The organism is Flavobacterium nitrogenifigens (assembly GCF_003254565.1).
Lineage (GTDB): Bacteria > Bacteroidota > Bacteroidia > Flavobacteriales > Flavobacteriaceae > Flavobacterium > Flavobacterium nitrogenifigens.
Genome location: NZ_QJRI01000164.1, coordinates 1 through 57,671, shown reverse-complemented (window position 1 = coordinate 57,671; position 57,671 = coordinate 1). Strand labels below are relative to the sequence as shown.

The window sequence follows — 57,671 nt, the reverse complement described above, 5'->3', positions numbered from 1 at the left end:
GTTGAAAAAGCGCTTCTTAAAAACAACAACAATATCAGTAAAACTGCAGAAGAATTGGGATTATCAAGAGGTGCGCTTTACAGACGTTTGGAGAAATTTAATATCAATATCGACTAATTATGCTAAGGACTTTACAAACTTATAAACTCCTTTTTCTGCGATTAATTTTTATCGTGATCGGAATCGAATTGTCGTTGTATTTCTTTAGAATTGGTTTGCTTTTTACGGGAATTTTTGGCCTCTGCATGGTTTTTCTGCTAGGAAGGGAAATGTATTTTTATGTTAGAAATATGGTTCTGATTTATAATAAAACCATTTCTTCGATATTGCAGGATGATTTTAGTTCCGATTTTTCTAAGCATAAATTCAATAGTACTTATAATGAGCTTTTTACTTTGTATGAAACCTTAAAAAACAAACAAAATGAGCAAGTTACAAGAGATATTATTTATCGTTCGATTTTAAATAATATAGAATCTGGCATTATTATTTTACAGAAACAAGAAAACGATTGGAGCATTTTTTTAATGAACGATTATTTTTCGAGTCATTTTAATGTTCCGAAAGTTTCAAAATGGAAATATCTTAAAAATCAGCTACCTTCTTTGTGTGAAATTATCGAAGAAGATGATTTTCATGAAATCAAAACTTCAATCGAGCTTAGCATAAATGAACAAAGCAAACAGACGTTTGTTTTGCAAGCTTCTCGTACTGAAATTTTTGGTCAGGATTATTTTATTGTTTTGTTAGATTCTATTCAGAATGTAGTAGAAAAAAAAGAAAAAGATGCGTGGATTAATTTGATGAAAGTGATTTCGCATGAATTGCTAAATTCTATAACGCCAATTCGTTCCATTTGCCAAAATCTGGAAGATTTAGTAGAACAAGATTCGCTTTCGACAGAAGATTTAGAAGATATAAAAAACAGCGTGCAGACGATGTTGAGACGAAGTGATCATTTGCAGAAATTTGTTGAAGGGTATCGAAAATTGGCAATGCTTCCTTCGCCTAAAAAAGAAAAAGCAGCATTGCAGCAACTAGTTGAAAACTGCATTCAAGTTATGAATCCTTTGTTTAGGAAAAATAATATTGAAGTGATTAATGCTGTTACCCAAAACTATCTTATAAATATCGATTCACAACAGATAGAGCAGGTAGTGATCAATTTGTTGACGAATTCGATTAATGCTTTAGAAAACTGCAATTCGAAGCAAATTTCGATTTCGGCGGAAGCCAAAAACAACCGCATTTTTATAAAAGTCTCAGACTCTGGAAAAGGAATCGAAAAAGAAATTGAGGACAAAATATTCCTTCCGTTTTTCACCACCCGAATCGAAGGAGCTGGTATTGGACTTACTTTATCTAAGAATATTATAGAAGCACATGGCGGTTATATTTCGCATAAAACCGAAAATGGAAAAACGGTTTTTGAGATTAGTCTGATTGAGGATTGATAGTTTCTTGAAAGTTTTTGTTTTTAAACACATAGAAACATAGGTTTTTCTTTCTCAAAAAAGACAATTGAAAGAAACTAGTTTCTAACACATAGCTATGTGTATTTTAGCTAGTGAAACGCCTTTAATAAGCCCAATAAACTATGTTTCTATGTGTTATAATTTTGCAGAAAAGTGAATTAGATTTTCTTAGTTAGAATTTTTAGTTTATTATTTTTAAAATTCACTTCAGAAATAATGGTCGCAGAAAAAATCAAAGTTCCGCCCAAAAGCAAACGCCACGAAAGATTTTCACCTAAAATAAAAAACGCTCCAATTGCCCCAAAAACAGGTTCAAACAAATAAATAACCGCCACGCGTTCCGCCGATAAATAGCGTTGTGAAATGTTTGAAACCGTATACATAAAAGCTGTAGAAAATAATGCACAATAAATTACGCCCATCCAGAACGTATTATTTTGAGGCAACCATTCTGATGAACTATCTGTTATCGCTATAAAAAAAGTAAAAAGCGCACAAAACGCAAACATTGGCACAATAGAATACAAAAGGTTTTTGGTAGCCGAATGTTTTTCAACAGCAATCAAATAAACTGCAAAAGCAAAGGCTCCCGCAATGGTAAATAAGTCTCCAAAGTTTATGGTAAATTTATCCTGAATGGCAATAATAAATAAGCCAGTTAAAGCCGTCAAAGCGGCAATCCAGATTTTTAATGAAGCGTTGGTTTTATAAATTGCAAGTTTTAATAACGGAATAATAATAACGGTTAATCCTGCAATAAAAGAACATTGAGAAGCATCTGTATATTTAAGTCCAACAGTTTGAAGCTGAATACCTAAAAACATGGGTACAGCAAGTAAAAAACCTGTTTTAATAGCTTCTCGATTAATGTCTTTGACATATTTCCAAAAAATAATACTCAATACCACAACAGCTAACAAGAAACGATAAAATAAAAATACGTTTAACGAATAGTGGCCAATTGCCATTTTCGTAACAGAGTAAGATACTCCCCAAAATGCAGTGCCAAGAATTAATAAAAACAATAAAAGCTGTCTTCTTTCCATTTTAAATCAATACTTTTTTCATCATTAAATCGGTTTGCTCGTCGTTACCTAATCTAAAAATATGGGTGTCAAATTGTATGAAACCATTTTTAGTGTAGAAACTTACAGCTCTGAAATTCTTTTCCCAAACGCCAAGCCACATATACGAAGCTTTTATTTCTTCAGCCATTTGTTCTGCTTGAGCGTATAACGCCTGAGCAACTTTTTTACCGTGAAATTCTTTTGCCACATAAATACGTTCTATTTCTAAGGCATTCAAATCTTCTTTTTCGGTTTGAGCATCAGCTGTATTCAATTTTAAGTAACCAACTATTTTTTCATCTAAAACAGCTAAGTAGAAATAAGATGAAAGATTCTTTAGTTCTGCTGTTAGTTTCGCTGTAGCGAAGCTTTCGTCCAGATACTTTTTCATGTTTTCTTCGCTATTTACATCAGCAAAAGTCTCAGAAAAGGTTTGTCGGCCAATTGATTGCAATTTTAAAACGTCATCAGTTGTGGCTTTGGTTATTTTTAGCGTGTTCATTTCTTATTTCTTTAATGCGTTAAAAGCTGTTTTTTGTTTGCGATAAATGCGTAAATTGCATCAATGGATTTGCAGCAGATTAAATATTTTTTGGCCTTAGCCCGCGAACTTCATTTCTGGAACACCGCTGGAAAAATGAACATTACACAATCAGCGCTCAGCCGTCAGATTCAGTCTCTTGAGAATCAGCTTGGCGTTCAGTTGTTTGAGCGTAATAAACGCAATGTCAAACTAACGGCTGCTGGTCAGTTCTTAAAAGAAAAATGGGAGGTAGAATTGAGTAAACTCGAATTCATTCATCAATCTGCCCGCCAAATTCAGTTAGGCGAGAGTGGTACGATTACCATTTCTCATCCCGATTCTATTTCGGCTTCTCTAATGCCCGAAATTTTGTCGCGCATTTCAGAAGCTTTTCCAAAATTAAAAATCAAACTGGTTCAGGTATTGTACGAGAATCAGCAGGATTTTCTGCGAAATTATAAAATAGATCTGGCGATTACCAGAGATATCAATAATGCAAAAGATATTCAATCTCAAAAGATATATACCGATCACTTAGCAGTTGTTGTTCCAGAAGATCATCCATATCAAACGCCAGAGGATTTTACTAAAGAAACCCTTGCTTCTCAAAAGTTTATTTTGCCAACTAATGACGAAGGGAGCAGTTACAGCGACCTTATTCAGAGATTATTCAATTCTTTGGATAACGCGCCAGAAGCTTATCTTCAGTCTGAATTTGGTTCTTCTATAATTGCTTTGGTTCGAAAAGGACTCGGAATCGCCATTTTACCCGATTCGTATCTTTTTCATGAAATTCCAGGAATCCGATTTATCAAATTACCGCTAGAAACCGATCTTTATGTCAATTGGAGAACCGAAGATCATAACCCCGTGCTGGCCAATGTTTTGAAATTGATTATTCCGTAAATCGTTACGCTCTCAGCATTCCGATATGCGGAATTCCGTCTTCATCATACACTTCACCTTGTTCTACAAATCCCAAAGATTGGTAGAATTTGGATAAATGGTATTGCGCACTAATTCGGATTGGACCTTTTCCAAACTTCTCTTCGCAGCCCGCAATTGAAGCTTCCATTAGTTTTACTCCTAAACCTAATCCGCGATGAGATTTTGCAATTACAACTCTTCCTATTGAAACTTCATCATACGATATTCCTTTTGGAAGTAATCGCGTTACACCTGCCAATTCGTTATCGACGTAATACAATAAATGAAAACCTTTTTGGTCTTTATTGTCTAAATCGAGATAAGGGCAGTTTTGTTCTACCACAAAAACGTCGCTTCTTAACCGAAGCATATCGTACAATTCGTGATTGGTTAATTCGTCAAAAGATTTAATGGAATGGCTGAATGTCATTTTTAATTTTAGGCTTTAATTTTTGACAAAGATAAAGGAGTGAATAATGATTAAAAATGCTATTTTTTTATCAGGTGATGCTGAAATTGCATTAGTTGTTTTAAATTACAAGTTTTAAATCCCAAATTCCAAGATGAAAAACAAAACTAAAGTGGAAAGTTTGTCAAAGTTTTAAACTTTGACCAAGTTCAAGATACAGTTTGTCATTCTGAGGAACGAAGAATCACACTAGAAACTCCGTACCGAATTTCTCCAATCTTTATTGAATCCCGCGTGTGATTCCTCGTTCCTCGGAATGACAAGATTGTGGTTATGAGTAATGGAAAAAATAGGGTAAATAATATGTTTAAAAACAAAAAAACTTTGTCAAAGTTCGAAACTTTGACAAAGTTGAGTATAATCGTAAAATATATTTTTAGTGAGAAACCGCCTTTAAACCAACAATAGAACCAACTAAAGTAGCCAAGAAAAACAATCTCCAGAAGGCTGCTGGTTCTTTAAAAATAAAGATTCCTACCAAAACAGTTCCCACAGCTCCAATTCCTGTCCAGACAGCATAAGCGGTTCCTAACGGAAGTGTTTCTGTAGCTTTCATAAGTAAAAGCATACTAATGGTTAAAGATATAAAGAAACCAATATACCAATAGTACATTTCGGTTCCAGTAGTTGCTTTTGCTTTTCCAAGACATGATGCGAAGGCTACTTCAAATAGACCCGCGATGATTAAAATAATCCAGTTCATATAGTTAAAATTTTGTGATGCAAAGTTCTTTTATGGAAATCAGAAAAAAATTAACAAATGATAAAAAATCAATTTATTTTACTACCATTGAAATAGAACAAAATTTAATTTTAACACATAGAAACATAGATTTTTTAATTGCTCCTTTTATAAGATTGGAGAAAAAGCTAGCTTTCACACATAGCTATGTGTGTTCAAATTAGTGAAACGCCTTTTTTAAAGTTTCTAAAAGCTATGTTTCTATGTGTTAAAATAATTTACACTAACTGTTATTTTAATTCTGCACGAATTCTGCTTAAACTGACTTGCGTAATACCTAAATAAGAAGCAATATGTCCTAATTGTACTCTTTGCAGTAATTCAGGATGATCTTTCATTAATTCCAAATAGCGTTCAGAAGCGTTTTTGAACTGTTTAGAAATCAAACGTTCTTCGGTTTTTATCAATTCTTTTTCGGCAAATTTTCGTCCCCAATTGGCAATGTGAACATCTTCATTAAAGAGTTTTCTCAGATTTTCTGTTTTGAGTTCGTACAATTCGCAGTCTTCCAAAAGTTCGATGGTTTCATAACCAGGCTGATCTTCCACATAACTTTTCATCGAAATAATGGTTTCGCCTTCTTTTCCAAACCAAAACGTAACTTCATTATCTCTTTCTACATATGCTCGCACCAATCCTTTTTTTATAAAATAAATATTAGATTCTACTTTATTGGCTTTTAGCAAAATATGACCTTTAGCAAAAGCAATTTCGGTGACATTGTTTTGCAAAGCAAGCTTAGACTGCTCAGGAAGTTCGTGTATGTAATCGAGAATTTTGGAAATATCCATTTTTTGTTTTTTGGAATAAAGATAATAGTTGTTAAATGTAACCGAAAAATTTCGATAAAAAAACAATAGCTTTCCTGTTGAAGGGCATAAAAATTAACGCAAAGTTCGCAAAGAGATTTTTATTTTGAGACTAATCCTAATCGATATTTTAAGTTCGCAAAGCTATGCCCTCACAAGGTTTTGCGAACTTTTTCATTATAATGATTGTACAAAACTTTGTGCACTTTGCGTAAAATCTTTTGCGGACTTTGCGGTAAAATATATGGCTTTTATCTATGTGTTAAAATAATTTAGTTCTACGGGTCATGTTTTAATAAAAAAATCCCGTTTCAAAATAGAAACGGGACTTAAAAATAACCTCTGCGATGAGCTATTATAAACAGAAGCCATTTTTGACCAACATATAAACTAATTTATTCCTCCGCCTAAAGCTTTGTACAGCAATACTTGTGAGTTTGCATTTCGAAGTTGGATATCAACAAAATCCAATTCGGCCTGCAATTTATTTTTTTGCGCATTGATGATTTCGAGATAATTGGCATAACCGCTCAAATACAGATCGTTTGAGACATTTACGGCAATTTCTAGATGATCAATTTCGTTCAATTTATATTTTAAAACATCTTCGTAAGCTTCGTTTCGGTGCAGTAAAGCGCTTAATTCGTTGAACGCTGTTGTCACTGCATTTTGATATTGAAGGAATGAGATTTCCTGTCTTCTGTTCGAAACATAAAATTCCTGTTTGATCTGTCCTTTATTGAAAACAGGAGCTGTTAAACCTCCTAATAACTGCCAAGCGAAAGAACCAGCATCAAATAAAGTGTTGAACGAAAACGAATTGAAACCTGCATAACCGCCTAGATTTACCGTTGGGAAAAAGGCAGCGCGAGCCGATTTAGCATCGGCATTACTTGCTAATAATTCGAAGTAAGCTTCAGATACATCTGGTCTTTTATGAATGATAGAATCCACACTTATTTTTTGGTTTAAAACTTCTAAATGACCAGCTAGAAAGTCACTGCTTCGGTCAATTTTTCCGCCATATTCACCCAAAAGCGTCAATAAAGCTTTCTCGGTCTGATCAATGCTTAAATGCAGTTCTGAAGCTTCAGCATGAATGTTATTGTTTTGGGCATTAAATTGCTGTACAGCCAATTCTGTAGCTTTTCCAACAGATCTTTGTGCCGATACAATATCAAGAGCTCTTTCCTGTGTTTTTAAGTTGTTATCGTAAATAGACTTTTGTTTGTCTAATGCAATCAGTTTGAAATATAAGTCGGCAACATCACTTAAAAGACGTGTTTGCAACAAACGCATTCCTTGTTGAGAAGCAAAAAATCGCTGTTGAGCCGCTTTTTTACGATTGCTTAATTTTCCCCAGATATCAGCTTCCCAAGAAACTTTTGCTCCTAGAAAAAAGTTAGGAGAAACATTTTCGTTGATTTTTTGTTTGTCTGTAATATTCTGAGAGAAGTTAGTATCAAAGTTACCAACGCCTTCCATCGTATATTTTCCGTAATGTGTTCCAGAAGCATCGGCAACAAAATCTAAAGAGGGAAGAAGCGCCAGTTTTGCCACTTTTAAATGCGAATTGGCAATAAGAATTCTTTCCTGCATGATTAAATAATCAGGATTCTTGGCAATGGCTTTCTTTAATAAAGCTTCTAATTTTGGATCTTTAAAAAAGGTTTCTGTTTTTAATGGAATAAAAGTCTCGTTTGATGTTTCTTTTCTTTGTGCATCAAAATTTTCTGGAAGCTTTGCAGCGTCTAGTTTTGTACTGACTTTTGGTGCAGAACAAGCTGTCAAAAGTAAAATTCCGGTTATTACAACGGCACTTTTGGTTGTCCTTAGAAACTGCACATCAGTATTTTTATATTGATTTAATATCTCTTTCATTGTTTAATTTATTTTGTTCTATCTTTTGTCTAAAATTTTATTTTAACACATAGAAACATTCCCGATAGCTATCGGGATTCTTTCTCAAAAAAAGGGAGTTGAAAGAAACTAGTTTTTAACACATAGCTATGTGCGTTTATGCTAGTGAAACGCCTTTTTTACGCTTTTTAATCCCGATAGCTATCGGGAATGATTCTATGTGTTTAAAAAATTATACATTAAGATTTACTCATTCGTTTTTCCAATTTTGCAAACAGTATGTAAAGTCCTGGAATAATCAAAAGACCAAACACAGTTCCGATTAACATTCCGCCCGCAGCTGCTGTTCCGATCGAACGGTTACCAATTGCACCCGCACCAGAAGCAATACACAACGGAATCAATCCTGAAATAAAAGCAAATGAGGTCATCAAAATTGGTCTGAAACGAAGTCTTGCTCCTTCAATTGCTGCTTCGACAATATCACGTCCGAGTTTGTTTTGCGCCATGGCGAATTCTACAATCAGAATGGCATTTTTGGCGAGCAGACCAATCAGCATGACGAGTGCTACTTGGGCATAGATGTTATTGTCCAGTCCAACCATTACAAGTGCAATATAAGAACCGAAAACTCCAACAGGAAGACTTAATAATACTGGGAACGGAAGCAATAAACTTTCGTATTGTGCGGCCAATAATAAGTATACAAAAAGTATACAAAGCGCAAAAATGTAGATGGTTTGGTTTCCTGATAAAATCTCTTCACGCGTCATACCAGACCATTCCAATTCGAAACGGCTTGGCAATTTTTCGGCAGCAATTTTTTCAACAGCGGCAATGGCATCTCCAGAGCTGTAACCTTCGGCTGGTTCACCGTTAATCATGGCTGACATGTACATATTATAACGCGTTAAAACCTCAGGACCGTAAACTCTTTCTAATTTGATGAAAGTAGAAAACGGAACCATTTCGCCTGCTTCATTCTTCAAATACATATCCAAAATACTTTCTGGATTTTGACGGAATTGTGGACTTGCCTGAACCATTACTTTATACATTTGAGAAAAACGGATAAAATTGGTTGCATAAAAAGAACCTAACATAGTTTGTAAAGTCGACATGGCATTGTCTACCGAAATTCCTTTTTTGGCCGCCAAATCGTAATCAATATGAATTAAATACTGCGGGAAAGTGGCATCAAAACTTGAGAAAGAGTTCTGAATTTCTGGCGAAGCATTTAGTTCTTTGATGAATTCTTTGGTTACTTTATCGGTATTGGTAATACTTCCTCCAGATTTATCCAGCAAACGAAGCTCAAAACCACTCGTGTTACCAAAACCGGGAACGGTTGGCGGTGCAAAAATCTCGATTTGCGCATCGGAAATGTTTTTGGTTTTTTCTGTAAGTTCCGCCATGAATTCAGTTACCGAAATATCACGTTCGCTCCAGTCTTTCAAGTTGATCATTCCCATTCCATAAGAAGCTCCTGCGATTTCGGTTACAATACTGTATCCCGCAAGAGTCGTTACGTTGTCTACACCTTTAATTCCTTGAGCAATTTTGGTTACTTCGTCCAAAGCTTTTTCAGTACGTTCTACTGTTGCTCCTTGTGGAGTTGTAACACTTACATAAACCATTCCCTGATCTTCAGTCGGGATAAATCCAGATGCTAAAAATTTGGTTGTTCCCCAAGTTAATACGCAAAACAACACCAATAAACCAACAGTAACGGTATTACGATCAGCAAATTTTACTAATACTTTGATGTATTTTGAAGTGATATTATCAAACCAATGGTTGAATCTGTGGAAGAAACGATCTAAAAGCGATTTTTTTTCTTTGTTAGGATCGTGCGCTTTTAGCATAATTGCACAAAGAGCAGGAGTAAGGGTAAGGGCATTAATACCCGAAATTACAATACTAATGGCCATTGTTAAAGAGAACTGCCTATAGAAAACCCCAACCGGACCGCTCAAGAAAGCAACCGGAATAAATACGGCAGCCATTACAATCGTAATTGCAATAACGGCACCTGTAATTTCTTTCATGGCGCTAATGGTAGCTTCCATTGGCGACATATGTTCTTCGGAGATTTTTACGTGAACGGCTTCGACGACGACAATCGCGTTATCAACTACAATTCCGATCGAAAGAACTAAAGCGAAAAGCGTCAATAAGTTTATTGAGAATCCCATCATCGACATAAAAGTAAACGAACCAATAAGTGCCACAGGAACTGCCAATACTGGAATTAAAGTCGATCTCCAATCTTGAAGGAAAAGGAAAACGACGAAAGCTACCAAAATAAAGGCTTCAACCAAAGTTCTTAATACTTCATGAATAGAAGCGTCAAGGAAACGCGAAACGTCGTATGCAATATTGAATTCCATTCCAGGAGGAAAAGAAGAGACTTTCAGTTCAGCCATTTTCTCTTTTACGCTAGCAATAACCTCTGAAGCATTCGAACCTGGACGTTGTTTCAACATGATTGATGCAGAAGGTTTTCCATCGGTTTTAGAAACCATTCCGTAACTCATCGCACCAAATTCAATTTTCGAAATGTCTTTCAATCTTAAAATTGTTCCGTCTGGATTGGCTCTTAACGGAATTTCTTCATATTGTTTTGGTTCAAAGAATTTTCCGCCGTATTTAATTACGTATTGCAGTTGGTTGTTCATTTGTCCTGAACCTTCACCAACTTTACCCGGAGCAGCAGAAATGTTTTGTTTTTGAAGTGAAACAATAACTTCATTTGCAGAAATATTATACGAAAGCATCTTTTCTGGATCCAGCCAGACACGCATCGAATATTCTTTTTGTCCCATGATTTCGGCACGTCCGACACCATCAATACGCTTTAATTCCTGAAGAATATTAATATCGGTAAAGTTGAAGATAAACTGCTCATCCTGAGTTTTGTCGGTACTCGTAATGTTCAAATACATCAACATACTGTTTACCTCTTTTTCGGTTGTAACCCCGGCACGAATTACCTCTTCTGGAAGTTCATCTAAAATCGTGGTAACCCTATTCTGAACGTTCACAGCAGCCAAATCGGGATCGGTTCCTACTTCAAAGAAAACCTGAATTAAAGTCAAACCATCGTTGGAAGTTACGGTTGACATATACGTCATTCCAGGCACACCATTTATGGCTCTTTCTAGCGGAAGGGCGACGGCATTGGCCGAAACCTCTGCGTTTGCTCCTGTATATTTTGCTGTAACGGTTACAGACGGTGGTACAATATCTGGGAATTGGGTAATAGGGAGCTGAAACAACGCCAGCAATCCCAGAAGGACTATCATAACCGAGATGATTAATGACAATATTTTCCTCCTGATAAATAACTCTATCATTTTAAATGTTTTAGATAAATAATTAAATAACTGTTTTACAGATCGATAATCTACATTTGTTTCATGTTGATTTTATCGCCGTCTCTCAATGATTGTGTGCCTTCTTGCACGATTAGGTCATCGCTTTTTAGACCTTCATTTAAGATGTACACATCATCTAGAGTGGTTTCGATAGTAACATTCGTCATTTTAACTACTCCATCTTTGTTCACGCGGAAAACGTATTGTTTGTCCTGAATAGAAAAAACTGCTTTCTGCGGAATTAAAATTGCATTGGTTTTTGGTTCTGAAATAATCAGTTTTCCAGAAGTCCCATGTTTGATAAACCCTTGCGGATTGTGAAATTTTGCTTTGTATTGAATAGAACCCGTCTGTCTGTCGATTTCTCCGTCGGCAGTTCTTAATTCTCCTTTTTGATCGTAAACTTGTCCGTTTGGCAAAACCAATTTAATATCGCCCTGCGTGTTTAAAGTTTTGTCTTCCATCATTTGGAAATAGGTATTCTCAGGAATTGAGAAGTACGCGTATACATCGTCTAATTGAGAAACCGTGGTCAATAACGAACCGTTTTCTACTAAACTTCCTTCTTTGAACGGAATACGGTCAATTGTTCCGTCAAATGGCGCGCGGATAGTGGTGAAGCTAATCTGTTGGTTGATTGCTTTTCTTTCTGCAGCAGCATGAGCCAATTTCGCGGAAGCGGCATCATTTTTTGCTTTAGATAATTCTAATTCTTTATCTGCAATTACTTTTTTATTAAAAAGAGTTTGCGCCTGTTCCAGTTCTACAGTTGCAATTCTTAAATCGGCTTTAGCGCTTTTGTAAACGGCTTCGGCTTTTAGAAGCTGAATCTGAAGTTCAACATCGCTTATTTTGAAAAGGATTTGCCCTTTTTTTACTTTTTGTCCTTCGCTAACGTAAACTTTGTCTAACAGACCTGGAATACGAACGTGAATTTCTACATTGTTTTTAGCATGTACATCGGCAACAAATTTGCTCGAAACTATAGTGTCTTTTAAAGTTACCTTGTAAACAGGAACTGTTTTTATGTTGTTTGAATCTTTTTTTGCTTTATCTCCGCACGAGACTAAAACAAATAAAGCCAAGGTGCATAAAAGAAATGGATTTTTATAAATGCTCATCATTAGGTTTAAATTTTTGAATAAATAGATGTGCTCCCTTGATACTAACATATCGGGAGTCTGAATTTGGATTTTGAAAATAATAAGGTTTACGGATGCTTCTTATTTAAAAAAGTACCGTTTTAGAGAAATGTTTTTATAGCAATAATAGCTCCATCACATACGTAAATGAGGTATTGTTCCAGAATACTAGAATATAAAAACGACGAAATTTTGCAGCCTAGAAAAGTTGGTACAAATGAAGGTGAGGATGCCTCTCGATATGGTATATAGAAGCTATACCATAGATTAAGCTTTCTTTATAAAGCTTGAAATTAACCAAATTACTGAGATACGGAGCTTTGATCGTACTTTGTTCTAAAGTAGTCGCTCTGCATTTCATTTTCTTTTTGAGCTTATAATGAACTTCTAGATTTTTAGAAGAAGAAAAGTCGGAAGAAAAAATCTGCGTGTCGTCTGCCGCAACACTATCTAAGGTAATACAGCTGCTGAAAGTATAAATCGGCGAATACGTCTCGGTGCCTCTGAAAAAACAAAGCATCGAAAGTAAAACGATATATATGAACTTAGTGGGTTTCATACAACTACAGCAGGAATTACAATTTTGTTCCTTAGAAAGTGGGATTAATTATTCTTTAAGGTGCGCCAAATATAGTAATTTGAAAAGTAAGGGTTCTTAAAATTTTCTAAAAACTATGAGATTTAAAAATTTGATAATAATTGAGGTTGTTTTTTAGGGGACTGGTTTTTTAGTGTCCTCTTTTAAGGGGTAATAATTGATTGGAATTGAAGAATTCAGTCTTGAATTGAATAGTTATGCAATTTTTACCATAGAAAGCAGCCTTTTACATCAAATATTAAATTACTTTTAATGGAATATTTAAATTTTTTAAATGTGTCTTATGAAATCAAATGCCCTTAGAGCAATAAAATTTATATGTGTTTTTATATTTGCTTTGTTAATTTTTAATTGTAATAAAAAGAGTGATCCAATAACGATCACAATACATTCAATTGATAGTAAAACGAAATTGCCAAGGCTTAATACTTTTGATACAATCGAAGTAAGAAAAGAAGGATTTGGTTTTATAAAAAAGACCTTTAAAAAAGTGGCAGAATATACAACTGATCCTACAGGTTCAGTTAAAATTATGCTTGATGGAACAGAAGGATATAATTTTTTGCTTAGCGGACCCAATATTTATGGTTCGGCAGATTTTTCGGAAGCATTTACTAAGGAAAAACTAAAAGATGGCCAAGAGGTGAATATAGAAGTTATTTCTCTTGAAGATAGATAACTAGTATTCGTTTTAAAAGTCAGAGACTTTTTAGACGTTTTGTGTTTTTAAGAAGCATTAGAGGTTGCGCAAAGTCAGAGACATTTGCGCAGCGCTAGCGAGGAAGACTTTGGAGAGCTGGGAGAAATCCAATTTTTAGATAATAATTAATAATATAATATATGAAACTAGGTTTAGCTCAATATACTTCGGCGGAAATAAAAAAAGAAACTAGATTTTTGATAGATTTTTCAGATGAGATGGAAAAATCTTTCACACAAAAAATATATGGAAAAGATTTAATGGAAATTGTAATTGGAATTATATGTGTAAGTCCAATTTTTGAACAATTTTTTAAGCCCAAATTGCCAAAATATACAAAAGATAAAAAATATGTAAAAAGTGAGGGGTTTGAATATGAAGTTGAAAAATGTCTAGAGTATAGCATAAAGTTAGATTTTGAAACAATCAAAAATTTTTCAGAAATTGAAGCTAAAAAATATGTGTCTTTAGAAATTTTGAAATCATTAGAAATAATAGAAACTTTGAGAACTAAAATTAAAGACTTTGATTTGGCAACTTTTAAAAAAGATTTGGAATGTTATTTTAAGGAAAAGGGCTATATGTAAATATCAGCCAAAACAAATTACCCCCTGTTCTCCGAAGTGTTCATCTGAAAAGCTGAGCAAATGTCTCTGACTTTGCGCAACTTTTTTTGGTCTTAGAATTTCTAAACGTACTAAAAGTCTCTGACTTTTTATGATGACATCTTAAAAACTAAAATCACCACGCTACCAAACCTTATTCATTTAAAAACTTTAGAAAATCCGCAAGACTAATTTACTATGAAAAAAATAATTATTTTTATTTTAGTAATTTCTTTTAGCTGTAAGAATAGGAAAGAAAAACTTGAATATTTGATTTGCAAAGATTCTGTTCAGTACTGGAATTATGAATGGCCGAGAGAAAGAGCTAATTACCATGGTTTTACGTTTTCGTTTGACAAAAATGGAAAAGTAACGAAGTACTCTTTTAGCAAAGTAAAAAACAAAAGATGGATTTTTTCGGATATTCCTGATACAAGTATTTACAGATGGGAAATAACAAACGATTCCATTTTGATTGTTATGGGGACTAAAAAGAAAATAATTCGATATACAGAGGATACTATTTATGCAATTGATATCGAAAGCAATGAAAATGTATATTATACTAGGGTAAAAGGAAATTTGCATATCGAGAAATTTCCAAAAATAAAAATCATAAAAGATGACTCATTAACTGGAAAAAAAGTTGATATAAAACCATTAAATATATAATTAATTCCACCCCAGCTCCCCGAAGTGTTCATCTGAAAAGCTGCACAAATGTCTCCGACTTTGCGCAATTTTTTTTGGTCTTAGAATTTCTAAACGTAATAAAAGTCTCTGACTTTTTACGATTACTTCCTGTTATGGAGCTAAATATTATGAACAAACAGAAATAATTTCTCTTAAATTGGAAAAATTATATAACAAGATAAATGCAGTAGCGGAAAAAAAATGGATTAAATACGGAATAAAAAAGAAATAGATTATGGCAAAAAAAATAAAACGAGGCGATATATTCAAAGTAATTGAGAATGGCGAAGTCCGATATTTCCAATATTTCTATACAGATCCAAATTATCTGGGAGGCGATTTAATTTGGATTTTTAATTTAAATAAAGAAACTCAGGATTTTAATGAAATTTTAAATTCAGGATATAGCTTCTATTTTTACACTAAAATTGTAGCTGGAATAAAAATGAAAAAATGGGAGTTTTTAACTAATATTGAAATAGAAGAAAAAATGAATTTTTATCCATCATTTCGCTGGAGAGATATAGAGACTGGATTATGGTATAAGCTGCAATACGATAAAAAGCTTCTTTTGGGAATGACATTGAATGATGAAGAATTGAAAATCCCCGTTGTATCTTTTCAATTTCCTGTTGGAGCAATTGAATTTATTGTTGAGGGTGCTGATTTTTTTACAAAATATACTGTTGAATCTGATACTAAATACTTCGAAATCAATAAGAGGTTCTAACAAACATCACAGTTACGGTAAAATATGATGGAATAGCCCCAACTCTGCAAAGAGTGCCATACTTGAATTGAAAAGCTGCGCAAATGTCTCTGACTTTACGCAATTTTTTTTGGTCTTAGAATTTCTAAACGTAATAAAAGTCTCTGACTTTTTACAATTACATTTCTAAAATGGATTATAAAAAAGTTACTTTGAAAAATCATAAAAATTAAAATCACTCCAAAATACTAGAAGAATCCTTAATCTCAAAGTCAGCATACTGCCAAGCATTATCAAAAGAGGTTTTAATTTGTAAAGCCTCTTTTTCTTTTTTCTGTGCGGTTAAAGCATTATAAAGTCCGATTAAGGCGAAGCCGTTTTTTGGGAGTGTTTGTAGATCTTGTTTGTAGATTTTTTCAGCTTCGGCATATTTTCCTGCTTTAAGCAGAACAGCTCCTAAATAATGTCTAACGGAGAAAAACCAATCTGGCGGTTCGTTGTAATTTAATTGATCTTCGATTGCGATTGCTTTATTTAAAAGTACAATTGCTTTATCTAAATTATTCTTTTTGGCCTCAACTCCTGCTGAAAGAACGTTATTAGCAATCTGAACAAGATCGTAGGTTGTATTGATATTCCAAATGGTAACTTCTTTTAAGGTTTTATCTTTGGCTAATTGGTTAAGAGAAGCAAGCTGTTTTTCGGCATTGGCAATATCATTTTTCCCAAGATAAGCCATTCCTTTGGCATAATGCCAAATGGCATTTGGATAAACAAGGTCTTTTTCGGGTTGTGGAATCTCCATGATTTTATCCCACATCGAGAATTTTACAGCGATATAATACGGAATGCTATAATAATGCTGTAAAGTTCCCCAACCCGCTTCACGCATGATTTTAGGAGACATGTGCTGCTGTAATATTTGTGCCGATTCCCAAGCCAATTTTGAATTTCCTTCTAAAGCAGCAGTAGCCACCAAAAAATGATAATTGTGCGGATAATAGGCTAGAGGATAAGCGCCTTGCGCATTACAGGCAGTAGAATACAGACTATCAATTCGAACGGCTTCAATGTTAGAAAGTGTGCCCTCATGATAATCTCCCGTGCGAATGTAAATATGAGATGACATATGCACCAAATGTCCCGAACCCGGAACTAAAGTTTCCAGTAATTTAGCACTTTTGAGTCCGTTTTCTGGATGTGATGATGCTTCTACAGCATGAACCAAAAAATGGTGTGCGCCCGGATGCTTCGGATTTTTTTTAACCAATTCGTTTAAAACAGCAAGTATTTCTGGAGTCCATTTTTTAGGTATTCCAGTGCCTTTTTCATACAAATCCCACGGATGCAGATTCATTTGCGATTCCGCGTAAAGAGCACCAATATCTGGATCTGAAGGAAATTGGGTATATACCTTTTTCATCGCTTCGGCATACGCAATGTCAAGTGGTTTTCTGTCTGCGGGAGGATTTTTAGCATAACGCACTAATAATGCATCAATCATAGCGATTTCTTTCAGAGAACATTTGGCAGAAAGTTTCTTAGCTTTTTGAACTGCATCATAAGCCCTTTGAAAATTATCTTCTTCCATTCCCGCATTGTAATTAGGACCTAAAACATAAGCAAAACCCCAATATGCCATGGCACAATTCGGATCTAAGCGCGAAGCTTCGTAAAACGATCTTGCTGCTTCGGCATGATTGAATCCGTACGCCAACATCATTCCTTGATTGAAGTATTCCTGAGCTTCAGGATTGTTGGTTGTAATTTTAAAATTTACACCATCAAGACCTTTAAACTTTGGCGCTTTTTTGTTTTGGGTATACCAATCTTTATCGTTCGTTTTCGGAATATAACATCCTTGCGAAGCACTGACTTTAACTGATTTGGGTTCAGTGTTTTTATCTTTACAGCAAACAAAAAGAAGAAAAACAGTCATTAAAAAGTAATTATATTTCATAGCAAAAAGGATTTGATATTATATAATTTAATATTCCGTAGGAATATCTCGTTGGTAGAAAAAAATAAATTACGTAGCATTGTGTGTCCCATAGGGACACCTGTTTTTTTTTTTAGAGAGAATGAGGCATCTGCTTTATTAATCAAACGTTCCTACGGAACGTGCATTTGTAAACTAAATTTAGTTCTACCGATTAAACATTCCTACGGAATGATGCTGTTCGTTAAAACAGAAAAATAACGATAGTTTGAGAAATTGAGTTTATAGCTTAATTGTTTGATTAGTAAAGTGTTAAGTAAAATTAAATAAAAAAGAAATACGTTTTGTAAATATTTGTTTTCCGGTTCTTTGTAGTTGATTTTGAATTGCCTTAAGCATATAGTTCTCCCGCAGATTTTGCAGATTTAGTAGATTTTTTTAAGTAGAATATCTGCCAAATCTGCTAGATCTGCGAGAGAAAAAAAATCAAAAAAATAAGGCCTACACTTTTCAGCATAGACCTTAAATTATATGGAAATAAATAATTTCTTAGTTTGTTCCTGCAGCTACTTTATCCACCAAAAACAATAATTTGCCCGAAACTGGTTTGATTAATTGCATTGGGTATAAAGTCGGATTGTATTCGCCAGCGGTCACTTCTTTCAAAGCATTGATTTTCTTTTCTCCAAAAGCGACAACCACAATTTTTTCTGCTTTATTGATTAATGGAGCTGTAAGCGTGATACGATACATTTTTTGTGGAGCCAAATAATAGGCATCAACCCATTTAGTTTGCTCTTCTAAAACTGCTTCACCTGGAAAAAGAGAAGCTGTGTGTCCGTCGTCTCCCATGCCCAAAAGAATCAGATCAAATTTGCCTTCTTCTCCTAAAAGAGTTCTGATAGACTTTTCGTATTCAGCTGCATAATCCTCAGGAGTTACGCCATCTTTGTACATTTCAAAAATGTTTTCTTGCGGAATAGGAACGTGGCTTAATAAAGTTGAATAAGACATTTTAGCATTACTCAAATCATCGTTAAGCGGAACCCATCTTTCGTCACCCCAAAAAATATACACTTTGCTCCAGTCTATTTTATTTTTGTATGCATCAGAAGCCAATAATTTGTAAATCCCAGTAGGAGAAGAACCTCCCGTAAGAACAGCTGTAAATTGGCCTTTTGCTGTAATCGCTTTCTGAGCCGATTCTACAAAAAGATCTGCTGCTTTAGTATTAATTTCGTCGGTGTTATTGTATATCTGTACCATCTAGAATTTCTTCTTCTTTTTTAATGTTTTGTGTATTCGGAATCCATTTGTGTCCTTGGCGTGCCAATAATTCGTCGGCTTCTTCTGGGCCCCAGCTTCCTGCTTTGTAATTTGGGAAATTGGTTGGAGCAGTTGTTTTCCAAACCTGCTGAATCGTTTCAATCGCATCCCAAGCTTCTTCCACCTGATCCCAACGCATAAATAGAGTAGGATCTCCTGCTAAAGCATCGGCTAACAAAGTTTCGTAAGCTTCTGGAGACATAGTAGAACATTCAAAATAATCAAAAACCATTTCGGCAGGTCGTAAAGACATAGATAAACCTGGTTTTTTAGTCATAAACTGCAATTTGATGTCCATAGACGGCTGAATATTAATAATCAGTCGGTTTGGAGTCATGCCTTCTTTTCCATAAGAAAATGAAGAATGCGGAACTGGTTTAAATTGTATGATGATTGAAGACTGTTTTTCTTCCATTCTTTTTCCAGAACGCAAATAGAACGGAATTCCTTGCCATCTCCAGTTGTCCAGATAAATTTTCATCGCAACATAAGTTTCTGTATTAGAATCTGGAGCAATTCCTTTATCCTGACGGTAACCTGGAACTGGTTTTCCGTTGATAGTTCCAGCGTCATACTGACCTCGTACAATGTAATGATCAACTTCTTCAGGTTTAATTCTTCGGATTGATTTCAGCACATCTGCTTTACGATTTCTAATGTCATCTGCTGCCAAAGAAGCAGGCGCTTCCATAGCCGTCATGCATAAAATCTGGAATAAATGATTCTGAATCATGTCTTTCAATGCGCCAACACCTTCATAGAATCCGCCGCGTTCTTCAACGCCGACTTCTTCTGCAACGGTAATCTGCACAAAATCAATGAAATTACGGCTCCACAAAGGTTCGAACATTGAATTTCCAAAACGGAAAGCCAAGATATTCTGAACGGTTTCTTTTCCTAAATAATGGTCAATTCTATAAATCTGCTCTTCTTTGAAAGTCTGCGAAAGCATTTCATTCAACTCGATTGCAGAAGCTTTATCGTAACCAAAAGGTTTTTCAATAATAATGCGATCCTGTTTGGCATTCGCCGCAAGGCCAATTTTCTTAATATTGCTCGAAATGGTCGAGATAAAAGAAGGTGTTATCGAAAGATAGAAAAGACGGTTTGAACGTTCGCCAAAAGCTAGATCAAAATTGTTGATTTTTTCATTTAATCCAATGTACGATTCTTCCTTGTCAATATCAAGACTGTGATAAGTGATGTGCGAAAGAAACTTTTCTGTTTCTGGATCATTAATGCCTTTTCTTCTTGAGAATAGATTTAGATTTTCTGCTACATAAGCGCGAAAATCTTCATTGGTTTTCTCAGCTCTTCCGAGAGCAATAATCTGAAACTTTTCAGACATGCGTCCGTCAAGGTACAGATTTTGAAAAGCGGGGAAGAGCTTTCTTTTTGCTAGATCCCCAGTTCCTCCAAAAATAACAATGATGGTTGGATTCTTTAGTTTATTTTTAGTCATTGTGTGGTTTAGTTGTGTTGTTTTTTTGTTGTTTTATTCAGCCCATTGGGTATGGAAAACGCCTTCTTTGTCGATACGTTCGTAAGTGTGTGCTCCAAAGAAATCGCGTTGTGCCTGAATTAGGTTTGTTGGCAAATTTGCAGATCGGTAAGCATCGAAATACGATAACGAATTCATTAATCCTGAAACTGGCAATCCTTTTTGAACAGCAAACTGAATTACAGCACGCATTCCTGCTTGGTTTTCGGTTAGTTTTGAAGCAATTCCAGAATCTAAAAGCAAGTTTGGCAAATCTGATTTTGCTACATACGCTTTTCTAAAATCTTCTAAAATAGTCGCACGAATAATACATCCGCCACGCCAGATTTTAGCAACCGTTTCTAGATTTAATCCGTAGTTGTATTCTTTAGAAGCTGTGTGAAGCTGAGCTAAACCTTGAGCGTAAGTTACTACGATAGAAAAGAACAGAGCCGATTTTAAAGATGCAATGGCTTCGTTTTGAGAAACATTTGCTTCATCAGCGTTCCAAACTAATTTTTTAGCAGCTTCAATTCTTTCTGGTTTTGTTTTAGACATATCGCGCATGTTAACCGCTGCGTCTATTGTAGGAACTGGAACTTGTAAATCCATTGCATTTTGCGAAGTCCATTTTCCTGTTCCTTTAGATCTTGCCCAATCCGAGATTTTATTAATTAAAAGACTTCCGTCTGTATCTTCTTGTTTTAGAATTTTTCCTGTGATTTCAATCAGATACGATCTTAAATCATCAGTTTGGTTCCATTCTTCAAAAGTTTTCTGAATCGTTGCGTCATCTAGATTATAACCTCTTTTCATTAAGTCATAAATCTCAGAGATCAATTGCATGATTCCGTATTCAATTCCGTTATGAACCATTTTTACGTAGTTTCCAGCAGAACCATTTCCTAAATATTCTACGCAAGGTTCGCCGTCTACTTTTGCCGCAATTGCTTCAAAAATAGGACGTAATCTTTCATAAGCTTTCTGATCTCCACCAGGCATCATAGCAGGACCGAAACGAGCGCCTTTTTCACCACCAGAAATTCCCATTCCAAAGAAGTGGATTCCCTTTTCAGACAATTCAATAAATCTTCTGTCAGTATCAGTAAAATAAGTGTTTCCGCCGTCAATAATGATGTCTCCTTTGTCTAAGTGAGGCAATAAACTAGCGATAGCGCTGTCAACTGGTTTTCCAGCAGGAACCAATAACATAATCGCTCTTGGCTGCTGAATAAGCTCCACAAAATGTTTTACATCTGTCGTTGCTTCAATAGTGTGATTGGCATCGGCTTCTTGTTGAAGAGAATTGACTTTTTCGGTGTCTAAGTCTAAACCTGCAGCCGCAAAGTTATGGCTGGCGATATTTAAAAGTAGGTTACGACCCATTACGCCGAGTCCTACAATTCCAAAATCAAATTTGCTCATAGTTTTCAATTAACTAAATTATTAGAAGAATGTTTTTGCAGCAAAAAGTAAGAGAAAGTATGGTAATTCTTTTTCATTCAATGTTTTGCCAAAAAACAATGGTTATTTTAATCTTACATTTCAAAATGTAGACCGCTAAGTTAGAGAAAAATGCTGAAAAATAAGGGGTAAAATCGTTCACTTTTGGTCTTTATTGTGATACTTTTTATGTGTAAAAATTACGCTTATTACCGTTGTTTTTCAACTAAATCGTTGTAATACTGGTGATGCCAATTATATAAAAAAAAATATAAGAAAGGGTATTGAAAATATAGGAATTCAGGTAATTTTGAAAATGTAATCATTGGATCCAAGATTTAATACATCAAATTATTATATCCCTTTTATATGCCAAGTATAACAAAGCTTGTTTTTACAGTTATTTTCTTGATCATTTCGAGCATCTTTTTTAAGGTAAATGCTCAGTCAATATTAGAAAACGAAATATCTGTTCATGCAGACAAGAAACCATTAAGCAATGTTTTGGATTTAATGGAAGAAAAAGGAAGTTTTAGATTTGCTTATTATGGCAAACTAGCTGTAAAAGATAGTATCGTTAGCATTCATGCCGATAATAGTACCATAAAAGGAGTTTTAGATCAGTTGTTAGGTGCCAAATATGAATTTAAAGAATCGCCGGGATACATTATTGTGCGTTATGCTCCTTTAGAATTGGCTCTAGTATTGGAGAAAAATACCGTTATGAGTGACGGACAGCAAATTGTAATTGGTTATATTATAGATACAAAAACGAACAATCGCATTGAAAATGTGAGTGTATTGGAGAAAAATGCACTGATATCTACATTGACCAATAAGGATGGTTTTTTTGAACTTCGATTAAAAAATGCGCCTCAAGCCATAGAACTGACAGCCGTTAAGGAGAATTATAAAACGGTGACGATGGTGTTTCTCTCTGAAATTAAAATTCAGATGGGAGACAAAAAGAATAAAACAGATTATATTGATGGTGATTTTTCTGAAATTGAAAGATCAGGAATTGGCCGTTTCTTTATTTCTTCCAAACAAAGAATACAAACGCTCAATCTGGGCGGATTTATTTCTAAAGTTCCCGTACAGGCTTCTTTAGTTCCGAGTATTAGTACGCGAGGAATGCTGAATACTCAAATCGTAAATAATTTTTCTTTAAATATTTTGGGAGGTTATAATGCAGGAGTTCGCGGATTAGAAATGGCTGGGCTTTATAATATTAACCGTATGAATGTCGATGCGCTTCAAATGGCCGGAATATTTAACACCGTTGGAGGATCTGTAAACGGAATTCAGTTAGCCGGAATCTATAATAATGTTTTTGGCAATTTAAGAGGATTGCAGATAAGCGGTATTCATAACAGTGTGAAAGGATCGCAAATTGGATTGCAAATGAGCGGAATTTATAACAATGTGTATAAAGATTCAAAAGGACTTCAAATTGCAGGAATTAGCAACACTGTAAAGGGGTCGCAAAACGGATTACAGCTTTCAGGGATTTGCAATATTGGAAAAGACACTGTACGAGGCGCTCAAATTACAGGACTTTTTAATTACGCTAAAGAATTACAAGGAGTCCAATTTGGATTAGTCAACATTACAGATTCGCCTTCTGGTTATAGTTTTGGTCTCTTAAACTTTAAAAAAGGCGGTTACAAGAAAATCAGTGTTACAAGCAACGAAATTTCAGATATTAATCTTTCTGTGAAAACAGGAGATCATAAAATGTATACGATTTTGATGGCGGGAAGAAGTGATCGAAAAGACGAAGAAAAGCTATTTTCTTTTGGAATCGGATTAGGAAAGAACATTCCGTTAGGGAAACGCTTCACTTTTAATCCCGAATTTAGCACGCAGTATCTCTATCTAGGAAACTGGGATATCTATAATTCCTTATCTAAATTTGATTCCTCTTTTTCTTTTCAATTGTGCAAAGGTGTAGCGCTATCTGCAGGTCCTTCTTTGAATTTTTATTGGTCTGAGAAACAAGATAAATACGGTAATGCAAACACTTCGACATTTGTTCAAGATCGTACCAAACACTCTACTATAATCAAAAATAACAGTAGAGATATTCTGGGTTGGATCGGATGGAGTTTTGGATTGACTTTTTTCTAGGAATTTCTAATGATTTCCGAGCGATGTAATTATTCCCTTAATGCTTAAACTTTGACTTTCTTGTCGAATACTTTTAACCCATATAGACATAGATTTTTTTTGATCCGTAAAAAGAAAAAAAGAAACTAGTTTTTAACACATAGTAACTATGTGAATTAATGTAAGTGAAACGCCTTTTATGCACAATCTGCATCTATGTTTCTATGTGTTTAAAACAATTTAAGAATTTCGAATAATCTCCTCTCGATGTGATTTTCCCCATTTGATCATTTCTTCAATCACAGGACCAAAAGATTTGCAATAAGGAGTCGATTCATATTTCACCTGAATTTCAGCATCGCGATCTTCGGTTCTTTTAATCAGCATATTCAATTCCATTTCTTTGAGTTCTCGCGAAAGCATGCGTGTCGTAATTCCCGGAATACTGCGTTCGATTTCCCTGAAACGATGATTTCCGTTGCAGATCGAATTGATGATAGGCAAACGCCACTTTCCGCCCAAAACATGCAACGTGTCCTGAAGCGCCTGTACTTCTTCTTTCTGGTTTCTTTCCATAGTATTCATTTTTTTTCGCCACGAATGCACGAATTTTTTTTCAAAGTTTTCCCCACGAATTAGATTGATTGAATATCAATCTAATTCGTGTAATTAATCACATTTTTCGACAAAGATTATAAAAATAAATTCGTGAATTCGTGGCTATAATTTTTTCCATTGCAAAGGTTAAAATTAGTTTGGTATACTCCATGATACTGGTTACAAAGTTATACCAATTTGAATTTAAATTTGCCAAATAAATTTTAAATAATCAAAAAGATGGAAAATCTAAAAAATAAAACAGCCGTTATAACAGGCGGAAACAGCGGAATAGGTTACGCAACAGCCAAACAATTAAAGGAACAAGGTGCAAACGTAATTATTACAGGAAGAAGAAAAGAAGCCATAGAAAAAGCAGCTTTGGAACTAGGCGTTACAGCCATTACAGCAGACCAATCGAATATTTCGGATATTGAAAAACTGGCAACTCAAGTAAAAGCCGATTTCGGTTCGGTTGATATTTTGTTTATTAATGCGGGAATTGCAGGTTTAGGAACCATCGAACAAACTACGGAAGAATTGTACGATAATATTATGAATGTGAATCTAAAAGGTGCATTTTTCACTTTAAGCAAATTTATTCCGATTTTGAAAGATGGCGCTTCGGTGGTATTTCTTTCTTCGAATACTGCGAGTATGCCAGGTCCGGGATCTTCGGTTTATTCGGCGAGTAAAACGGCTTTGAATTCGTTTATGAGATCGGCGGCTTTAGAATTAGCGCCAAGAAAGATTCGTGTCAATTCGGTTAGCCCAGGACCAACCCAAACCGAAGTCATGAACAAGGTTGGTCTAGACGAAACCACCGTAAAAGGCATTATGGATGTCGTAGTAGAAAAAGTCCCGCTAAAACAAATGGGAAGGGCAGAAGATGTGGCTAAAATGGTTTCGTATTTGAGTAGTGATGCTGGGGTGTTTATGACTGGCGCGGATGTTATTATGGATGGTGGGATGAGTTTGGGGTGATTGGCTTTTGTTTGATTTAAAATGGAAAATGAGCTTGCAGAGAATGTAGGTTCATTTTTTATTTTAAATCATTAACATTTTGAAATGAAAAATACCTTAAAAAAGACTAGTGATGAAAAATGTAAAAACACGTATAACTACTTGCTAACTTATTTATTTTTATTTTATAAAATTGTTATTGCATTATAATTTAGTGTATTATGGATTTCCATAAATTAAATTAATGGAAAAAATCAATCTTTGTTTTAAATAGTAAAAGTAACAGTAAAAAATTAAGGTAATGAAAATATACTTTACAGATTTTTTTAATGTTGAAGTAGAAACATTGGAAAATTATGGAGCATTTAATATCTCTTTAATAAATGATTTGCCTCTATTTATTGATCCATTTTTGTTATTTGGAAATAAGAAAAAGGAATATCAAAATTTACATGATGATATAATTAAGTATTTAACTTTTTTAAAAGGAAAAGCAGTAACGGGAAGAAATAGAAAACAGCAAGTGCAATCATGGTATTTATTTCCTGAGGTTAAACAAAATTGGTTTGGATATAGTAAAGTTGGCAATAAAGGAAGTGGATTAGGTAAAAAATTTGGTGATGCTTTTTCTTCATCTATACATATTGTTTTTGATGATTTAGGTAAAGAAGTGGTAAATCAGACTTCTCACCTTGAAAAAGCTGGATTGTTTGAAATAGGAGTTGGAAAAGATAATATTAGTGATTTTACAACAAATTTAATTAAACAATTTTTGTTAGAATACACTGAAAAATTTTCATTGGAAAATATTGAAACTAAATTTTTACGTAAAGTTTATGTTGAGAAAGTGTTTTTTGATTATAAGTTTGAAAGATGGATGCCTAAAGAATATACTTTGCCATATATCTATGGAGATTATGTTATGCTAACGCCACGAGATTTACTAACAAAAGATGATAACTGGATAAACAGTAAAGACTTGCGAGGAAATTTTACAGGAATACTTACTGGGATACCAAATGAACAATTGAGGCACGAAGTTTTTAATTATTATTTTCAAGTTTTGCCTAAAGTCGAAGAGAATAAGAAAAATTCTCAAAAAGAAATTTCTACAGCGATTCATAAAACAATCAAGCAATTTCCTGAAGTTATAAAATATTATATTAAAATTAAGGAAGAGAATAAAGAGGGAGCTAAAAGTATTTCAGAATCAAAGGTAGAAGAAGTCGAGACTTTATTTATAAGTCAAGTTCAAAATTTTGTAGAATTATTATCAAATACTAAGTTTTATAAAATTCCAGCAAAAAGCTCTTATGCTGAAGCTTTAGATAGGATAGTATATTTAAAAAAAGTTATTGAAGATAATGATGGTTATAGACTTTTTTATATCGGTGGGGTTCCAATTAAAAGAGAAGAAGATTTACAAATTATTTATAGACTCACATGGTTTGCTTCTGATTTTGATATTAATAGAGAAACTAATAATGGTCGTGGTCCTGTTGACTACGCTGTTTCAAAAGGATCAAAGGATAAAACCCTTATTGAGTTTAAATTAGCTTCTAATTCTAAGTTAAAACAGAATCTTGAAAATCAAGTGGAAGTTTACGAGAAAGCAAACAATACGGATAAATCAATAAAAGTTATTTTATATTTTGATATAATAGAATACAATAAAGTTGTCGTAATATTGAAAGAATTGAAACTGAACAAATCACCAAATATTATTTTAATAGATGCTGGTAGAAAAGTATCTGCATCCAATGTAAAATGATGGTTTTATTTGACAAATGGTCTTTGCTTAAAAATTTAAGTTAGTCTATAATATTACATTTTATTTACAGAACACATTCAAAAATCCCAAGAACTTTTAAGTTTACCAATTCATCATTCCTTAAGTTGATGTCTTTGTAATTATCATGGTAAGAAAGAGGTTTTAAAATAATTTCTTGCTGACTCCATTGATCATTTTCAATATTTTTTTTGCTGTGATATTCTTTTATAGTATAGCCAGAACCAAAATCAGCATCTTGAATATTTGTACTTTCTACTAATACTATTTTCCCATTTCGTGAACCACCAAAATCTTTTTTAAACAAGCAATATGAACCATTTGGAATTTTTTTATTCATAGATTCGCCTTCAATTTTACATACAAAATAACCTTCCTTTACAGCAATGTTAAAAGGCAATTCAACCCAATTAAAATTTGAATGTATTTGTAAATCACTGAAACCACCTGCAGCAGCGGTAATATCAACTAAAGGAACAGAATTAACATATGGTTTCACTTCTGCAAAAGGAAGTATTCTAAAAGGAAGTTTATGTTTAAAAGTTTCAATGTTGTTTTTTAAATAATTACGTAAATTTTCATTACACGCATAAACAAAGGTTCCTTTAATTCCTCTATACATTATCGTTTTGTAAATATTGATAATGTAAACTTTTAAATCGTCTAAATTATTTATTCCATTTTTACCATATTTATCGAAATACATTTTGGCATCTACAACTATTTCTCTTGTATTTGTATCATAATCTATCTCTCTTCCAAAGATAATTCCTGTATAATTCAAGTCATACCCTTGAACAGTATGTATAGAGCCAACTTCCTGAAAAGCATTTGGTGAGTTTACCCAATCTTTTTCAGTTTGATTCCACTGAAATTGTAAGCCATCTATTTCAATATCTATTGCATCTTTATCAATTTTTGATTGCCATGGCCATGCGTATCCAGCTACCAATCTACATAAACCATGACTTTTCTCTTTTATTTTGAGTTCATTATACAAGTCATTTAAGGAATCGAAATGTATTAATTCATAATTTTCAATTTGAAAGAATTCTGCTTCTTTCCTTTTGTTATGAAGTAATTCGTCAACGAAAGAAATATAATTATTTCCTCCTTTAACTCTCATTTGTGAAGTCAATCTAAGATTTAGAGTTTGTGCATCGTTCAAAAGCTTATTAAAATGATTTTCATCAATATCGGAAGGTTTTACAGATTGAGCAGAATCGTAAAAGAAAATTTGATTTTTACTATTATTTAATATCCAGTCTAATTCATTTCCTGAATCATCTAATCCTAATTTTTGATTATTCTTTTTAAAAGCTCCCATCCAGCCAATATTTTTGTATTGTCTCAATCGATGTGCTTCATCTACGATTAACAAATCATATTTTTCATTTAGATTAAATGTTTCCGAAGGATTAATAATCATTGACGGTTTTAAGCCAGGGACTTTTCTGAAAACATTTTTTAATGACTCCCTTAAAGAAGTCATTGCAATTACTAACCCAATTTTGGCATTCGGATATTTTGATTGAAAAGATCTTATATAGCTTATTTCTCTTAATTCATCATCGTTATATTCTTCCAAATCTTCTGAAACATCAGAATGCAAAAGTTTTATTAGATATGTGGCAAGAATAGTTTTACCAGTTCCTGCGCTGCCCTTAATAAAAATTCTGTTAAACTCTTTTAAACATAGGCCATTTAAAATTTCTAAAACAGAATTGTATTGATCTTCATTTAATGATTTGTATGGTGAATATTTAAAAAGTTCAGAATTTTCAATTTCACTAAGAGATTTACTAACAATTTTATTTTCAATAAGTTTATTCCATATTTCTTTGAAAAGATCTTTATATAAATCTTTTTGGTAGTAATTGTGATTAATTAATCCGTAATTTCCATTTTGAAGTTGATAAGTACCTTCAGAAGTAATATATTGTATCAAATTTGATTCAATATCTAAAGTTGCAGATTTATTGAATTTATCACTTCCAATGATCGAAATTTTATTTAGAACATTAGACTTTTTTGAATTGCTAAGATGATTTTGAATCCTATTGTATGCATTGGTTGATTCACCTATATAGGCAATACGTAATGTTTGATTTTGAATGAAATAGACTAGTGGCCATTGGTTTTTTACCCATGGATTTTGGCTTATTTTTGATAACGAATTTTTACTAAAATCATATTGCTCAGAAATTTCAATGGACAGTTCAAATGATAAATTCATAGTTCATTATATTTCTTTGCTGTTCCTTTAGCTTTATCAACAGGATATTTTTGAGCATTCTTTTTTATCTTCTCCGAAACAATATCAAAGACATCTAAATTGTGTTTTTCAGCAAGCAAAAAAGTATATGAAAGTATATCGGCTATCTCTTCTTTTAAGTGATCTTTATTTATGTTTTCTACTTCATTATCTTTTTTCCATAAAAAAAGTTCATTTAATTCAGCAGCTTCAAGTGAAATAGCTAAAGCTAAATTTTTTGAGTCATGAAATTGTTCCCAGTCTCTGTCATTTCTAAATTGAATTAATTCTTGAATGATTTTATTGTACTTATCCATAACTAGATTTATTATGTGCAATTCTTTTTTCAAAGTATTTGGAACATTACTTTATAAAATTTGGTGGTTTATTATTTATAAAAGCAAGAGTCCTAAATTAGAAAACGATTAATATTTTGGAAGGTTTTTCAATTGCTAAAGTATCATTTTTTTAATAAAAAACTGCAATAATTCTTTAATGTACTTTGATAAATATTTAAAAGAATTAAAATTCCAACAATATGCATTAACAATAGTTTTTCTAAAACGGACAAAAAAACAAAACCCTCAATCTCCAAAAAGACCAAGGGTTTTAATTTTTTCAAAAAAAGACTTACTCCAAATCCAGATAAGGATCTAAAATTTCGGCTAGTTCATTGAGCCAATAGAAGCTGTCTCCAAGTTTGGCTGTAGCATCATTCAGAATAACCAACACAAAGTTTTTCATTAGAAACTAAAAATAAAAACGCAGCAACTTAGTATCTTAGCATCTCAGTACCTTAGAAACTAGAAAACATGACCATTCAGCAGTTAAAATATATAGTCGCTTTAGACGAAGAACGGCATTTTGCAAGAGCGGCCGAAGTTTGTATGGTAACGCAGCCCGGACTTACCATTCAGCTAAAAAATCTGGAAGAAGAAATCGGAATTAAGATTTTTGATCGGAATAAAGTGCCGTTGACACCAACCGTTTTAGGAATTGAAATTATCAATAAAGCCAAAAAGATACTTCGTGAAGTCGATGAAATTCGTGATTTTGTGATCAACGAAAAAAATCTGCTGGAAGGAGAATTGAAACTTGGCATTATTTCGACTTTATCGCCTTACTTGATTCCGCTTTTTATTCAGGCTATGAAAGAAGTGGCGCCCAAAGTGCATTTTATTATTAAAGAAGGATACACGGGACATTTAATGCGCGATTTGGAAACTGGTGCCATTGATGTTGCGATTATGGCTACGCCAACAGGAAACCCGAATTTAATAGAACATGTTGTTTTTAAAGAGCCGTTTGTTGCCTATTTAAATCAGACGCATCCTATGGCGAATGATGAATTTTACGAAATGCAGCCCGGCGACAAAACCGAACTGTTACTCCTGCATCATGAATATTGTTATAACGCACAATTGCTCGATATCTGCGGACTAAAAACATCCGATAAAATAAAGGAACAATTTACGTACGATATTAATTCGATAGAAACCTTAAAAAATCTAGTTCGAGCCCATTTAGGATTTGCGATTATTCCAAAGCTTTCTACTTTAAACGAATCTGGCGGACTTTTTAAACCTTTTAAAGAACCCGTTCCTGTAAGAGAAATAAGTCTGGTAGTTTCTGATTCTTTCTCCAAGAAATTATTACTCGAGAAAATGAATGAAGCGATCTGGAACTGCCTTCCCGAATCACTTAAAAAAGATTTCTCGTATAAGAAAATCCGCTGGAACGATTCGCCTTATTTTATAAAAGCTGTCAGTAAGTCGAGTTAAATTCCAAAATAAAAATTCCAAATTCCAATAACTGTATAGCTTGGAATTTGGAATTTTTATTTTTTACGAATCTATTCAAAAAAGAATTATATTCAGTTTTGTCATTTCGAGGAACGAGAAATCTTCGCAAGGAACTCTACAAAGATTGGCGACATTCTGTGCGGAGCTACTTGCGAAGATTTGCTTCGCTAGTTCGCTATCGCTCGGGTCTCGTTCCTCGAAATGACAAGATTATGTGAATTTATGATTATCAATTATCAATTATCAATTAACCATTCACAATTATTTACTTGCTTCAACAATCACATTCGCCACTTTCTCAGGCTGAGAAATAAATACCACGTGGCTACCTTTAATTTCAGTGATTTTTGTGTTAGAGCGTTTGTACATGGCGTACTGAATACTCGGAACAATACTTTTATCTTCAGTTGCTACGATTCCGTAAGAAGGTTTAGTTCTCCAAGCGGCTTTAGTTATTGGCGTTAAGAAACCTTGCGCATGAAAAGCACCTTGTGAAGCATACATAAAATCGGCTTGTTCTTTGCTCAAATCTCCTGCAAAACCAGCGTGAAATTTAGCTTTGTCATAATACGCAATTCCTTTTTCATCTGGAGGCAATACACCATTTTCTGGAGCTGGAGGAGCAGTCTGCAACCATTGAACAGAATTTTCGCCATTATCAGGCTGTAAAGCCGCTACGTAAACCAAAGCTGCTACTTTTGGGTGATTTCCAGCTTCTGTAATTACGGTTCCTCCCCAAGAATGTCCCACCAAAATAGTTGGTCCGTCTTGTTTGTCTAAAGCTAAGTTTGTAGCTTGAACGTCATCTTCCAAAGAACTCAACGGATTCTGAACGATCGTTACATTATAGCCTTTTTTAGTCAAAACCTTGTATAAACCTTGCCATCCAGAACCATCTGCGAATGCACCATGAACTAATACCACATTTTTAATTTTAGGACTAGTTTGTGCATTTACGTTTGTGAATGCTAAACTAAAAATTAGTACTGCGAATGCTAAAAAGCTTTTAAATATTGTTTTCATTTTATTTAGATTTTAAATTTTGAATAGAAATTCCAATTTTGAAAATTCCAAATTCCAATTTTCCATTCAGACTTGGAATTTGGGATTTTTGTATTGGGATTTATTTAAAGTAAAGTGATTGATAAAGTAATCTCCGTATTCAGTAATTTAGAAATTGGACAAATTTCTTTTGCTTTTTGAGCGGTTTGCTGAAAGTCTTCTGCTGAAATTCCAGGTACTTTTCCTGTAAGTTCTAAAGCAATTAAAGTAATAGTTCCGTCTTCAAAAGTTACTTTAGCCGTTGTATCTAAATCTTCTGGAACAAAACCCGCTTCAGATAATAAAAAGCTCAACTGCATAGTAAAACATCCAGAATGTGCCGCTGCGATTAATTCTTCAGGATTGGTTCCGACACCTTGCTCAAAACGAGTTTTAAATGATAATTGCGCATTGTCTAAAGTGGTGCTTTGTGTACTAATGGTTCCTTTTCCTTCCATTCCTGTACCTTTCCAGTTTGCGTTTGCTCTTCTTGTAAATTTCATGATTTCTATTTTTTAAAGTTATTTTTTAAGATGATCAAATCATTTCTTTGATTTTGATGAGACAAAGGTATAGGGAAGGTGTTTATTAATCAAATTAATAATTTTTAGTATTTATAAAAATAATTTATAAGTGTTGATTGGATGGAGGTTAGAATACAAAAGACTTTAAATAATAATTTTTCGAAAACTTCCTTTTGAAAATGAATGCCCTAGCCCTGATAGTAGCGGCATCCTTTTGTGGCGGGGTTCGCCACAAAAGATATAGCGGATAGCAGGAAATAGCTCCTAATCAATATCAATACTTCATTTTAGCCCACTTTACTTGTGGCAGAATACAATCTTAAATCAAGAAAAGAAGAATCATTTAGGCACTTATTTGGTTTCAAATTATAATGTGAAACAAAGTAAGCGGCCGATTTGTAGTTTTATTTATGCGGTGAAATTAATTTTATGCGAAACAATTTTATAAGACGATCGAGAAAATAAGTTTTCAATGAATAATCTAATTTTTAAATTTATGAGAAATGCTTTTCTAATACTTGGAGTTTGTTTGAGTGCAGTTTTGTTCTCGTGCAAAAAAGATAAAGATACGGAGCAGTCAAGTTCTGAAACAGCGAAGTCTGAAACTGCCGACTCTACATTAATTGCAGATCGTGGCTGGCCTCGTGAAGCGGAGAACAACGGTACAAAACTGGTTTATTATCAGCCTCAGGTAGACGACTGGAAAGATTTTAAAGAACTAACGGCTCGAGTGGCTTTTTCGCTGACTCCAAAAGACGGAAAAGAGGTTTTGGGCGTGGCTTCATTAAAAGCAGAAACTTTGGTAGACAAAGACAACCGAAGCGCTTTTATTAAAAATCTTCAAGTAACCGATATACGTTTTCCTGCTCTTGACGAAAAGAAAGTGCCTGAAATGGAAAAGCTGTTTAAAGAAACGCTGCCTCAGAGCGGAGATCCTATTTCGGTAGATCGTATTTTGGCAGATTTAAGTCATACCAAAAGTCCGGCAAAGGGAATTGCGGGTAAAAATGATCCGCCTGCGATTTTTTACAGCACGAATCCGTCGATTTTGCTTATTGTGCAAGGCGAACCCGTTTTGGTGCCTGTAGAAAAAACAGATATTCAATATGTAGTAAATACTAATTGGGATTTGTTTTTTGATAAAACTACAAAGGATTATTATTTATTGGTGGAGAATATCTGGCTGACTTCGAAAAACGTGGCGGGCAAATGGACTAAAACAACCAAATTGCCTGCGGGTTTAAGTAATCTGCCTTCGGGACAGAACTTTGATGATGTTAAGAAAATGATTCCGCCTCCGTCTTCTGGTGGAGCTCCAGAGGTTTTTTACAGCAATAAACCTGCTGAATTGATTGCCATAAACGGAAGTCCAAAGTTTGTTAAAATTCCGGGAACCAAATTGTTATATATTGACAATACCGAGAATGATATTTTTGCTGATGAAAATAAAGGTCAGTATTATGTATTATTGTCTGGAAGATGGTTTAAGTCTAAAGAACTAACTGGACCATGGAGTTATGCCAGTAATAGCCTTCCTGCTGATTTTGCTAAGATTCCAAAGGATTCTCCGCGTGCCAATGTATTGTCGTCTGTGCCAGGAACTCAGGAAGCGAATGATGCTGTAATGTTATCACAAGTTCCGACAACGGCTATTTTGAAGAAATCGGATGCTGAGGCAAAAGTAAAAGTATCGTATGATGGCGGAACTCCTCAGTTTAAACCTATTGATGGAACAAAAATGCAATATGCAAGCAATACGCAAGAGAAGATCGTAAAAGTGGGCGATTTGTATTATTTATGTTTTCAAGCGGTTTGGTTTATGTCGACTAGTCCGAATGGACCTTGGAAAACCTGCGATTCTGTTCCGAAAGAAATTTATACGATTCCACCAAGTTCGCCAGTATATAATGTCACCTATGTAACGCAAACTACAACCGATACAACAGTTGAAAGCAGTGCAACAGCGGGTTATTTAGGTGCTTTTATTATTGGTGCAACATTCGGCGCTATATTGACTTACGGTACGGGATGGTATTATCCTCCTTATATGTATTACGGCGGAATGTATCCAATTTATCGTCCGTGGCCTTATGCTTATGGAGGCGGCGCAGTTTACAATCCGTGGACGGGAGGTTATGCGGCTGGAAGACGTGTTTACGGACCTTATGGTGCAGCGGGAACTTCGGCTTGGTATAATCCTGCAACAGGAAGATATGGACGTTCTGCGAGTGTACAAGGCTGGTATGGCGGACGTACGGCTGCAAGTACATATAATCCGTGGACGGGTAATTATGCGAGAACGAATCAAGGGCATAACGCGTATGCGCAATGGGGTCATTCGGCTGCGACAAATGGAAATCAGTGGGCACAAACGGGACATATTACCACAAGACGCGGAACAGCGATTGGTTATGAAACTTCTGGCGGAAATAAAGGTGTAATTACACACAGAAGAGGCGGAGGAACTACGATTCATACCAATAACAATCTATATGCGGGTCACGATGGACATGTTTATAAAAGAGATGCCAATGGAAATTGGAGCCATTATAATAACGGAAACGGCGGTTGGACGAAAGCAGGAACTCTAGGTTCATCTAAAAAAGCGGGCGAAGGAATTCAGAATAGAGCTAACCAAGGACTTGGAGCAAATGGCGCTGGTGAACGAATTCAACGCGATAATCAAGGGCTTGGTGCAAATGGAGCAGGAGAAAGGATTCAGCGTGATAACAATCAGGGACTTGGAGCAAATGGAGCGGGAGAACGTATGCAGCGTGACAACCAAAATCTAGGTGGTGAAACCCGAATGGGTGATGGAATGCAACGAGATAATTTCCCTAAAGCAGATCAAACGCTCGGACAGCCAAATAAACCCCTTGGAGAAGCTGGTCGCCCAGATATTACAAACGATCTAGACCGTTCGGCTATGTCAAGAGATCGAGGTGAAATGCAAACCAGAAATTTCCAAAATATCCAAAGAAGCGGAGGTTTTAATGGAGGCGGCTTCGGTGGTGGCGGTTTTAGAGGCGGTGGAGGCTTTAGAGGAAGAAGATAAAAAGTCGAAAGTCAAAAGTCGAAAGTCAAAAGTCAAAAGTCGAAAGTTTAAATAAAAGTTAGTTATAATTCAGAAAAAATCAGGATGGTGGTAAAATACTAATCCTGATTTTTTTTAAAATTCTAATTTTTGAAATTGCTTCACCTGTTGGCTATCACTTGGGGCCAAATCCCAAGACAAGGAATTGGAATTTGGGATTTTATTTTTTTTTGGATTTTCTTTATATTTAACATTCTAAAAATCAGATTAATGAATTCTAACAAACTTTTACTTGGTCTTTTATTTACAGTGCAGATAGTCTTAGGGCAGACAAGTTCAGATTCTATTTTAAAACAATTTAGCAAACAGCATCAGTTTGCTAAAATGGATAGTCTTAACAGCAAAGAAAAGGGGAAAGATTATTATTTCTATAAAGGATTATATGCCAATGTCTGCAATAAACCAAAGCTTTCCAATCAGTATTTGGACAGTCTGAAAAATAGCGAACTTATAAATAGTTATGAATTTGCCAAGTTGAAAGATGATAATTATATCAAACTCTTTAGTTACAATTCTGCTTATATGGCTTCCAAAGTTTTGACCATGAAGTTTCAGCAGCGCTTTACCCAAGAAGAACTTTTGGACGAAATAAATACGCAGCAAATTTGGAAGACGTTGCGAAGTACTAGACCACAATCTATAGATAAGTTTACCAAAATTACTGTTGCTACCGTAAAAGACAAAGCGGGTTTAATTACGACAGAAGTAAAAGCAAAAGACACACTGGCTTATTTTGTTTTTGATACCGGAGCTGGAATTAGCTGTATTACAGAAAGCACAGCAAAGAAAATGGGAGTAAAAATACTTCCAGACAATAATATTTCGGTGGAGAGTTTTACGGGACAGAAAAATAAAGTCCGTATTGGTGTGGCGTCTGAGATTAATTTGGGAGAATTGAAAATTCATAACGCTGTGTTTTTAGTGTATCCTGATAAGGCTTTTACTTTTGCAGATGGGGCGTATGTAATTAACGGAATCATTGGTTTTCCAATAATAAAAGAATTAGGAACAATTACTTTTGAAAAAGATAAACTTACGTTTTCAAAAGAATTAGAATCAGGTACAAACAAAAAAAATTTGTTTGTAGACGAACTCAGAGCAATTGTAATGTTGAAATATAAAGATAAAACACTGCCGTTCAACTTTGATAGCGGTGCAAAAGTAAGTCTATTTAATAAAGCGTTTTACGAAACATTCAAAACCGATCTCGATCGTATTGGCACTTTAGAAACAACAAAATCTTCCAGTGCTGGTGCAGAAGTTGTTTCGACTGAAATATTGGTATTAAAAGATCAGCCTATATTGCTTGGAAATAAAACAATTCAGCTCCCAAAAATGGAAATTGCGCCAAAGGATTATGGCGTTTATGGCGAAGTAAACTATGGAAATATTGGTCAAGATGTACTCGGGCAATTTGAAAAGGTCGTGATTAGTTTTGATGGTAATTATTTGAAACTAGAGAATTAGAATTAACTACAGAAGAATTATATAAATCAGGATAGTAATAACATACTATACCTGATTTTTTTTGCATGCTGTTTATTTAACCGCAAAGTTCGCAATCCCGACACCTATCGGGATACGCAAGGCACACAAAGATATTTTTAGAGTTAAACTTATTAAAAGTGTTAAGAACGCAAAACTTTGTGAGAATAAAACTTTGCGACTTCGCGTCTTTGCGAGATTAAAAAACTTAGCGAGCCTTGCGTAAATCTTAGTGTGCTTTGCGGTTAATCTCTCAAACATTTCACAACTCACAACTCACACGCTGTCCATTTCACCTTGAAGTTTGTCCGTTTCACCTATTTTCTGATTTCGTATGAAGGGTTATCGAAATACTTTTGACGAAGAAATTAACAGAAAAACAAATAATTTAAATCAGAAGTTATGGAAACGAAAAAACAAAAAACATGGGTTATAATCGCAATTATCGTTTTAGGAATCATTGCCTTTTTAGTTCCGAATCAGATTACCGCGCAAGGAGTAAAACGTATCGATTTGCAAAAACATGATCTAAGTACTCCAGGAAAAGAAATGGTTCAAGCACGAATCGATTTTGACGGACATTCAGCTTTCGGCAAACATTCTCATCCAGGTGAAGAAGTGATTTACGTAGTTGAAGGTTCGCTGGAATATCAAATAGAAGATGAAAAGCCAGTGACACTAAAAGCGGGCGAAGTGCTTTTTATTCCGGCAGGTGTAGTGCATTCGGCTAAAAATAATACAAATGCTAAAGCATCAGAACTGGCAACTTATATCGTAGAAAAAGGGAAACCTATTTTGACTATGAAGAAATAGTTTCAAGTTTAATGTTTCAGGTTGCATGTTGAAGTGCGTGTGGGGTTTAACCGCAAAGTGCGCAAGGTTTTTTACCTATACGACTTTGTAAAAAAACGCAAAGAGCGCAAAGCTATATGAATAAAACTTTGCGTCTTAGCGACTTTGCGAGATTAGAAAAACCTTGCGAACCTTGCGTAAAACCTTGGCGTGCATTGCGGTTAAATTACTACAATGTAAAGCATGTCCGCTTCACCTCAAGCTTTGTCCACTTCACCTTTTTTTACCTTTTAAAACAAGCATTGTCAAGATACCTTTGACAAAGAAATTAACTGATAATCAACTAATCAAAAAATAAAAATTATGAAAACACTATCAAAAATTCTAATCGCTATTCTTTTTATGAATGCAGCTTTTACTCAAGCACAGACTTCAACAAAAAAAACAATTGAAGTAAACAGTTCTTTAGGAACTTTAAAACAAATTAATGCAGGATTATTAAACGTGGGTTATGCTGAAGCAGGTCCGTCAAACGGAACGCCTGTCATCTTGCTTCACGGCTGGCCATACGATATTCATAGTTACAACGAAGTCGTTCCGATTTTGGTGGCAAAAGGATACCACGTTTTTACACCCTATTTACGAGGATTTGGAACAACGACTTTCCTTTCTAAAGATACTTTCAGAAACGGTCAGCAGGCAGCTTTAGCAAGTGATATTATCGCTTTTATGGATGCCCTTAAAATTGAGAAAGCCGTAATTGGCGGTTTCGATTGGGGCGCAAGAACAGCAGTGGTAGTATCGGCACTTTGGCCAGAACGCGTAAAAGGTTTGGTTTCGGTAAGTGGTTATTTGGTGGTGAATTTAGAAGCAAACTTAAAACCGCTTCCTCCAACAGCTGAGTTAGGATGGTGGTACCAATATTATTTCGCAACTGAAAGAGGAAGACAAGGTTACACTCAAAACACTTATGATTTCAATAAACTAATCTGGAAAATCGCTTCTCCGTTATGGAATTTTGACAAAGGAACTTACGATCAAACCGCTCAATCTTTTGATAATCCAGATCACGTAGCAATTGTGATTCACAACTACAGATGGAGACAATCTCTAGAAGCAGGTGAATCTAAATACGATAATCTAGAAAAACGTTTGGCAGCAAAACCAGAGATTAAAGTTCCTACCATTACAATAGGAAGCGATTTTGATGGCGCTTTCGCGGATGGAAAAGCGTATGCAAACAAATTCACAGGAAAATACGAGCACAGAGTTTTAAAAGGAATCGGACACAATGTTCCGCAAGAAGATCCAAAGGCATTTGCACAAGCTATAATTGATGTTTCTAAATAATGGTGAATTGTAAATGGTGAATGGTTAATTCCTCTCACGACTTATATTTTAAACCTTACAAAAAATCAACATAAAGCATATAAAAATTTACAATTAATAATTAACAATTAATAACATGGACACAAAAATTTTATACACAGGAAAAACACACACAACTGGCGGTAGAGAAGGAGCTTCTCAAAGTTCAGACGAACAATTGAATATCAAATTAAGCGCACCGGGATCTTCGCGTCCGGGAACAAATCCAGAGCAGTTGTTTGCTGCGGGATGGTCGGCTTGTTTTATTGGAGCTTTAGGAATCGCGGCTTCTAAACTTGGGGTTCGACTTCCAGCAGAAACCGCTGTAGATGCCGAAGTAGATTTGTGCGTAACAGAAGGAGAATATTCTCTTCAGGCAAGATTAAATATAAGTCTTCCTGGAATTGATATTCAAACTGCGGAAGCTTTGGCAGCGCAAGCGCATCAGACTTGTCCATATTCTAAAGCAACAAGAGGGAATATAAACGTTGAGATTAATATTCTTTAAAAAGAGTTTTAAGTTATGAATTATGAGTTGATTAGAGAACTCAACTCTCAACTAACCTGACAGGTTTTGAAAACCTGTCAGGTTTAATAAATGTAATTATGAGAAAGATAAAAATTTTAAGTGGATTTGTAATGTTGTTTCTTTTAATTGGAAACAGCGTTTTTAGCCAAAACAATTCAAAAGGTTTTGCACTTTTAGAATTATATACTTCAGAAGGCTGTTCGAGCTGTCCGCCAGCAGATGAATTGCTGGGAAGAATTCAGAATGAATACCGTGATAAAAACGTTTATGTATTGGCGTATCATGTGGATTATTGGGACAAGCAAGGCTGGAAAGATATTTTCAGTAATGCCGATTTCACCAAAAGACAATACGATTACGCTCAATTTCTAGGAAAAGAACCAATCTACACGCCTCAAGTAATCATTAACGGAAAAACAGATTATATCGGTTCTCAGGAAACGAGTCTGCGAAACGGGATTAAATCGGCACTTTCTAAACCAACTTTAGCGAGTTTAAATTTAGAGGCAAGTCAAAACGCTAATTCACTTTCTGTAAATTACAATGTAGAAGGCACTTCAAAAAATAGTCGACTATTGCTTGCAGTTGTTCAGAAAGAAGCTAAAAGCAATGTAAAAAGAGGCGAAAATGCCAACAGGGTTTTAACGCATTATCAAATTGTTCGTAATCTGCAATCTGTAGATTTAAATAAAATAAAAAAAGGAACAGCGACAATTTCTCTTCCTAAAAATTATAATGCACAGGATTTCGAAATTATTGGCTTTGTTCAAGATATGAATTCAGGCGCTATTTTGGGAGTTAAGAGAGCTTAGTTTTAGTATTAAAATATTCTCTAGCAGATTTGGGAGATTATGCAGATAAAAAAATCCGCTAGATCTGCTAAATCTGCGAGAGAAATTTACTCATTTCACAAAAAAAGAGGATAAAAACTTTGCGACTCCGCGTCTTTGCGAGATTAAAAAAGGAAATCGAAATTATCTGCAAAATCTGCTAAAATCCTATAAAATCTGCATGAAATCTTTTTCAAATAAACCTATCTTTGATTCTAAGATAACAAACCAATTACAATATGGAAAAAACAAAACGTTTTCAGGTTTCGCTCAAAGTCATTTGGGGAAGTTCGATTGCATTGGCAGTTATGGCTTCGATACCTAAATTATTTGATGCCGATTCTACACCTGGAGACCTTATTATAAATTCTTCGATTACACTGTTGTTTTCCCTTTTTATATGGTATTACAACATTTACAGTTTACCAAAATTCTCTGCCAATCATGCCAATAAAAGCCTCTTTAATTGGAAACTTTTATTGAGTGTTATTCTTGGGATTGTCTTGATGGTGATTCTGGTAATTGCGCATCAGGAACTGTTTCAGGTTTCAAAAATGGATGCGCCAATCATGTTCGAACTTCGAGGAGTTTTAATCAACTTGATTGTGTATATGTTTCTGCATCTGCTTTTTCAAAACTATCAAACGCAGCAAATGGGAGTCGAACTAGAACGCACCAAAGCCGTAAATCTCGGCGCGCAATACGAATTGTTGAAACAGCAGGTTAATCCGCATTTTTTGTTTAATAGTTTGAATACGCTGAAATCTATGGTTGATATTCAAGATCCGCAGAGTTCAGATTTTATTTTGAAATTATCTGATTTTTATCGATTTACACTAGAAAGCAGAAAAATGGATTTGATTCCGCTAAGCGAGGAACTTCAGATTTTAGATTCGTACGTTTATTTGCTGAAAGCACGTTTTGAAGATGGATTTGTTTTAGAAAACGAAGTAAATCCAAAACAGTACGATTCGGCAATTCCGCCTTTTACTCTGCAGTTATTAATCGAGAACTGCATCAAGCACAATGTTGTTTCTTTAGAAAAACCTTTAAAAATAAGACTTTATACAGAAAACGAATTTTTGGTTGTCGAAAATAAAATACAGCTCAAAAGAGGCGCCGTGTCTACAGGTGTTGGTTTAGATAACATCAATCAACGTTTTATGCACTTGATTCACAAAGAAATTGAAATTGACAAGGACGAAACTACCTTTAAAGTAAAAATACCACTTAATTATGACTATCATAATAATTGAAGATGAAGTAAAAACGGCCAAAGCACTTGGTCAGCTAATTCTGAGCATCAGACCCGATGTTCAGATTTTGTCGTATATACAAAGCATTGATGGCGCAGTAGATTATCTTTTAGAAAACGATCAGCCAGATCTTATTTTTATGGATATTCAGCTGGCAGACGGTCAGTGTTTTGAGATTTTTAAGAATGTCGAGGTTTTGTCGCCTGTCATTTTCTGCACTGCTTTTGATGATTATGCGATCGAAGCTTTTAAGTCAAACGGAATTGATTATGTTTTAAAACCTTTTTCGAGAGATAGTATTTCACAGGCTTTAAAGAAAGCGGGTGAACTGAAAAACTTTTTTCAGAGAAATAAAAAAGCAATGCCCGATTTTGATTATTTGCTTACGCGAAATGGAGAAAATAAAGGGAAAAGTAGTTTTTTAGTTTTTAAAAACAATAAATATCAAACGGTTTTAACGGAGAATATTGCGTTTTTTTTCATTAAAAACGAAACGCCGACAATTATGACTTTAGACAAAAACGAATATCCGTTAACACAGTCGTTAGATGAAATTCATAAGCTTTTGTCGCCAATTCAGTTCTTTAGAATCAACAGACAATATTTGGTTAATTTTTCGGCCATTCGAGAAGCAGAGCATTATTTTTCCCGCAAGATAATTGTAAAGCTAAGTGTTCCCACAGAAGAAAAATTATTGGTTGGAAAAGAAAAAGCAACTGCATTTTTAAGCTGGTTAGAAAACCGATAAAGCCAATTAATTTATCTTTTCTCAGATAAACTAATTGGCTTGATTTTATAATCCAGGAAACATAAAACAGCTTATAAAGAACAAAGCTGAAAGTATAAAACAGAGAAGTAGGATAATCTTTTTCATTGGAAAGAATTAGGTTTAAATAAAAATTTTAAGAGGCTGTTTTAGCCTCTTTTTTAAGCTTCAGAGAAGCGAAATATTTATAGCAAAGAATAGTGTTGTCATTATAAAGCTCCAGAGGAGCGACATTTTTTTACAAGCTAATATATTCCGCTCCGCTGGAGCTTTTATTCAATTGTCTTAATCGAATTCTATAAATATTTTGCTCCTCTGGAGCACTTTTGTAAAATGATTTCGACTTCCTTACAAGTTTTCTGAAGATGGAGTGTAAGTCGCTGTATACAATTTTCTATACATTGCATAAGTCACACTTACCATTACAAAAGCAATGACAGCATCGGTTGCAGCACCGAAACCTAAAACGGCAATTTTTGAAAAGAAAGCAAAGATGATATCGAAAAATACGCCTGCGAAAACCCATTCTTTCAATCGTAATAATTTGTTCGGAATTAAAAGCGTAATGACACCGGCTACTTTAAAAACACCAAGGATATAAATAAAATGTGCTGGATAACCCAATTGTTGTGTAATTCCCCAAACTAATGGATTGTTTGTAAGTTCAAAGAAACCGCTTGCGCCAAACCATAAAGAAGTTAATACTGCGCCTGTCCAATAGATAATTTTTGTTGTTTTTGAGTTCATGATTTTGATATTTAAAGTTATTTAACGGTACAAATGTGCGTTGAAAGCCTTAAAAATGAAATCGGAATCTTGGTGAAACGGACAAACTTTGGGATGAAATGGACAGAGAGCGAGTTGGTGTTTTTTACCGCAAAGAGCGCAAGGTATTTTTTGAATTTGATTGTGCCTTAAGTCCGCAAAGCTTTGTGTGCAAATATTGTGGTTTTTAATCTCGCAATCCCGATAGCTATCGGGAGCAGAGTCGCAAAGGTTTATTTCACGCAGATTTTAAATGATTTAAGCAGATAAGCGCAGATTTTTTTTAAGGCTTAAAAATTAAAATCTGCTAAAATCTGCAGGATCTGCGTGAAACAAAATCCTTTTAATCTTATTAATCCGTGGCTTTAAAAGTATAATCCTTAGTGACTTTGCGAGCAATTTAAACCAGCTTTATACAGGCAGCTTTGCGACCTTTGCGTTTTCATAAATCCCAAAGAGTAAAAATCCTTGCGTGCTTCGCGGTTAAATCACAACTGCATTTTATCGTTTTTAAAGTAAGAAACAAAAAAGGAAAGCCTGTTTTTTCAGGAATGATATTTTACGGTTGGGGCGTAAAAAATGATTATTCAGTGATATAAAAATGGTTTAAAGCATTTAAATGAGCAATTTTGCAAGAAAGCTTAATTACTATTTTATGATTTCACCTCTTACTATAATCGCCGCGACTAATTTTTCTGATATTGCTAATAATGCCGTTGCTTATGCAGCAGGGCTTGCAAGAGCTACTGGCGCAAAATTGGTTTTATTTAATTCGTTTTCTTTGAGTGTGCACAGCGCAAACTCGCATATAACTGCAGACGCAATGCAAAAGCAGATAGATAGAGCAATTGCTAAGCTTGAAAATTTAGCAAAGGAGACGGGCGATTTGTTTAGAATTGAAACTGCAGCAATCTGTACGTATTCTTTTTTAGAAGACGAACTTCCAAAAATTATTAAAGAAACAAATGCAGATGTTGTGGTGATGGGAATGGCGGAGCGTTCTTTTGAGCAAGAATTATTAGGAAATTCAACTACAACGGCGATTAAAAATTTGCAGATTCCAGTTTTGGCCGTGCCTCAAAATGCGCGTTTCCTTAATATAAGAAAGGTTTTGTATGCTTGCGATAGTTTGAGTTTTTCGGCTATTAAAAAATTCAGCTGGATAAAAAATGCTTTAGGAGATTTTGAAGCCGAAATTGAATTTTTTACCGTAGACGACAAGTTGGATGATTTGAAAGAAGAACAGCATAGAATTTTGATGAATTCGAATCTCGAAAAAGAATTTGAAGACGTTAAATATCTTTATAAAACGGTAAGATCGAATGCTGTTATTAACGAAATCAGGAAAGAAATTAAGAATTACAAGGCTGATTTGCTGATTATGGTGCCTCAAAAATACGGTTTTTGGGATTCTTTGGTTCACAGAAGTAAAACTAGGGTTCTGGCAGCAGGACTTGAGATTCCATTATTGTCGTTTCCGAATTATTAAAGATTGATTTGATTTAAAAATAATGATATAAAAATTAAGAGGTTTTTTTGAAGAAATAGTATCAAAATAAAATTTAACAGATTTTTTTTTGATTTTAGGGATTCTATAATTTTTGGAGCTAGTTGCAGAATTTCAAAATTATATCTTAACATTTCGGGCAGTTTTGTTAATTATTCTTAATTGTCTGCTGGTTTCAGATATTTTTAAATTAATTTTGTGGCACTCTAAAAACTTAATGCAGATAGGTTTTTTTATCAGTATGGCAACAGCTATAATTGAGAATTATCTACAAACTGAAATAGCATTATATGATTTTAAAAATAAGATAAATTAAAGATTTTATTCCACGTAATACCGAGAGAACACTTGGTGTAGATTTTTAATTTATTTTAGTTGGATTTTATATAATGTTTTTAGCTTGTTCAGGTTTAAGAAAACAATATTTCTCATAAAAAAGTATTGTCAGCAGATTTAATCGGCTTTTCAAGGAATACATTATGTTTCCTGCATAGTTCTAAATGAACTGTGAAAAGAAGAGAAAAGTAGTAAGCATTGGGTTCTAAGAGTACAAAGCTTAAAAAAAAAATAAAAAACAATGAGCGCAGTTATTACAGCAATAGGTGGTTTCGTGCCATCATCAATTTTGACCAATAAAAAGATTTCAGAAACAGTTGATACATCGGAGGAATGGATCATTAAAAGAACTGGAATTAGAGAACGCAGAATCGCAGACGACGACACGGCAACATCTGATCTTGCCGCAGCAGCGATTGAAAATCTTTTAGAAAATTATAAGGTAGATCGCAATGAGATTGAAGCGTTGTTGGTAGCAACAGCAACTCCAGATCACATTTTAGCGCCAACAGCAAGTATTGTTTGTGATAAAAGCGGACTTACAAATGCTTTCGGAATTGACATGAATGCAGCTTGCAGCGGATTTTTGTATGCACTAGAAATGGGAGCAAACATGATCGAAAGCGGTCGCTACAAAAAATTAATCATCGTTGGAGCAGATAAAATGAGCTCTATCGTAGATTATGAAGACCGCAATACTTGTATTCTTTTCGGAGATGGAGCAGGAGCAGTTTTATTAGAAAAAACTGAATCTGATGCTGGATTAATGAAAACGATTTTGAAAACAGACGGAAGCGGAGTTTCTTCTTTGGCTGTACCAGCAGGAGGTTCTAGAAATCCAACTTCTATGCAGAGTCTTTTACACAGAACGCATTATTTAAAACAAGACGGTGCTTTTGTATTTAAAAGAGCGGTGGCCGCAATGAGCCAGGTTTCGCAAGATGCTTTGGCAAAAAACGAATTAGAATCAGACCAAATTGACTGGGTAGTTCCACATCAAGCTAATTTAAGAATTATCACTGCTGTAGGCGAAAGTTTAGGTATTGATTTTGAAAAAGTAAAAGTAAATATTGACCGTTACGGGAATACGACATCTGCAACAGTTCCGTTGTGTTTATGGGATTTCAAAGACGATTTTAAAGAAGGACAAAATGTATTGATCACTACTTTTGGAGCAGGATTTTCTTGGGGTGCAACGTGCTTAAAATGGGGCGTTATGCGTGAGAAAAATCCAGTTGCTACTATAAAAGCAGGCAAAAAAGAAGAAGGCGTTCTAGTAGAACACTAAGATAGGATTTTTCAATTTTACAGTTGAGGGAATAAATGGGTAGAAGAAACCAAAATAAAAAATCAGGCAAGAATTTTTTCTATAAATACTACAGGGTTATAGTAATTCCAGCCGTTTTTCTGGTCTATCTTTCATCGTATTATTTCCTAAATCCGTATAGAAATTTTGAAGAAGAAGGTTTGCTCGACTTAGACCAAACCTTCGATATCTTCATTATTTTGTTGTATTGTGCTATACTTACAGAGCTGACTTTGTTTGTTGGCCGAAAATTAAATTATTATATAAGTTGGGAACAGAATCCAGCTTTTAGGGCTATTGCCCAATTTATCTGCTTAATTGCAGGAAACATTCTTCTCAATTACTTTTTTTCTTGGCTTTGGGACTATTTATATCCATGTACAGCTCTAGAAGTAAATGATTTGGTTACCATTTGGCAGTCCAAGATTATGGCAGCCATTATTTCGCTATTTATAAGTGCTATCCACACCGGAATATTTTTGCTGAACAGATGGCGTTTGAATGCAATAGAAACGGCTGAATTAAAAGTTAAAGCATCAGAACTGCAAGAAGCGGTAACGCGTTCGAAATTAGAATCTTTGAAAATGCAATTAGATCCGCATTTTGTATTCAATAATTTCAGCACTTTGACCGAATTGATTTATGAAGATCAGAAAGAAGCGGCTTCGTTCTTAGAAAATATAACGAGAGTATATCGTTATATGATTTCAAATTCAAATAAAGATACCATTACAGTAAAAGAGGAAATAGAATTCCTAAATGCGTATTTTTATTTATTGAAGAAAAGGCTGGGGGATAAAATCGCTTTAAAAATTGAAGTTGATGCTGCCTCTTTAGCGCTTCATTTACCGCCTCTGACTTTGCAGTTATTGGTAGAAAATGCTGTGAAACACAATATGGCAACGTTAGCCAACCCGCTTACTATCACTGTTTTTTCTGATTCTGATGATATTATTGTTCGAAATAACTTGCAGAGAACCGCTGGAAAAACTTTGGTTTCAACAGGAATAGGAAATAAAAACATCAAATTTCGTTATAAAATTTTATCTGAAAGAATGCCTATTTTCAGTGAATCAAACGGTTATTATGACGTGCGCCTGCCATTAATTTAAGAGTTATGAAAATTTTAATTGTAGAAGATGAAAGTATTAACGCCAGCCGATTAAAAAGGCTGTTGGAGGAATTGGAGCCCAATTGTGAGATTCTAGGCATTATTGATACCGTTGTAGATACTGTTGCCTGGCTCAATTCAAATCCGACTCCCGATTTAATTACGATGGACATTCGTTTAGCCGACGGACTGAGTTTTGCCATTTTTGATGAAATTAATATCACTTGTCCAGTCATTTTTACTACAGCTTATGACGAATATGCAATTCGTGCTTTTAAGGTAAACAGCATCGATTATTTGATGAAACCCATTGAAAAGAACGAATTAGAATTTGCCTTAACAAAATTCAAATCTTTAAATAAGAACGAATCTAACGTAACCAACATCGCTGGAATTCTAAAAGAACTGATTGAAAAACCAGTTTTTAGAATGCGCTTTTTAGTAACCTATCGCGATGGCTATAAAAGCGTAGACGTTTCTGATATTGACTTCATCTATTCTGAATTTAAAACCAGTAATTTATTTCTTAAATCAGGTGTAATTATCTCTATTCCGCAAACGATGGAAGAACTGGAGCAGGAATTAGATCCGAACATTTTCTTCCGTGCCAACCGCCAGTTTTTCATTCGTGCAGAAAGCATTAAATCTATTGCGAACTACTTCAACGCAAAACTAAAAATTCAACTTAAACTAGATCCCGAACGCGAGGTGATTATCAGTCGTGAAAAAACTCCTTTTTTTAAACAGTGGATGGATAGATAAGAAAGGTGCTAAGGTTCTGAGATGCTGAGATTCTAAGGTTTTTAGGCGCAAAGGTTCAGAGGTTTTTTCTTTTCTTCGAAAAGTGTGATTTACATCCAGTTTGTCATCCTGACGAAGGAAGGATCACACACGGAATTCCGTAAAGTATGAGGGACAATCTTTGTCGAGTTTCTAGTGTGATCCTTCCTTCGTCAGGATGACAAGGAATGCGTTAAAGTCTACTCAATCAGCGAGAAAAAATTCTTTTTAATCCTTTAATCTGTGGCAAAAAAATTGTGTCTCAACATCTTTGTAGTAAAAATTCGAAAAATTATATTTTCAGTATTTCTTAAATCAAACTTTTAATTTGAGAATATTCGTGAATTGCTTCGCCTATTCGCTATCGCTCGGGTCGTGGCAAAATAAAAAACTTAGAACCTTAGCATCTTAGCCACTTAGCACCTCAAAAAAAATCATTCGTTTCAGTATCAAAAATTGTCGTTTGGGTAAATTTCTTCCTTAAAAAAGCGGTTTTACGCTGTTATTTTGCTGCCAAATTTGAGGTAATTCATTTAAAAATGAAAAGTAAAATGACAAAACAGTTTTTTAAAAATAATAAGGCAATTGGCAGTATTGCAATTTTATTGATAACCATTTCTCTTGCATCATGCGGAAAAAGTGGAGATGCACAAATGGCTCCTCCAAAGCCAGAAGTAGACTTTCTTCAGACCAATTCGGCAACGGGAGAAGTAGAAAAGAAATATCCAGGAACAGTCGAAGGTACTGTAAACGTCGATATAAAAGCGCAAGTATCAGGCTATCTGGAAGCTATTTATGTAAAAGAAGGAGACTATGTTACCAAAGGACAATCCCTTTTTAAAATAAAAGGCGATGTTTACGCAGAACAAGTAAACAACAGCCGTGCAGCTTACAAAAGCGCTTTGGCCAATCAAGCGAATGCGAAATTGGAAGTGGAAAAAATCAAACCTTTAGTTGAAGGAAAAGTTTTCTCAGACATGCAGTTAAAAACAGCACAAGCCAATTACGAAGCCGCAACTGCACAAGTAGCACAGGCTAAAGCCGCTTTAGGATCATCTCAGTTAAATGCCGATTTCTCTTTGATTAAAGCTCCTGTAAGCGGCTATATTAGCCGTATTCCAAACCGTATCGGAAATTTGGTTACGCCAACTGATGCCGTTCCGTTAACTACACTTTCAGAGATTAATAGCGTATTTGTATATTTTTCTTTGACAGAAGCAGATTATTTAGCTTTTTCAAAAGATGCAAAAAGCAATCAGACTGTAAGCTTAATTATGGCCGATGACAGCGAGTACGATCAAAAAGGAAAACTGGAAGTAGCAAGCGGAAACATCGATCGTGCAACGGGAACAATTGCTTTAAAAGCCATTTTTCCAAACCCTAAAAAAGAATTGCGTTCTGGTGGTTCGGCGAGAATTGTCTTGAACAAAAGTTTATCATCTGTAATTACAGTTCCAATGGCAAGTGTAAAAGACATTCAAGATAAATTCTTTGTTTTTGTTCTAAAAGAAGGCAACAAAGTAGCCATGGTTCCAATTGAAATCGCGGGAAGCGCTGGAGCAGATTATTTCGTAAAATCTGGATTAAAAGTCGGAGATAAAGTAGCACTGAATAATATCGATGTGCTTTACGATGGAATGGAAGTCGTTCCAAAAATCGCTGCTAAAAACACCAGCAGTAAATAATTTTTCATTCAATAAAATAACATTTCCATGTTAAAGAAAATAATAGACAGGCCAGTATTGGCCACAGTTATCTCTATTGTACTGGTTATACTGGGGATTATAGGTCTTACCAGATTATCGGTAACGCGATTTCCAGATATTTCGCCACCAACTGTTATGGTAAGCGGTTCGTATCCGGGAGGAAATAGTGAAACCGTTATTCGTTCGGTAGTAACACCTTTAGAAGAGCAGATTAACGGAGTTGAAAATATGCAGTACATTAAATCTACTGCAAGTAATGATGGATCTTTCTCAATCAGCGTCATTTTTAAACAAGGTGTAGATCCAGATCAGGCTGCGGTAAACGTACAGAACAGAGTACAGCAAGCAACGCCAAAACTGCCTCAGGAAGTTATCCGAATGGGATTAACGACTTCGAAACAGCAAAATAGTATGATTGTTATTTTCAACTTATATACAGATGATAATAACAAATACGACGAGCTGTTTCTGCAGAACTATGCCAATATCAACTTAGTGCCTCAAATGAAACGTGTTCCTGGAGTAGGACAGGTTCAAATTTTCGGGCAGAAAGATTATTCAATGCGTATTTGGCTAGATCCGCGTAAAATGGCAAATGCTGGTTTAGTTCCTTCGGATGTTACTCAAGCCATTGCAGAACAAAGTTTAGAATCGGCTCCAGGAAAATTGGGAGAAGAATCTTCAGCGGCATTAGAATATGTAATACGCTACAAAGGAAAAAAGAACAAACCAGAGCAATATGAAAATATTGTCGTTAAAAATGTTGGGAGCAATGTTTTAAGATTGAAAGATGTAGCGAGAGTAGAATTTGGTTCTATTTCGTACAGTGGAGATAATAAATCGAATAGTAAAAATGCCGTTACTATGGCTATTTTACAGACTTCGGGTTCTAATGCCAATGACATCGAAATCGGAATCAACAAAGAAGTAGAACGATTATCTAAATCTTTTCCCCCGGGTATTAAGTACGTTAACGTAATGAGTACCAAAGAAAGATTGGACGAAGCAACGGGACAGGTAAAATCAACTCTTTTAGAAGCTTTTATTCTGGTATTTATTGTGGTGTTTATTTTCCTTCAGGACATTCGCTCGACAATAATTCCAGCTATTGCGGTTCCAGTTGCGATTGTGGGAACGTTTTTCTTCCTGCTGGTTTTCGGGTTTACGATTAATATCCTAACGCTTTTTGCTTTAGTTCTAGCAATTGGAATTGTAGTCGATGATGCGATTGTAGTCGTAGAAGCCGTGCACAGTAAAATGGAGGAAGACGAAGGAATTTCTGCAAAAGAAGCAACTCATAGTGCGATGGCAGAAATTACGGGAGCGGTAATTTCGATTACTCTGGTAATGTCAGCAGTATTTATTCCGATCGGATTTATGACAGGATCTTCGGGGATTTTCTATAAACAATTCGCTTATACACTAGCGATTGCAATTATCATTTCAGCTGTAAATGCCTTGACATTAACGCCTGCATTATGCGCGCTTTTGCTAAAAAATCACGGACATAAACATGGAGATAACGGGCATAAAACGAGCTTTAAAGACCGTTTTTTCGTCGGATTTAATACAAGTTTCAACAATTTAACGGGAAGATATATCAAAGGCGTTCGTTTCTTAATTGGCAGAAAATGGCTCGCAGCGGGATTAGTGGCAGGGATAACTGCGATTGCAGTTTATACGATGACATCTACGCCAAAAAGTTTTGTGCCTCTTGAAGATGACGGTTTTATGGTGTACAGTTTGTCAATGCCACCAGGAACAGCGCTTGATCGTACTACAGCTGTAATTCAGAAATTAGAAAAAGAATTGGCTCCAATAGAAGCTATAGATGTTAACACGAGTATTACAGGATTCAATATTTTGAGTAATAGTGCCAGCCCTGCTTACGGATTAGGTTTTATAAAACTGAAACCTAAGAAAGATAGGGGAGCAGTTAAAGATATTGAAGAAATTATGAATATCGTAAGCGGAAAACTGGCAAAAATTAAAGAAGGTCAGATTATGGTTTTCAGAATGCCTCCGGTAGAAGGTTTTGGTGTAACCAGTGGTGCCGAAATCGTGTTGCAGGATAGAATGGCGAGAAGTCCAGAAACTTTAAAAGCCATGTCTGATAAAGTAATCGCACAGATTATGAAACAGCCTGGAGTACAATATGCTTACACGACTTTTAGGGCCGATTATCCGCAATTGGAATTGGAAGTTGACGAAGATAAAGCGCGCCAAATGGGTGTAAATATCAAAGAGCTTTTAGGAAATATTCAAACCTATTTTGCAGGAGATCAATCAGCTGACTTTTCGAGATTCGGTAAATTTTACCGTGTGAACGTAAAAGCTGATGGAATTTTTAGAATGGATGAAGATGCGTTCAATGAAATTTTCGTAAGAAATAACGATATGCAGATGGTTCCAGTAAAATCAATCGTAAAGTTTCATAAAGTGTATGGGCCAGAATCAGTGAATCGTTACAACCTTTATAATTCGGTAAACATTACAGCGATGGCTTTGCCTGGCTACAGTAACGGACAAATTATGGCTAATCTAGAGCAAGTTTTAGATAAACTTCCTGCTGATTATAGTTACGAATGGACAGGTTTAAGTTTGGAGGAAAAAGCAGGAGGAAGTCAAACGGTTGCTATTTTCGGATTATGTCTATTGTTTGTATTCTTCTTATTGGCAGCGCAGTACGAAAGCTATTTATTGCCATTGGCAGTATTGCTTTCTATTCCGACAGGAATTTTAGGAGCTTTTGCCGGAATTAAAGCCGTTGGTTTAGATAACAATATTTACGTTCAGGTCGGATTAATCATGCTTGTTGGACTTTTGGCTAAAAATGCCATTTTGATTGTCGAGTTTGCTTTGCAGAGACGTTTGGCTGGATTAACTATAATCGATGCAGCAATTGAAGGGGCAAAATCTAGGTTACGACCAATTATCATGACTTCGCTGGCATTTATTGTAGGTATGATTCCGTTGATGTTTGCCTCTGGAGGAACTGCAGTTGGAAACCGATCTATCAGTGTCAGTGCAGCAGTCGGAATGTTTAGCGGTGTTGTGTTGGGTGTTTTCGTGATTCCGTTGCTTTTCATTGTATTTCAGTATTTACAGGAAAAAGTATCAAGAAAGAAAATCGCAACTCAAGTTCAAACGATAAAAGAATAAGAATGAAAACACTATATAAAATAGGAATGGTTTTGCTTACTGGAGCGATTATGACATCGTGTGTGGTGGGCAAAAAGTATTCTCGTACAGAATTAAATGCTCCAGAAAAATTCCGCGAAGAGGTAGCGGTTACTGGAGACACGGTTTTGCTTCCGTGGAAAAACTATTATAAAGATCCTTTGCTCGTTGCTTTGATTGAAAAAGCTTTGGTAAAAAACAATGAAGTTATTATTGCCATGAAAAGCATGGAACAGCTCGATCTCAGCTATAAACAAGCCAAATTATCGTTATTACCCACACTAGATTTCGATGCCGGAGCGAGTCGTTCTTATCAATCAAAAAACTCATTAAACGGGTCATTAAGCGCTCAGTTTATTGGTAAAGATTATATGGATGATTACAGCGCCAATCTCCGTCTTTCTTGGGAAGTAGATATTTGGGGAAAAGCAGCGATGCAGAAAAGAGATGCTAAAGCAGCTTATTTTGCTCAAAAAGAAAATCTTTCGGCGTTAAAAACCCGAATTATTGTTCAAGTTGCCCAGTCGTACTACAATCTCTTAGGTTTAGATGAACAATTGAAAATTGCAGAGAAAAACATCGATTTGAGTACCAATACTTTGAACATGATCCAATTGCAATACAAATCAGGTTCGATTAGTTCCTTGGCAGTAAATCAGACCGAAGCTCAGAAGAAAACAGCTGAATTATTGGTTCCTTTAGCGAAAGCGAATATTGCGGTTCAAGAAAATGCTTTGCAGATTTTGTGCGGAGAATATCCTGATAAGATTGAAAGAGCAGGCAATATTGATGCAGCAGAAGTTTCGGTACTTTTTCCAGCAGGAATTCCAGCTTCACTTTTAAGCCGAAGACCAGATGTAAAAGCTAGTGAATATGCGGTTATGTCTGCTAACGCTAAAACAGGATTGGCAAAAGCAACGATGTATCCGACTTTAAGTTTGAATCCGTCAATTGGAGTTAATTCTTTTGAATTTGAAAACTGGTTTAATTTTCCAGGTTCGGTTACCAAAACAATTGCGGCCAATTTAGCCCAGCCAATTTTTAGAAAAAAAGCATTGAGAACGGCTTATGAAGTGGCCGTTATCGAACAAGAAAAAGCGGTTGTACAATTTAAACAGTCTTTTATAACGGCAGTTGGCGAAGTAAACGATGCGATGTCTAGGTTGAAATATGCTGATGAGCGTATGATTTTAGCAAAAGATAAAGCGGGGTCATTAGATAAGGCGACTTCAGATGCTTCTTTGCTTTACAAAAGTGGAATGGCAAATTACCTTGAAGTAATTGCAGCTCAGAACAGTTCGCTCCAAAACGAATTGGATCTCGTAACAATAAAACTCGAAAAGCTGAATGCAGCAATTAACCTGTACCGTGCTTTAGGCGGCGGAGTAGAGTAGCACTTAATTTTTGATGATTCACCATTTCTGTAAGCAATTATAGAGGTGGTGAATTTCTTTTTGAATTGAATTTACTGATTTATGGACAAAATTACTTTTACCCGATCAGAACTTTATGATTTGGTTTGGAAATTTCCGATTCCGCAGATTGCAAAGCATTATGAGATTTCCAGTATGGGAATCAAAAATGCCTGTGAAAAAATGGAGATACCACTTCCAAAAAGCAGATTTTGGGTTGGGCCAGAATATAAGAGGAAAAATATTCCAGAGCTTTCATTAAATTTTAATGGAAATAATGAGATTACGATTTTAAAAAAGACGTACGAAATGCAACTTAGAGTTCCTCTTAAATCTACACCTTTACTTGATTTGACTCAAAGTATAAAAAACGATGTTTGTGCTCCATTAATTGTTAGGGATACATTAGAAAAACCAGTTGAGATTATTGCGTCCACAAAGCAATATTGGGAAAGCAAAATTGTAGATCAAGATATTCTGCTAGATAAATTGGAAATTTTGGATTTATATGTTTCTAAAGAAAACTTGGATCGGGCTTTACGTTTTATGAATGCTTTGATCAGACTCATTCAATATCGCGGACATGAATTTAGAAAAGGTCTAGACGGATTGGATACTGTTGTTTTTAAAAATGGAGTTGAAATTAAAGTGGATTTAAGAGAAGCACAAAAAAGACTAACCAAAAAAAGTATGAGGGAAACTTGGGGATATGTTTTTACAGGCGATTTCATTTTTAGAATTTCAAGAAGAGCAAATAAAAAAGAATGGCGCGACGGAAAAATTAAGCTTGAAAATAATCTTGCATTGATTATGGCCAAACTAGAATTAATGGCGGCGGAAGATTAAATTTCGAAGTGTGGTAAAATATATCGCTCCGCTGGAGCTTTATATTGTAAATGTTCAATCTTTGCTATAAATATTCCGCTTCTCCGAAGCTTATAAAGAGAAATCTTCTAAAGCTTTATATTGTAAATTGTTAGGTAATGCCCCAACGGGGCAAAATATTTATAGAATTTCAATAAGACGAATGGGAAAAAGCTCCAGTGGAGCGACACATTTTTTTGCTTTTCGAAAGTTTACAAAAAAAGAGGTTTTCTTTTGAGAAAACCTCTTTTTTCAAATAGTTGTGTTGCGGTTTAAAACAAACCGGCTTAGTTTTTAAATTAATTAATTTTAACCAAATGTTTTTCAATAGCAGCTCTTTGTGGCTCATATTGAGCAGGAAGTTTTAAGTTCTGGCCTAATTCTTCTAAGCTTTCGTCTACTGTAAATCCAGGATTATCTGTTGCAATTTCAAACAAAACTCCTCCTGGTTCTCTGAAATAAAGAGAATGGAAATATTGTCTGTCAATTTGCGGAGTAATCTGTAATCCGTAATCTTCGATTTTCTCTCTGAATTTCATCAAAATTTCATCGTTTGGAACACGGAATGCTACGTGATGAATAGTTCCGTTTGCATTTAAACCACGTTTTTCCTCTGGTAGTTCTACCAAGTCAACAATGGCAGCATTTTCTACAGCATCTGTTGCATAACGGTAACGGTTAACATCCTGATCGATTAGTTTGTATCCAAATATATCAGTTAAGATGGCTGCAGTTGCTTTGATGCTGTTTAAAGTCAAAGTAATGTTGTGAAAACCTTTTGTAGCCACATCAGCTTTTACTTCATCAGTTTCCCAAGCTTTTCTGTTATCTTCTGTTTTAGATTCGATTAACTCTAGTTTTAGTCCGTCTGGATCTAAGAATGTCAAATATTTTTCTCCAAACTTTTCTGCTGGTTTATTGTAAATCACATTGTATTTTTCAAAACGTTTCTGCCAGAAATCTAAACTTCCTTTTGGAACAGAATAACCAATTTCGGTTGCCATTCCAGAACCTTTTCTTCCTTGTTGGATTCCTTCTCCCCAAGGGAAAAAAGTTAAAATTGTTCCAGCGCTTCCTACTTCGTCACCAAAGTAAAAATGGTATGTTCCAGGATCGTCAAAGTTTACTGTTTTTTTTATAAATCTTAATCCTAAAACTTTAGAATAAAAGTCAAAATTACGTTTAGCGTCACCTGCGATTGCAGTAATATGGTGTAAGCCTAATATTTTATTTTCCATGGTATTTGTTATATTAAATTGTTGTTTGATTTTTCTTTTACAAATTTACGTCCGTTATGCTTCTGGATCGATTAACCTAGATTAAGAAATGAAATACGGTGCGTTTTTGAAATTTTCAAAGAATAACCAAATCCTATTCCATTTGATTAAGTGCTTTGTTTTCAGGGTTTTTAAGAAAGAGCCAATTTGATATTACGCGATATATCGTGATTTAATGATATGAAATATAGCTATCGGGAGTGGCTATTTTTTTAACACATAGAGACATAGCTTTTTAGGGATGTGTAAAAGGCGTTTCACTTATTTAAATACACATAGTCTTGCGTTTATTTTTGATGTTTTTTCACGCTCCCAATAGCTATTGGGATTAAACAGATTTGAGT

Annotated in this window: 46 protein-coding genes (1 of these 46 running past the window's edge); 27 read left to right on the top strand and 19 right to left on the bottom strand. The window is 34.8% G+C overall.

Going from position 1 to position 57,671, the window contains the following annotated elements:
* Together DM397_RS04760 and DM397_RS04755 are read left to right on the top strand one after the other, a co-directional pair.
* Positions 1–117, top strand: the final stretch of a protein-coding gene (locus DM397_RS04760; RefSeq protein WP_111376443.1) for a sigma-54-dependent transcriptional regulator. It extends 1,233 nt beyond the left edge of the window; 117 of the gene's 1,350 nt are visible here — the last part of the coding sequence; its start codon lies off the left edge, out of view; it ends in the stop codon at positions 115–117.
* A 2-nt stretch (positions 118–119) separates the two neighbouring features.
* Positions 120–1,454, top strand: coding sequence for a sensor histidine kinase (locus DM397_RS04755; RefSeq protein ID WP_111376442.1), 1,335 nt, complete (start codon positions 120–122; stop codon positions 1,452–1,454).
* A gap of 179 nt (positions 1,455–1,633) precedes the next feature.
* On the opposite strand, the gene DM397_RS04750 is transcribed toward DM397_RS04755, so the two are convergent.
* Positions 1,634–2,521 carry a DMT family transporter gene (locus tag DM397_RS04750; RefSeq protein WP_111376441.1) on the bottom strand — a complete coding sequence of 296 codons (888 nt, stop codon included), beginning with the start codon at positions 2,519–2,521 and terminating at the stop codon, positions 1,634–1,636.
* A 1-nt stretch (position 2,522) separates the two neighbouring features.
* Positions 2,523–3,044 (bottom strand): GNAT family N-acetyltransferase, encoded by a 522-nt coding sequence (locus DM397_RS04745; protein ID WP_111376440.1) that lies wholly within the window; start codon positions 3,042–3,044, stop codon positions 2,523–2,525.
* A 63-nt stretch (positions 3,045–3,107) separates the two neighbouring features.
* Between DM397_RS04745 and DM397_RS04740 the strand changes: the two genes are divergently transcribed.
* Entirely contained in the window at positions 3,108–3,971 is an 864-nt protein-coding gene (locus tag DM397_RS04740; RefSeq protein WP_111376439.1) for a LysR family transcriptional regulator, read from the top strand.
* Between the two features lie 4 nt (positions 3,972–3,975).
* Here DM397_RS04740 and DM397_RS04735 read toward each other — a convergent pair whose 3' ends face one another.
* From DM397_RS04735 to DM397_RS04705, 6 genes are all read right to left on the bottom strand, one after another.
* Positions 3,976–4,422: a GNAT family N-acetyltransferase gene (locus DM397_RS04735; protein WP_111376438.1), complete on the bottom strand. Its 447-nt coding sequence runs from the start codon at positions 4,420–4,422 to the stop codon at positions 3,976–3,978.
* A gap of 415 nt (positions 4,423–4,837) precedes the next feature.
* Positions 4,838–5,164, bottom strand: coding sequence for a DMT family transporter (locus DM397_RS04730; protein ID WP_111376437.1), 327 nt, complete (start codon positions 5,162–5,164; stop codon positions 4,838–4,840).
* Between the two features lie 269 nt (positions 5,165–5,433).
* Positions 5,434–5,994 (bottom strand): Crp/Fnr family transcriptional regulator, encoded by a 561-nt coding sequence (locus tag DM397_RS04720; protein ID WP_111376472.1) that lies wholly within the window; start codon positions 5,992–5,994, stop codon positions 5,434–5,436.
* A gap of 408 nt (positions 5,995–6,402) precedes the next feature.
* Entirely contained in the window at positions 6,403–7,893 is a 1,491-nt protein-coding gene (locus DM397_RS04715; protein WP_111376435.1) for a TolC family protein, read from the bottom strand.
* A gap of 218 nt (positions 7,894–8,111) precedes the next feature.
* The gene (locus DM397_RS04710; protein ID WP_111376434.1) at positions 8,112–11,228 is read right to left on the bottom strand and encodes an efflux RND transporter permease subunit; all 3,117 of its coding nucleotides are present in this window, start codon (positions 11,226–11,228) and stop codon (positions 8,112–8,114) included.
* Between the two features lie 50 nt (positions 11,229–11,278).
* Positions 11,279–12,373 (bottom strand): efflux RND transporter periplasmic adaptor subunit, encoded by a 1,095-nt coding sequence (locus DM397_RS04705; protein ID WP_239457797.1) that lies wholly within the window; start codon positions 12,371–12,373, stop codon positions 11,279–11,281.
* Between the two features lie 899 nt (positions 12,374–13,272).
* On the opposite strand from DM397_RS04705, the gene DM397_RS04695 reads away from it, so the two are divergent.
* The 4 genes from DM397_RS04695 to DM397_RS04680 all read left to right on the top strand — a co-directional run bounded on the left by DM397_RS04695 (position 13,273) and on the right by DM397_RS04680 (position 15,717).
* Complete coding sequence (locus DM397_RS04695) at positions 13,273–13,668, top strand: hypothetical protein (protein WP_111376431.1); 396 nt, start codon at positions 13,273–13,275, stop codon at positions 13,666–13,668.
* Positions 13,669–13,829: 161 nt separating this feature from the next.
* Complete coding sequence (locus DM397_RS04690) at positions 13,830–14,276, top strand: hypothetical protein (RefSeq protein ID WP_111376430.1); 447 nt, start codon at positions 13,830–13,832, stop codon at positions 14,274–14,276.
* Positions 14,277–14,492: 216 nt separating this feature from the next.
* On the top strand, positions 14,493–14,966 hold the full coding sequence (locus DM397_RS04685; RefSeq protein ID WP_111376429.1) for a hypothetical protein: 474 nt from the start codon (positions 14,493–14,495) through the stop codon (positions 14,964–14,966).
* Positions 14,967–15,222: 256 nt separating this feature from the next.
* The gene (locus DM397_RS04680) at positions 15,223–15,717 is read left to right on the top strand and encodes a hypothetical protein (RefSeq protein WP_111376428.1); all 495 of its coding nucleotides are present in this window, start codon (positions 15,223–15,225) and stop codon (positions 15,715–15,717) included.
* 214 nt (positions 15,718–15,931) lie between these two features.
* Here DM397_RS04680 and DM397_RS04675 read toward each other — a convergent pair whose 3' ends face one another.
* The 4 genes from DM397_RS04675 to gndA form a co-directional block, all read right to left on the bottom strand.
* A complete protein-coding gene (locus DM397_RS04675; RefSeq protein ID WP_111376427.1) occupies positions 15,932–17,656 on the bottom strand; it encodes a tetratricopeptide repeat protein in 1,725 nt (574 codons plus the stop codon).
* Positions 17,657–18,184: 528 nt separating this feature from the next.
* Positions 18,185–18,901, bottom strand: coding sequence for a 6-phosphogluconolactonase (pgl, locus tag DM397_RS04670; protein WP_111376426.1), 717 nt, complete (start codon positions 18,899–18,901; stop codon positions 18,185–18,187).
* Positions 18,882–20,423, bottom strand: coding sequence for a glucose-6-phosphate dehydrogenase (gene zwf, locus DM397_RS04665; protein WP_111376425.1), 1,542 nt, complete (start codon positions 20,421–20,423; stop codon positions 18,882–18,884). The genes pgl and zwf overlap by 20 nt, the downstream gene beginning before the upstream one ends.
* A 33-nt stretch (positions 20,424–20,456) precedes the next feature.
* On the bottom strand, positions 20,457–21,866 hold the full coding sequence (gndA, locus tag DM397_RS04660; protein ID WP_111376471.1) for an NADP-dependent phosphogluconate dehydrogenase: 1,410 nt from the start codon (positions 21,864–21,866) through the stop codon (positions 20,457–20,459).
* Positions 21,867–22,253: 387 nt separating this feature from the next.
* Between gndA and DM397_RS04655 the strand changes: the two genes are divergently transcribed.
* On the top strand, positions 22,254–24,014 hold the full coding sequence (locus DM397_RS04655) for a peptidase associated/transthyretin-like domain-containing protein (protein ID WP_111376424.1): 1,761 nt from the start codon (positions 22,254–22,256) through the stop codon (positions 24,012–24,014).
* Positions 24,015–24,233: 219 nt separating this feature from the next.
* On the opposite strand, the gene DM397_RS04650 is transcribed toward DM397_RS04655, so the two are convergent.
* The gene (locus DM397_RS04650; RefSeq protein WP_008463411.1) at positions 24,234–24,569 is read right to left on the bottom strand and encodes a winged helix-turn-helix transcriptional regulator; all 336 of its coding nucleotides are present in this window, start codon (positions 24,567–24,569) and stop codon (positions 24,234–24,236) included.
* Between the two features lie 261 nt (positions 24,570–24,830).
* Between DM397_RS04650 and DM397_RS04645 the strand changes: the two genes are divergently transcribed.
* On the top strand, positions 24,831–25,574 hold the full coding sequence (locus DM397_RS04645) for an SDR family oxidoreductase (protein WP_111376423.1): 744 nt from the start codon (positions 24,831–24,833) through the stop codon (positions 25,572–25,574).
* 280 nt (positions 25,575–25,854) lie between these two features.
* Positions 25,855–27,324: a hypothetical protein gene (locus DM397_RS04640; protein ID WP_111376422.1), complete on the top strand. Its 1,470-nt coding sequence runs from the start codon at positions 25,855–25,857 to the stop codon at positions 27,322–27,324.
* Between the two features lie 64 nt (positions 27,325–27,388).
* Here DM397_RS04640 and DM397_RS04635 read toward each other — a convergent pair whose 3' ends face one another.
* Positions 27,389–29,578 carry a DNA/RNA helicase domain-containing protein gene (locus DM397_RS04635; RefSeq protein WP_111376421.1) on the bottom strand — a complete coding sequence of 730 codons (2,190 nt, stop codon included), beginning with the start codon at positions 29,576–29,578 and terminating at the stop codon, positions 27,389–27,391.
* Complete coding sequence (locus DM397_RS04630; protein WP_111376420.1) at positions 29,575–29,913, bottom strand: nucleotide pyrophosphohydrolase; 339 nt, start codon at positions 29,911–29,913, stop codon at positions 29,575–29,577. Before DM397_RS04630 ends, DM397_RS04635 begins: the two co-directional genes overlap by 4 nt.
* A gap of 495 nt (positions 29,914–30,408) precedes the next feature.
* On the opposite strand from DM397_RS04630, the gene DM397_RS04625 reads away from it, so the two are divergent.
* Positions 30,409–31,377: a hydrogen peroxide-inducible genes activator gene (locus tag DM397_RS04625; protein WP_111376419.1), complete on the top strand. Its 969-nt coding sequence runs from the start codon at positions 30,409–30,411 to the stop codon at positions 31,375–31,377.
* A gap of 282 nt (positions 31,378–31,659) precedes the next feature.
* Here DM397_RS04625 and DM397_RS04620 read toward each other — a convergent pair whose 3' ends face one another.
* Together DM397_RS04620 and DM397_RS04615 are read right to left on the bottom strand one after the other, a co-directional pair.
* The gene (locus DM397_RS04620; RefSeq protein ID WP_111376418.1) at positions 31,660–32,421 is read right to left on the bottom strand and encodes an alpha/beta hydrolase; all 762 of its coding nucleotides are present in this window, start codon (positions 32,419–32,421) and stop codon (positions 31,660–31,662) included.
* 104 nt (positions 32,422–32,525) lie between these two features.
* Positions 32,526–32,942, bottom strand: a complete 417-nt coding sequence (locus DM397_RS04615; protein WP_111376417.1) for an OsmC family protein — start codon at positions 32,940–32,942, stop codon at positions 32,526–32,528.
* A gap of 493 nt (positions 32,943–33,435) precedes the next feature.
* Between DM397_RS04615 and DM397_RS04610 the strand changes: the two genes are divergently transcribed.
* From DM397_RS04610 to DM397_RS04575, 8 genes are all read left to right on the top strand, one after another.
* Positions 33,436–36,018 carry a hypothetical protein gene (locus DM397_RS04610; protein WP_111376416.1) on the top strand — a complete coding sequence of 861 codons (2,583 nt, stop codon included), beginning with the start codon at positions 33,436–33,438 and terminating at the stop codon, positions 36,016–36,018.
* A 249-nt stretch (positions 36,019–36,267) separates the two neighbouring features.
* A complete protein-coding gene (locus tag DM397_RS04605) occupies positions 36,268–37,524 on the top strand; it encodes a retropepsin-like aspartic protease (RefSeq protein ID WP_111376470.1) in 1,257 nt (418 codons plus the stop codon).
* 420 nt (positions 37,525–37,944) lie between these two features.
* Positions 37,945–38,355, top strand: coding sequence for a cupin domain-containing protein (locus DM397_RS04600; protein ID WP_111376415.1), 411 nt, complete (start codon positions 37,945–37,947; stop codon positions 38,353–38,355).
* A gap of 342 nt (positions 38,356–38,697) precedes the next feature.
* The gene (locus DM397_RS04595; RefSeq protein WP_111376414.1) at positions 38,698–39,684 is read left to right on the top strand and encodes an alpha/beta fold hydrolase; all 987 of its coding nucleotides are present in this window, start codon (positions 38,698–38,700) and stop codon (positions 39,682–39,684) included.
* Between the two features lie 115 nt (positions 39,685–39,799).
* Entirely contained in the window at positions 39,800–40,210 is a 411-nt protein-coding gene (locus tag DM397_RS04590; protein WP_204251873.1) for an organic hydroperoxide resistance protein, read from the top strand.
* A 98-nt stretch (positions 40,211–40,308) separates the two neighbouring features.
* On the top strand, positions 40,309–41,043 hold the full coding sequence (locus tag DM397_RS04585; RefSeq protein ID WP_111376412.1) for a DUF1223 domain-containing protein: 735 nt from the start codon (positions 40,309–40,311) through the stop codon (positions 41,041–41,043).
* Positions 41,044–41,300: 257 nt separating this feature from the next.
* Positions 41,301–42,317 carry a sensor histidine kinase gene (locus DM397_RS04580; RefSeq protein WP_111376411.1) on the top strand — a complete coding sequence of 339 codons (1,017 nt, stop codon included), beginning with the start codon at positions 41,301–41,303 and terminating at the stop codon, positions 42,315–42,317.
* Positions 42,298–43,065 (top strand): LytR/AlgR family response regulator transcription factor, encoded by a 768-nt coding sequence (locus DM397_RS04575; protein ID WP_095929122.1) that lies wholly within the window; start codon positions 42,298–42,300, stop codon positions 43,063–43,065. Before DM397_RS04580 ends, DM397_RS04575 begins: the two co-directional genes overlap by 20 nt.
* A 366-nt stretch (positions 43,066–43,431) precedes the next feature.
* Here the strand turns inward: DM397_RS04575 and DM397_RS04570 are convergent, their stop codons facing one another.
* The gene (locus DM397_RS04570) at positions 43,432–43,830 is read right to left on the bottom strand and encodes a DoxX family protein (RefSeq protein ID WP_111376410.1); all 399 of its coding nucleotides are present in this window, start codon (positions 43,828–43,830) and stop codon (positions 43,432–43,434) included.
* A 637-nt stretch (positions 43,831–44,467) separates the two neighbouring features.
* Here DM397_RS04570 and DM397_RS04565 point away from each other — a divergent pair.
* The 8 genes from DM397_RS04565 (at position 44,468) to DM397_RS04525 (ending at position 56,032) form a co-directional block, all read left to right on the top strand.
* Complete coding sequence (locus tag DM397_RS04565; RefSeq protein ID WP_239457796.1) at positions 44,468–45,337, top strand: universal stress protein; 870 nt, start codon at positions 44,468–44,470, stop codon at positions 45,335–45,337.
* Positions 45,338–45,932: 595 nt separating this feature from the next.
* Complete coding sequence (locus DM397_RS04555) at positions 45,933–46,979, top strand: beta-ketoacyl-ACP synthase III (RefSeq protein WP_111376407.1); 1,047 nt, start codon at positions 45,933–45,935, stop codon at positions 46,977–46,979.
* Between the two features lie 35 nt (positions 46,980–47,014).
* Positions 47,015–48,109 carry a sensor histidine kinase gene (locus tag DM397_RS04550; RefSeq protein WP_111376406.1) on the top strand — a complete coding sequence of 365 codons (1,095 nt, stop codon included), beginning with the start codon at positions 47,015–47,017 and terminating at the stop codon, positions 48,107–48,109.
* Positions 48,110–48,114: 5 nt separating this feature from the next.
* Positions 48,115–48,870, top strand: a complete 756-nt coding sequence (locus DM397_RS04545; RefSeq protein WP_111376405.1) for a LytR/AlgR family response regulator transcription factor — start codon at positions 48,115–48,117, stop codon at positions 48,868–48,870.
* 557 nt (positions 48,871–49,427) lie between these two features.
* Positions 49,428–50,573: an efflux RND transporter periplasmic adaptor subunit gene (locus tag DM397_RS04540; protein WP_239457795.1), complete on the top strand. Its 1,146-nt coding sequence runs from the start codon at positions 49,428–49,430 to the stop codon at positions 50,571–50,573.
* A gap of 27 nt (positions 50,574–50,600) precedes the next feature.
* On the top strand, positions 50,601–53,756 hold the full coding sequence (locus DM397_RS04535) for an efflux RND transporter permease subunit (RefSeq protein WP_111376404.1): 3,156 nt from the start codon (positions 50,601–50,603) through the stop codon (positions 53,754–53,756).
* Between the two features lie 2 nt (positions 53,757–53,758).
* On the top strand, positions 53,759–55,168 hold the full coding sequence (locus DM397_RS04530) for an efflux transporter outer membrane subunit (RefSeq protein WP_111376403.1): 1,410 nt from the start codon (positions 53,759–53,761) through the stop codon (positions 55,166–55,168).
* A gap of 81 nt (positions 55,169–55,249) precedes the next feature.
* On the top strand, positions 55,250–56,032 hold the full coding sequence (locus DM397_RS04525) for a hypothetical protein (protein ID WP_111376402.1): 783 nt from the start codon (positions 55,250–55,252) through the stop codon (positions 56,030–56,032).
* Between the two features lie 317 nt (positions 56,033–56,349).
* Here DM397_RS04525 and DM397_RS04520 read toward each other — a convergent pair whose 3' ends face one another.
* Complete coding sequence (locus tag DM397_RS04520) at positions 56,350–57,288, bottom strand: ring-cleaving dioxygenase (protein ID WP_111376401.1); 939 nt, start codon at positions 57,286–57,288, stop codon at positions 56,350–56,352.
* Positions 57,289–57,671: the final 383 nt, after the last annotated feature.

Bases quoted from the DNA above. Each gene is read 5' to 3' on its own strand.
- DM397_RS04755 (WP_111376442.1), top strand. From the start codon at position 120: ATGCTAAGGACTTTACAAACTTATAAACTCCTTTTTCTGCGATTAATT.
- DM397_RS04750 (WP_111376441.1), bottom strand. From the start codon at position 2,521: ATGGAAAGAAGACAGCTTTTATTGTTTTTATTAATTCTTGGCACTGCA.
- DM397_RS04745 (WP_111376440.1), bottom strand. From the start codon at position 3,044: ATGAACACGCTAAAAATAACCAAAGCCACAACTGATGACGTTTTAAAA.
- DM397_RS04740 (WP_111376439.1), top strand. From the start codon at position 3,108: ATGGATTTGCAGCAGATTAAATATTTTTTGGCCTTAGCCCGCGAACTT.
- DM397_RS04735 (WP_111376438.1), bottom strand. From the start codon at position 4,422: ATGACATTCAGCCATTCCATTAAATCTTTTGACGAATTAACCAATCAC.
- DM397_RS04730 (WP_111376437.1), bottom strand. From the start codon at position 5,164: ATGAACTGGATTATTTTAATCATCGCGGGTCTATTTGAAGTAGCCTTC.
- DM397_RS04720 (WP_111376472.1), bottom strand. From the start codon at position 5,994: ATGGATATTTCCAAAATTCTCGATTACATACACGAACTTCCTGAGCAG.
- DM397_RS04715 (WP_111376435.1), bottom strand. From the start codon at position 7,893: ATGAAAGAGATATTAAATCAATATAAAAATACTGATGTGCAGTTTCTA.
- DM397_RS04710 (WP_111376434.1), bottom strand. From the start codon at position 11,228: ATGATAGAGTTATTTATCAGGAGGAAAATATTGTCATTAATCATCTCG.
- DM397_RS04705 (WP_239457797.1), bottom strand. From the start codon at position 12,373: ATGATGAGCATTTATAAAAATCCATTTCTTTTATGCACCTTGGCTTTA.
- DM397_RS04695 (WP_111376431.1), top strand. From the start codon at position 13,273: ATGAAATCAAATGCCCTTAGAGCAATAAAATTTATATGTGTTTTTATA.
- DM397_RS04690 (WP_111376430.1), top strand. From the start codon at position 13,830: ATGAAACTAGGTTTAGCTCAATATACTTCGGCGGAAATAAAAAAAGAA.
- DM397_RS04685 (WP_111376429.1), top strand. From the start codon at position 14,493: ATGAAAAAAATAATTATTTTTATTTTAGTAATTTCTTTTAGCTGTAAG.
- DM397_RS04680 (WP_111376428.1), top strand. From the start codon at position 15,223: ATGGCAAAAAAAATAAAACGAGGCGATATATTCAAAGTAATTGAGAAT.
- DM397_RS04675 (WP_111376427.1), bottom strand. From the start codon at position 17,656: ATGAAATATAATTACTTTTTAATGACTGTTTTTCTTCTTTTTGTTTGC.
- pgl (WP_111376426.1), bottom strand. From the start codon at position 18,901: ATGGTACAGATATACAATAACACCGACGAAATTAATACTAAAGCAGCA.
- zwf (WP_111376425.1), bottom strand. From the start codon at position 20,423: ATGACTAAAAATAAACTAAAGAATCCAACCATCATTGTTATTTTTGGA.
- gndA (WP_111376471.1), bottom strand. From the start codon at position 21,866: ATGAGCAAATTTGATTTTGGAATTGTAGGACTCGGCGTAATGGGTCGT.
- DM397_RS04655 (WP_111376424.1), top strand. From the start codon at position 22,254: ATGCCAAGTATAACAAAGCTTGTTTTTACAGTTATTTTCTTGATCATT.
- DM397_RS04650 (WP_008463411.1), bottom strand. From the start codon at position 24,569: ATGGAAAGAAACCAGAAAGAAGAAGTACAGGCGCTTCAGGACACGTTG.
- DM397_RS04645 (WP_111376423.1), top strand. From the start codon at position 24,831: ATGGAAAATCTAAAAAATAAAACAGCCGTTATAACAGGCGGAAACAGC.
- DM397_RS04640 (WP_111376422.1), top strand. From the start codon at position 25,855: ATGAAAATATACTTTACAGATTTTTTTAATGTTGAAGTAGAAACATTG.
- DM397_RS04635 (WP_111376421.1), bottom strand. From the start codon at position 29,578: ATGAATTTATCATTTGAACTGTCCATTGAAATTTCTGAGCAATATGAT.
- DM397_RS04630 (WP_111376420.1), bottom strand. From the start codon at position 29,913: ATGGATAAGTACAATAAAATCATTCAAGAATTAATTCAATTTAGAAAT.
- DM397_RS04625 (WP_111376419.1), top strand. From the start codon at position 30,409: ATGACCATTCAGCAGTTAAAATATATAGTCGCTTTAGACGAAGAACGG.
- DM397_RS04620 (WP_111376418.1), bottom strand. From the start codon at position 32,421: ATGAAAACAATATTTAAAAGCTTTTTAGCATTCGCAGTACTAATTTTT.
- DM397_RS04615 (WP_111376417.1), bottom strand. From the start codon at position 32,942: ATGAAATTTACAAGAAGAGCAAACGCAAACTGGAAAGGTACAGGAATG.
- DM397_RS04610 (WP_111376416.1), top strand. From the start codon at position 33,436: ATGAATAATCTAATTTTTAAATTTATGAGAAATGCTTTTCTAATACTT.
- DM397_RS04605 (WP_111376470.1), top strand. From the start codon at position 36,268: ATGAATTCTAACAAACTTTTACTTGGTCTTTTATTTACAGTGCAGATA.
- DM397_RS04600 (WP_111376415.1), top strand. From the start codon at position 37,945: ATGGAAACGAAAAAACAAAAAACATGGGTTATAATCGCAATTATCGTT.
- DM397_RS04595 (WP_111376414.1), top strand. From the start codon at position 38,698: ATGAAAACACTATCAAAAATTCTAATCGCTATTCTTTTTATGAATGCA.
- DM397_RS04590 (WP_204251873.1), top strand. From the start codon at position 39,800: ATGGACACAAAAATTTTATACACAGGAAAAACACACACAACTGGCGGT.
- DM397_RS04585 (WP_111376412.1), top strand. From the start codon at position 40,309: ATGAGAAAGATAAAAATTTTAAGTGGATTTGTAATGTTGTTTCTTTTA.
- DM397_RS04580 (WP_111376411.1), top strand. From the start codon at position 41,301: ATGGAAAAAACAAAACGTTTTCAGGTTTCGCTCAAAGTCATTTGGGGA.
- DM397_RS04575 (WP_095929122.1), top strand. From the start codon at position 42,298: ATGACTATCATAATAATTGAAGATGAAGTAAAAACGGCCAAAGCACTT.
- DM397_RS04570 (WP_111376410.1), bottom strand. From the start codon at position 43,830: ATGAACTCAAAAACAACAAAAATTATCTATTGGACAGGCGCAGTATTA.
- DM397_RS04565 (WP_239457796.1), top strand. From the start codon at position 44,468: ATGAGCAATTTTGCAAGAAAGCTTAATTACTATTTTATGATTTCACCT.
- DM397_RS04555 (WP_111376407.1), top strand. From the start codon at position 45,933: ATGAGCGCAGTTATTACAGCAATAGGTGGTTTCGTGCCATCATCAATT.
- DM397_RS04550 (WP_111376406.1), top strand. From the start codon at position 47,015: ATGGGTAGAAGAAACCAAAATAAAAAATCAGGCAAGAATTTTTTCTAT.
- DM397_RS04545 (WP_111376405.1), top strand. From the start codon at position 48,115: ATGAAAATTTTAATTGTAGAAGATGAAAGTATTAACGCCAGCCGATTA.
- DM397_RS04540 (WP_239457795.1), top strand. From the start codon at position 49,428: ATGAAAAGTAAAATGACAAAACAGTTTTTTAAAAATAATAAGGCAATT.
- DM397_RS04535 (WP_111376404.1), top strand. From the start codon at position 50,601: ATGTTAAAGAAAATAATAGACAGGCCAGTATTGGCCACAGTTATCTCT.
- DM397_RS04530 (WP_111376403.1), top strand. From the start codon at position 53,759: ATGAAAACACTATATAAAATAGGAATGGTTTTGCTTACTGGAGCGATT.
- DM397_RS04525 (WP_111376402.1), top strand. From the start codon at position 55,250: ATGGACAAAATTACTTTTACCCGATCAGAACTTTATGATTTGGTTTGG.
- DM397_RS04520 (WP_111376401.1), bottom strand. From the start codon at position 57,288: ATGGAAAATAAAATATTAGGCTTACACCATATTACTGCAATCGCAGGT.